59 protein-coding genes, 1 other RNA gene and 1 pseudogene (2 of these 61 cut by a window edge) are annotated in these 57,671 nt (G+C 42.6%); 48 read left to right on the top strand and 13 right to left on the bottom strand.

Annotation, left to right across the window (positions count from 1 at the left end; all coding sequences use genetic code 11):
* Together AC3WTL_RS03855 and AC3WTL_RS03860 are read left to right on the top strand one after the other, a co-directional pair.
* Positions 1–662, top strand: the 3' portion of a protein-coding gene (locus AC3WTL_RS03855; RefSeq protein WP_492369056.1) for a DMT family transporter. It extends 292 nt beyond the left edge of the window; 662 of the gene's 954 nt are visible here — the last part of the coding sequence; its start codon lies off the left edge, out of view; its stop codon occupies positions 660–662.
* A gap of 320 nt (positions 663–982) precedes the next feature.
* A complete protein-coding gene (locus AC3WTL_RS03860; protein ID WP_222501920.1) occupies positions 983–1,984 on the top strand; it encodes an LLM class flavin-dependent oxidoreductase in 1,002 nt (333 codons plus the stop codon).
* Positions 1,985–2,254: 270 nt separating this feature from the next.
* On the opposite strand, the gene AC3WTL_RS03865 is transcribed toward AC3WTL_RS03860, so the two are convergent.
* Complete coding sequence (locus AC3WTL_RS03865; protein WP_248347576.1) at positions 2,255–2,980, bottom strand: hypothetical protein; 726 nt, start codon at positions 2,978–2,980, stop codon at positions 2,255–2,257.
* A 258-nt stretch (positions 2,981–3,238) separates the two neighbouring features.
* Here AC3WTL_RS03865 and AC3WTL_RS03870 point away from each other — a divergent pair, with 258 nt between their 5' ends.
* Positions 3,239–4,120: a LysM peptidoglycan-binding domain-containing protein gene (locus tag AC3WTL_RS03870; protein ID WP_492369375.1), complete on the top strand. Its 882-nt coding sequence runs from the start codon at positions 3,239–3,241 to the stop codon at positions 4,118–4,120.
* 34 nt (positions 4,121–4,154) lie between these two features.
* Here AC3WTL_RS03870 and AC3WTL_RS03875 read toward each other — a convergent pair whose 3' ends face one another.
* A complete protein-coding gene (locus tag AC3WTL_RS03875; RefSeq protein WP_197206729.1) occupies positions 4,155–4,379 on the bottom strand; it encodes a hypothetical protein in 225 nt (74 codons plus the stop codon).
* Positions 4,380–4,561: 182 nt separating this feature from the next.
* Here AC3WTL_RS03875 and AC3WTL_RS03880 point away from each other — a divergent pair, with 182 nt between their 5' ends.
* From AC3WTL_RS03880 to AC3WTL_RS03900, 5 genes are all read left to right on the top strand, one after another.
* Positions 4,562–4,987: a VOC family protein gene (locus AC3WTL_RS03880; RefSeq protein WP_048009264.1), complete on the top strand. Its 426-nt coding sequence runs from the start codon at positions 4,562–4,564 to the stop codon at positions 4,985–4,987.
* Positions 4,988–5,032: 45 nt separating this feature from the next.
* A complete protein-coding gene (locus AC3WTL_RS03885) occupies positions 5,033–5,452 on the top strand; it encodes a hypothetical protein (protein ID WP_197206730.1) in 420 nt (139 codons plus the stop codon).
* Positions 5,453–5,563: 111 nt separating this feature from the next.
* Positions 5,564–6,109 carry a GNAT family N-acetyltransferase gene (locus AC3WTL_RS03890; RefSeq protein ID WP_197206731.1) on the top strand — a complete coding sequence of 182 codons (546 nt, stop codon included), beginning with the start codon at positions 5,564–5,566 and terminating at the stop codon, positions 6,107–6,109.
* A 202-nt stretch (positions 6,110–6,311) separates the two neighbouring features.
* Complete coding sequence (locus tag AC3WTL_RS03895) at positions 6,312–6,953, top strand: DUF6944 family repetitive protein (RefSeq protein WP_197215669.1); 642 nt, start codon at positions 6,312–6,314, stop codon at positions 6,951–6,953.
* A 12-nt stretch (positions 6,954–6,965) separates the two neighbouring features.
* Complete coding sequence (locus AC3WTL_RS03900) at positions 6,966–7,541, top strand: DUF6944 family repetitive protein (protein ID WP_492369057.1); 576 nt, start codon at positions 6,966–6,968, stop codon at positions 7,539–7,541.
* Between the two features lie 177 nt (positions 7,542–7,718).
* Here AC3WTL_RS03900 and AC3WTL_RS03905 read toward each other — a convergent pair whose 3' ends face one another.
* From AC3WTL_RS03905 to AC3WTL_RS03915, 3 genes are read right to left on the bottom strand one after another with little or no spacing between them, the layout of a single operon-like run.
* Entirely contained in the window at positions 7,719–8,813 is a 1,095-nt protein-coding gene (locus AC3WTL_RS03905; protein ID WP_492369376.1) for an acetyl-CoA C-acyltransferase, read from the bottom strand.
* Positions 8,809–10,260: an AMP-binding protein gene (locus AC3WTL_RS03910; protein WP_492369058.1), complete on the bottom strand. Its 1,452-nt coding sequence runs from the start codon at positions 10,258–10,260 to the stop codon at positions 8,809–8,811. The genes AC3WTL_RS03905 and AC3WTL_RS03910 overlap by 5 nt, the downstream gene beginning before the upstream one ends.
* 35 nt (positions 10,261–10,295) lie before the next feature.
* Positions 10,296–10,859 carry a biotin transporter BioY gene (locus tag AC3WTL_RS03915; protein ID WP_197249774.1) on the bottom strand — a complete coding sequence of 188 codons (564 nt, stop codon included), beginning with the start codon at positions 10,857–10,859 and terminating at the stop codon, positions 10,296–10,298.
* 234 nt (positions 10,860–11,093) lie between these two features.
* Here AC3WTL_RS03915 and AC3WTL_RS03920 point away from each other — a divergent pair, with 234 nt between their 5' ends.
* From AC3WTL_RS03920 to AC3WTL_RS04010, 19 genes are all read left to right on the top strand, one after another.
* On the top strand, positions 11,094–11,234 hold the full coding sequence (locus AC3WTL_RS03920) for a hypothetical protein (protein WP_197087628.1): 141 nt from the start codon (positions 11,094–11,096) through the stop codon (positions 11,232–11,234).
* A 217-nt stretch (positions 11,235–11,451) separates the two neighbouring features.
* Positions 11,452–12,270: an alpha/beta fold hydrolase gene (locus AC3WTL_RS03925; RefSeq protein WP_492369059.1), complete on the top strand. Its 819-nt coding sequence runs from the start codon at positions 11,452–11,454 to the stop codon at positions 12,268–12,270.
* A gap of 76 nt (positions 12,271–12,346) precedes the next feature.
* Positions 12,347–13,129: an IclR family transcriptional regulator gene (locus tag AC3WTL_RS03930; protein WP_197249776.1), complete on the top strand. Its 783-nt coding sequence runs from the start codon at positions 12,347–12,349 to the stop codon at positions 13,127–13,129.
* A gap of 291 nt (positions 13,130–13,420) precedes the next feature.
* On the top strand, positions 13,421–14,698 hold the full coding sequence (locus tag AC3WTL_RS03935; protein ID WP_197215660.1) for an MFS transporter: 1,278 nt from the start codon (positions 13,421–13,423) through the stop codon (positions 14,696–14,698).
* A gap of 146 nt (positions 14,699–14,844) precedes the next feature.
* Positions 14,845–15,381 carry a cupin domain-containing protein gene (locus AC3WTL_RS03940; protein WP_035329812.1) on the top strand — a complete coding sequence of 179 codons (537 nt, stop codon included), beginning with the start codon at positions 14,845–14,847 and terminating at the stop codon, positions 15,379–15,381.
* A 148-nt stretch (positions 15,382–15,529) separates the two neighbouring features.
* Entirely contained in the window at positions 15,530–16,444 is a 915-nt protein-coding gene (locus tag AC3WTL_RS03945; RefSeq protein WP_197249777.1) for a VOC family protein, read from the top strand.
* Between the two features lie 23 nt (positions 16,445–16,467).
* Positions 16,468–17,259: an SDR family oxidoreductase gene (locus AC3WTL_RS03950; protein WP_197249778.1), complete on the top strand. Its 792-nt coding sequence runs from the start codon at positions 16,468–16,470 to the stop codon at positions 17,257–17,259.
* A 26-nt stretch (positions 17,260–17,285) separates the two neighbouring features.
* Complete coding sequence (locus tag AC3WTL_RS03955) at positions 17,286–19,007, top strand: thiamine pyrophosphate-binding protein (protein WP_248347570.1); 1,722 nt, start codon at positions 17,286–17,288, stop codon at positions 19,005–19,007.
* Positions 19,008–19,021: 14 nt separating this feature from the next.
* Positions 19,022–20,467, top strand: a complete 1,446-nt coding sequence (locus AC3WTL_RS03960; RefSeq protein ID WP_250800405.1) for an aldehyde dehydrogenase family protein — start codon at positions 19,022–19,024, stop codon at positions 20,465–20,467.
* 12 nt (positions 20,468–20,479) lie between these two features.
* Positions 20,480–21,262 carry an aspartate dehydrogenase gene (gene nadX, locus AC3WTL_RS03965; RefSeq protein ID WP_248347568.1) on the top strand — a complete coding sequence of 261 codons (783 nt, stop codon included), beginning with the start codon at positions 20,480–20,482 and terminating at the stop codon, positions 21,260–21,262.
* A gap of 86 nt (positions 21,263–21,348) precedes the next feature.
* Positions 21,349–22,656, top strand: a complete 1,308-nt coding sequence (locus AC3WTL_RS03970) for an aromatic ring-hydroxylating dioxygenase subunit alpha (protein WP_197249782.1) — start codon at positions 21,349–21,351, stop codon at positions 22,654–22,656.
* A gap of 38 nt (positions 22,657–22,694) precedes the next feature.
* A complete protein-coding gene (locus AC3WTL_RS03975) occupies positions 22,695–23,204 on the top strand; it encodes an aromatic-ring-hydroxylating dioxygenase subunit beta (RefSeq protein WP_048009279.1) in 510 nt (169 codons plus the stop codon).
* Between the two features lie 15 nt (positions 23,205–23,219).
* Complete coding sequence (locus AC3WTL_RS03980) at positions 23,220–24,005, top strand: SDR family NAD(P)-dependent oxidoreductase (RefSeq protein ID WP_248347567.1); 786 nt, start codon at positions 23,220–23,222, stop codon at positions 24,003–24,005.
* A 30-nt stretch (positions 24,006–24,035) separates the two neighbouring features.
* Positions 24,036–24,998 (top strand): VOC family protein, encoded by a 963-nt coding sequence (locus tag AC3WTL_RS03985; protein WP_492369060.1) that lies wholly within the window; start codon positions 24,036–24,038, stop codon positions 24,996–24,998.
* A gap of 106 nt (positions 24,999–25,104) precedes the next feature.
* Entirely contained in the window at positions 25,105–25,431 is a 327-nt protein-coding gene (locus AC3WTL_RS03990; RefSeq protein WP_197249784.1) for a hypothetical protein, read from the top strand.
* On the top strand, positions 25,428–25,988 hold the full coding sequence (locus AC3WTL_RS03995) for a hypothetical protein (protein WP_248347562.1): 561 nt from the start codon (positions 25,428–25,430) through the stop codon (positions 25,986–25,988). The genes AC3WTL_RS03990 and AC3WTL_RS03995 overlap by 4 nt, the downstream gene beginning before the upstream one ends.
* A gap of 108 nt (positions 25,989–26,096) precedes the next feature.
* The gene (locus AC3WTL_RS04000) at positions 26,097–26,861 is read left to right on the top strand and encodes an alpha/beta hydrolase (protein ID WP_197249786.1); all 765 of its coding nucleotides are present in this window, start codon (positions 26,097–26,099) and stop codon (positions 26,859–26,861) included.
* A 113-nt stretch (positions 26,862–26,974) separates the two neighbouring features.
* Entirely contained in the window at positions 26,975–28,600 is a 1,626-nt protein-coding gene (locus AC3WTL_RS04005) for an ABC1 kinase family protein (protein ID WP_492369061.1), read from the top strand.
* Positions 28,601–28,708: 108 nt separating this feature from the next.
* Positions 28,709–29,671, top strand: a complete 963-nt coding sequence (locus AC3WTL_RS04010) for a bile acid:sodium symporter family protein (RefSeq protein ID WP_492369062.1) — start codon at positions 28,709–28,711, stop codon at positions 29,669–29,671.
* A 250-nt stretch (positions 29,672–29,921) separates the two neighbouring features.
* On the opposite strand, the gene AC3WTL_RS04015 is transcribed toward AC3WTL_RS04010, so the two are convergent.
* On the bottom strand, positions 29,922–30,263 hold the full coding sequence (locus tag AC3WTL_RS04015) for a hypothetical protein (RefSeq protein WP_163139814.1): 342 nt from the start codon (positions 30,261–30,263) through the stop codon (positions 29,922–29,924).
* Positions 30,264–30,576: 313 nt separating this feature from the next.
* Here AC3WTL_RS04015 and AC3WTL_RS04020 point away from each other — a divergent pair, with 313 nt between their 5' ends.
* Positions 30,577–31,032, top strand: coding sequence for a S1 domain-containing RNA-binding protein (locus AC3WTL_RS04020; protein WP_035329831.1), 456 nt, complete (start codon positions 30,577–30,579; stop codon positions 31,030–31,032).
* Between the two features lie 285 nt (positions 31,033–31,317).
* Here AC3WTL_RS04020 and AC3WTL_RS04025 read toward each other — a convergent pair whose 3' ends face one another.
* Positions 31,318–32,991, bottom strand: coding sequence for a ribonuclease J (locus tag AC3WTL_RS04025; RefSeq protein WP_492369063.1), 1,674 nt, complete (start codon positions 32,989–32,991; stop codon positions 31,318–31,320).
* 619 nt (positions 32,992–33,610) lie between these two features.
* On the opposite strand from AC3WTL_RS04025, the gene proB reads away from it, so the two are divergent.
* The 9 genes from proB to AC3WTL_RS04070 all read left to right on the top strand — a co-directional run bounded on the left by proB (position 33,611) and on the right by AC3WTL_RS04070 (position 44,157).
* Entirely contained in the window at positions 33,611–34,741 is a 1,131-nt protein-coding gene (gene proB / locus AC3WTL_RS04030) for a glutamate 5-kinase (protein WP_222500607.1), read from the top strand.
* Entirely contained in the window at positions 34,732–35,964 is a 1,233-nt protein-coding gene (locus AC3WTL_RS04035) for a glutamate-5-semialdehyde dehydrogenase (protein ID WP_492369064.1), read from the top strand. The genes proB and AC3WTL_RS04035 overlap by 10 nt, the downstream gene beginning before the upstream one ends.
* 90 nt (positions 35,965–36,054) lie before the next feature.
* The gene (locus AC3WTL_RS04040) at positions 36,055–37,749 is read left to right on the top strand and encodes a sigma-54-dependent Fis family transcriptional regulator (protein WP_492369065.1); all 1,695 of its coding nucleotides are present in this window, start codon (positions 36,055–36,057) and stop codon (positions 37,747–37,749) included.
* 185 nt (positions 37,750–37,934) lie between these two features.
* Positions 37,935–38,927 carry a 2-keto-3-deoxygluconate permease gene (locus AC3WTL_RS04045; protein WP_163145203.1) on the top strand — a complete coding sequence of 331 codons (993 nt, stop codon included), beginning with the start codon at positions 37,935–37,937 and terminating at the stop codon, positions 38,925–38,927.
* A gap of 13 nt (positions 38,928–38,940) precedes the next feature.
* Positions 38,941–40,248 carry a four-carbon acid sugar kinase family protein gene (locus AC3WTL_RS04050; protein WP_197249792.1) on the top strand — a complete coding sequence of 436 codons (1,308 nt, stop codon included), beginning with the start codon at positions 38,941–38,943 and terminating at the stop codon, positions 40,246–40,248.
* On the top strand, positions 40,235–41,242 hold the full coding sequence (gene pdxA, locus AC3WTL_RS04055) for a 4-hydroxythreonine-4-phosphate dehydrogenase PdxA (RefSeq protein WP_492369066.1): 1,008 nt from the start codon (positions 40,235–40,237) through the stop codon (positions 41,240–41,242). The genes AC3WTL_RS04050 and pdxA overlap by 14 nt, the downstream gene beginning before the upstream one ends.
* Before the next feature lie 155 nt (positions 41,243–41,397).
* A complete protein-coding gene (locus AC3WTL_RS04060) occupies positions 41,398–42,651 on the top strand; it encodes an ATP-binding protein (protein WP_197249794.1) in 1,254 nt (417 codons plus the stop codon).
* A gap of 106 nt (positions 42,652–42,757) precedes the next feature.
* Positions 42,758–43,828: a TDT family transporter gene (locus AC3WTL_RS04065; RefSeq protein WP_492369067.1), complete on the top strand. Its 1,071-nt coding sequence runs from the start codon at positions 42,758–42,760 to the stop codon at positions 43,826–43,828.
* Positions 43,829–44,064: 236 nt separating this feature from the next.
* The gene (locus AC3WTL_RS04070; protein WP_226618119.1) at positions 44,065–44,157 is read left to right on the top strand and encodes a putative holin-like toxin; all 93 of its coding nucleotides are present in this window, start codon (positions 44,065–44,067) and stop codon (positions 44,155–44,157) included.
* Between the two features lie 289 nt (positions 44,158–44,446).
* Here AC3WTL_RS04070 and AC3WTL_RS04075 read toward each other — a convergent pair.
* The 3 genes and pseudogenes from AC3WTL_RS04075 to AC3WTL_RS04085 all read right to left on the bottom strand — a co-directional run.
* Positions 44,447–44,767, bottom strand: a pseudogene (locus tag AC3WTL_RS04075) (redoxin domain-containing protein); the annotation flags it as partial.
* Between the two features lie 15 nt (positions 44,768–44,782).
* The gene (locus AC3WTL_RS04080) at positions 44,783–44,950 is read right to left on the bottom strand and encodes a hypothetical protein (RefSeq protein ID WP_197087752.1); all 168 of its coding nucleotides are present in this window, start codon (positions 44,948–44,950) and stop codon (positions 44,783–44,785) included.
* 148 nt (positions 44,951–45,098) lie between these two features.
* Entirely contained in the window at positions 45,099–45,272 is a 174-nt protein-coding gene (locus AC3WTL_RS04085) for an aspartyl-phosphate phosphatase Spo0E family protein (RefSeq protein WP_082139027.1), read from the bottom strand.
* A gap of 253 nt (positions 45,273–45,525) precedes the next feature.
* On the opposite strand from AC3WTL_RS04085, the gene AC3WTL_RS04090 reads away from it, so the two are divergent.
* The 6 genes from AC3WTL_RS04090 (at position 45,526) to AC3WTL_RS04115 (ending at position 52,911) form a co-directional block, all read left to right on the top strand.
* Positions 45,526–46,377: a glycerophosphodiester phosphodiesterase gene (locus AC3WTL_RS04090; RefSeq protein ID WP_248347551.1), complete on the top strand. Its 852-nt coding sequence runs from the start codon at positions 45,526–45,528 to the stop codon at positions 46,375–46,377.
* 349 nt (positions 46,378–46,726) lie between these two features.
* Positions 46,727–47,989 carry an L-lactate MFS transporter gene (locus AC3WTL_RS04095; protein ID WP_197215585.1) on the top strand — a complete coding sequence of 421 codons (1,263 nt, stop codon included), beginning with the start codon at positions 46,727–46,729 and terminating at the stop codon, positions 47,987–47,989.
* A 476-nt stretch (positions 47,990–48,465) separates the two neighbouring features.
* Positions 48,466–50,826, top strand: coding sequence for an FdhF/YdeP family oxidoreductase (locus AC3WTL_RS04100; protein ID WP_492369068.1), 2,361 nt, complete (start codon positions 48,466–48,468; stop codon positions 50,824–50,826).
* A gap of 584 nt (positions 50,827–51,410) precedes the next feature.
* On the top strand, positions 51,411–52,292 hold the full coding sequence (locus AC3WTL_RS04105) for a LysM peptidoglycan-binding domain-containing protein (RefSeq protein WP_492369069.1): 882 nt from the start codon (positions 51,411–51,413) through the stop codon (positions 52,290–52,292).
* Positions 52,293–52,401: 109 nt separating this feature from the next.
* Positions 52,402–52,578 carry a hypothetical protein gene (locus AC3WTL_RS04110; RefSeq protein WP_492369070.1) on the top strand — a complete coding sequence of 59 codons (177 nt, stop codon included), beginning with the start codon at positions 52,402–52,404 and terminating at the stop codon, positions 52,576–52,578.
* Positions 52,579–52,911, top strand: coding sequence for a hypothetical protein (locus tag AC3WTL_RS04115; protein WP_492369071.1), 333 nt, complete (start codon positions 52,579–52,581; stop codon positions 52,909–52,911).
* Between the two features lie 15 nt (positions 52,912–52,926).
* Here AC3WTL_RS04115 and AC3WTL_RS04120 read toward each other — a convergent pair whose 3' ends face one another.
* Positions 52,927–53,424 (bottom strand): CBO0543 family protein, encoded by a 498-nt coding sequence (locus tag AC3WTL_RS04120; RefSeq protein WP_250800386.1) that lies wholly within the window; start codon positions 53,422–53,424, stop codon positions 52,927–52,929.
* 310 nt (positions 53,425–53,734) lie between these two features.
* On the opposite strand from AC3WTL_RS04120, the gene AC3WTL_RS04125 reads away from it, so the two are divergent.
* From AC3WTL_RS04125 to AC3WTL_RS04135, 3 genes are all read left to right on the top strand, one after another.
* Positions 53,735–53,911 carry a hypothetical protein gene (locus AC3WTL_RS04125; RefSeq protein WP_241746690.1) on the top strand — a complete coding sequence of 59 codons (177 nt, stop codon included), beginning with the start codon at positions 53,735–53,737 and terminating at the stop codon, positions 53,909–53,911.
* Positions 53,912–54,094: 183 nt separating this feature from the next.
* Positions 54,095–54,290, top strand: a non-coding RNA gene (ssrS, locus tag AC3WTL_RS04130) — 6S RNA.
* 91 nt (positions 54,291–54,381) lie between these two features.
* Positions 54,382–55,092, top strand: coding sequence for a polysaccharide deacetylase family protein (locus AC3WTL_RS04135; RefSeq protein ID WP_492369072.1), 711 nt, complete (start codon positions 54,382–54,384; stop codon positions 55,090–55,092).
* A 16-nt stretch (positions 55,093–55,108) separates the two neighbouring features.
* Here AC3WTL_RS04135 and AC3WTL_RS04140 read toward each other — a convergent pair whose 3' ends face one another.
* The gene (locus tag AC3WTL_RS04140; protein ID WP_197249802.1) at positions 55,109–55,384 is read right to left on the bottom strand and encodes a YqhV family protein; all 276 of its coding nucleotides are present in this window, start codon (positions 55,382–55,384) and stop codon (positions 55,109–55,111) included.
* Positions 55,385–55,726: 342 nt separating this feature from the next.
* On the opposite strand from AC3WTL_RS04140, the gene AC3WTL_RS04145 reads away from it, so the two are divergent.
* Positions 55,727–56,425 carry a class I SAM-dependent methyltransferase gene (locus AC3WTL_RS04145; protein ID WP_226618126.1) on the top strand — a complete coding sequence of 233 codons (699 nt, stop codon included), beginning with the start codon at positions 55,727–55,729 and terminating at the stop codon, positions 56,423–56,425.
* Positions 56,426–56,440: 15 nt separating this feature from the next.
* Positions 56,441–56,968 (top strand): GrpB family protein, encoded by a 528-nt coding sequence (locus AC3WTL_RS04150; protein ID WP_492369073.1) that lies wholly within the window; start codon positions 56,441–56,443, stop codon positions 56,966–56,968.
* A 641-nt stretch (positions 56,969–57,609) separates the two neighbouring features.
* Here the strand turns inward: AC3WTL_RS04150 and AC3WTL_RS04155 are convergent.
* A protein-coding gene (locus AC3WTL_RS04155; protein WP_492369074.1) for a GntR family transcriptional regulator crosses the window boundary here: on the bottom strand, positions 57,610–57,671 show its final stretch. Its footprint extends 670 nt past the window's final position; only the last 62 of its 732 coding nucleotides appear in the window; the start codon falls outside the window, past its right edge; the stop codon is at positions 57,610–57,612.

A 57,671-nucleotide genomic window follows, 5' to 3' on the forward strand; every position in this document is an offset into this window, starting at 1 on the left:
TTCATCATGGCAATGCGGCTGTTGCCACGCTGCTTCAATATCTGGCACCAGCTATGATTATCATTTATCTGGTCCTGCGGAAGCAAACGGTGTTTACAAGACAGGATTTGGTGACCGTGTCCCTTGCTTTAGCGGGGTGCTTTCTTCTATTGACAAATGGTTCTGTTTCTCAGCTGTCCGTACCGTCACCTGCGATTGTATGGGGAGTTCTATCTGGTGTGGCACTGGCGTTTTATACGTTGTATGCCGTCCCGCTGCTCAAGGAATATGATTCCCTTGTTGTAGTTGGCTGGGCGATGGTGATTGGCGGATTTGCATTGAGTTTCATCCACCCCCCATGGCAAATGGATTTTAGGAGCTTAACGGCTGAAGGTTACCTTTACTTGGTCTTCGTTATTATTTTTGGAACGATGCTTGCCTTCTGGTTCTATATTGAAAGTCTCCAAACGCTGTCTCCAACGGAAACCAGTCTTTTAAGCAGCCTCGAGCCGCTTGCTGCTGTATTTACTACGGTTATCTGGCTGAACGAACCATTCGGACTATATCAATGGGCTGGTACTGCCTGTATCTTTGGCATGATTCTGCTGCTGGCTTTGAGTAAGAAAAAACCGGCAAAAACCAGTGTTTCTGCTGAAAATGAAGAACCATTAAGAGTGAGCTGAGAGCCAGTCCCTTTCGCAGGGGCTGGTTTTTTCTTGCTTAGGCTTGGGTGCAGCAGGACATGATTTCTTTGAGGAAATTTGGTATTCGCTCATAAACCGAAGGAAATCGCTCATAAAATAAGTTTTTCGCTCATAATCCAAAGAAAATCGCTCATAAAATAAAATTTTCGCTCATAAAAAACAAAAATCGCTCATAACCACTGCCATTTCAAATTTTAATAAATTCTCCGCTGTAATTTTGCCCACACTAAGCATTATATTTTCCTAAATTTATTTCGGTTGTTAAAATAAAGTCAATTCTTCATGAAGGAGATTATAAAATGACCAATTTACAAATACCTGTTTCTGTTTTAAACCTTGCCCCGATACGGGAGGGGAAGGACAGCAGGCAGGCCATCGAAGATCTTGTTGATCTGGCCCAGGCAACAGAGGAAATGGGCTACAAACGCTATTGGATAGCGGAGCACCATAATACCCCGACACTGGTTAGTTCTGCCACGGCAATTTTAATAAAACATGCATTGGAGCATACTAAAACGATTCGCATAGGCTCCGGCGGAATAATGCTGCCGAACCATGCGCCATTAGTGGTTGCCGAGCAATTCGGCACGATGGCAACCATTTATCCGGATCGGGTCGATTTAGGCCTCGGAAGGGCACCTGGCACGGATATGATGACGGCTAATGCGCTTCGCCGTTCAAAAAATGATTCTGTTTATACATTTCCTGAGGATGTGAAGCAGCTGCTGACATACTTTGGTCCTTTAGAGGAGCAGAGTTATGTAAAAGCACACCCGGGGGTTGAGACGAACATTCCTATTTATATCCTTGGTTCTTCGACAGATTCAGCGTATTTGGCTGCTGAGCTGGGGCTTCCATATGTGTTTGCTTCACACTTTGCTCCAAGGTGGATGGAGGACGCCATCCGGATCTACCGTGCCAACTTTAAGCCTTCACAATATCTGGATAAGCCATATATGATGATCTGCTTAAATGTCATTGCTGCAGAAACGGATGAGGAAGCTGAATTCCTGTCAACCACTATGAAACAGTTTTTCCTGAATGTTGTCAGAGGAACTTCCATGAAATTAAGCCCTCCGGTCGAGGATCTGGACTCTATCTGGAACCCAATGGAGAAGGAAGCGGCAGAGGGGATGTCGAGCGTCACCCTGATGGGCAGCAAAGAAACAGTCAAAGGGCAGCTGGAGCAGTTCCAGAGTATGTATAATGTGGACGAAATCATGGCGGTTTCTTATATTTATGATGAAGAAAAACAAAGACGTTCTTATGAAATATTGAAAGAAATAACAGACGGCAATTGAGCGGGGAAATATTCCCCGCTTTTCATTTGTATTTTGTTAAAGTTTTGAACTGCAATAACTGTCTAGCTCCAGCGCCTACCCCCTCGAGGTCACAAGCCAATCCTCCCAAAAAGGCAAAGAACGCCTTCCTGTGAGGCTCGGCTTGTGCTTGTCGGGGGTGGGCAAGGCGCTTCCGCTTTTCATATTTCTCGGGAAAGCGCAGGATTAGACTATTCTTGCGCGCAGCGGTCGTATCATGGCTTTTATTGCCGAAAAATGAAAATCCCTGTTTTAATCTATGGCTTGCTGCTTGTAGAGTGCGGGATTGGCTGCTGTATTCAAACTCTGTGCAGACGCCCATAAATTCGCCAGGAACCGAGGCATCATTTGCTGTGAAGGAAGAGTGCCATATCTGGAAAAGTAAACAAACAGCTTCAAATAAGTTCTTGCATTATTCGGCAGGTGAATTTCCCTTGCGTAGTATTCATTTTCTGTATAGGTTGCAAAAGAACGGGTTTCAAAGCCGGAAATAAACCGGGTGATATCTCCTTTGTATTCATTTTGAATGTAATGGATCTTTTTTATTATTGTGGGGTCATCTGAGCCATCATAATTAGCAAGCCTTGCCTGCCTGGATGCTGGGACAGATGACAGGTTATCTGTAAGAGCAAGTGCATGTCCGTACGCTTTGTCATGACCTTCATAAAGAGCCCGGATATCTGCATTTTCCATTAAATCCACTAAACGCAATTCCACATTTTTTAAATAGGGCGGCCTGAAAATCTGCCTGGAAAGCTTAAGCTCATCAAATGAATCACATACAAATGAAGTGAAAAAATACCACTGGCCATTGTCATCCAGGCTGATATCATAATCCTGCCCATCAATTTCTACCCTATAATCATTAAAACGGTCTTTACGGTCGAACGTAAAATCAAATTGTTCTCTTTCTGCTGGTTTAAACCCATATGGAGTTTGAATCGGTACACAAATTTCTGAGAAGTATTGGTTTTTCATGCTGACTCTCACCTTGCATTTCTTTTATTCTGCTATAGAAAATACCCTGCAGATTCTTTTATCATGCCAAAAAAAGAGGATAATTTTCTTTAGTTATACAAAAATAATAAAAATCGAATGGAAAGGACATTGAGTATGAAAAAATGCATTTTTCTTTACCTCAGTCTCGCAGTGTTCTGGCAATTGAATTGGAGCGCTGCACATGCCGAAAACAATCCCCGCAATATTTATGATGTAAAACAAGGGGATACCTTGACATTGATTGCAAAAAAATACGGATCAACTGCAGGGGACTTAAAACTATTTAACGGCCTGCAGTCAGACAGGCTTTTAATCGGGCAAAAGCTTCGTGTCCCGATCATGTACAAAGTGGCACCCGGAGATACACTCTGGAAGCTGGCGGAAAAATATGATTCAAGTGTGGCAATTATTAAGGCAGCAAATGGACTATCCTCCAACGCTATAAATACCGGGCAAAAACTAAAAATTATCCCAAAAAAGTTAGCCATGGATGGAAAGTTCGTCCTCATGACAAGAGAGGAATTCCGGGATTGGATTTTTAATCAGAAATTCACGAGAAAAGTGGCGAAGGTTCAGCAGCATCACACCTATCAGCCATCATACAAACAGTTCAATGGCACAAATCATTTTGCGATCATGAAGGGGATGGAGGAATATCACGTAAGCGGAATGAAGTGGAGCATGATCAGCCAGCAGCTGACCACTTTCCCCGATGGAAAAGTGGCTGTGGGAAGGCCGTTCGACGTGGCTCCTGAAGGATCATTCGGCCTGCAGAATAAAGAAGCGATGCACAAAATCGAAGCAGATGCGATAGCGATCGAAAATCTCGGCGATTTTGATTCCAATCAAATGACGGCTGAACAAAAAGATACTATTGTGACTGTTACAGCTCTCCTGATGCTGAAATATGGCCTGGCGCCATCCATTGACAGCATCACCTATCACCATTGGTGGGATATAAACTCGGGTGAGAGGGTGCTGGATAACAGCCATGGGCATGCCGTAAAAACCTGCCCCGGCACTGATTTTTTTGGCGGGAATTCGACTGCCAGCGCTAAGAAAAACTTTTATCCTCTGGTCAGAAAAAAAATGCAGGAGATCAGAGCAACCCTGCATTAATATAGAAAACCCGCAGACAAGGTGCGGGTTTTTCTCATCGCTTCTTCCTTTTCTTTTTATCATCCTCTGCTGCTAGCTTCGCTTTGTTAACACTTTCAAGCTCTACCTGTACATGAATTTTACTTTCCTCTACTGACGTGACACTGGTTACCTTGCCTTTCCGTCCTTTGATTTTGACCTCTTCTCCTTCATTTGGAACACTTTTGCGGAGCTGATTTAATAAAACATTTTTCCCATCAAGATAATACACTGTAAACATTCTCATCTCACCTTTGTCTATGGAATGTGGTACAAGTTCCTGCACCATTTCTATAAAATATAGACTTAGTGATAAAAATAGACCTTTTTTATAAAAAATAGTTGCGAACATTTGTTCCTCGTAGTAAAATCAAACTTGCAATAAATGTTAAGAAAAATGAAAATATTAGGGAGCTGATGATAATGACAGTAAGAGTGATTCCTTATTTGGTGATGGACGGAAATGCGAATGAAGCAATTGAATTTTACAAAGAAGCGCTGGAAGCGGAGGTTATGTATAAGCAAACATTTGGAGAAGGTCCCGATAACCCTGAATATCCGCTGCCTGAAGAAGCAAAGAACCGAATTATGCATGCAACTGTAAAGGTTGGGGAGAACGAACTAATGTTTAGCGATACATTCCCGGGCCAGAATCATCAAACAGGAAATCAGGTGACCATTTGCCTTTCAACGTCAGATCCTGAAAAATCAAAGAAATTTTATGATGCACTTAAGCAGGACGGGGAAGTGACCATGCCTCTTCAGGAAACATTCTTCAGTCCTGCATATGGAAGTGTCATCGACAAATTCGGAGTGCATTTTCAAATCTATACAGAGGGCGAGCATTGATTCAGGCAGAAAAATAGCAATCCTCTATAAAATAGGAGTTAATTGATGAGCATCGTTAATTATCTTGGCTGTAATTCTATATTGCCAGCTAGTGATCCTGAGAGTGATAATGAAATCATTGTAGGTGACTTCTTCTCTGATGAAGAAATGAGAGCAGAGGTACATAAACATTTATCAGCAAAATATATCTACGAAGTAACTTCCAGGCAGCACGGCAGTATTTGGTTTAATAAATACTACAAACAGTCTTATCCAAAAGGTCACGAAGAAGGACAAAAAGGTTTTAAATCACTATGTGCTTTTTTAGATCAGCACCTTGCATCAGGAGATTATTGTGAATTATATACCTGCTGGGTTGGCGACGAATCGGAGGGACCTGAATACAAAGACTGTATTAACCTTCATGACTTTGATATCGAAAAAATTGAAGTGGATGAAAAATCTTTGCTTGTCATTAACAAATAAATGTTTGGATGAGCCATTCCTCTATGGATGAGGAATTGGCTTATTTTTAATGAACCACATAGTTCAGTTCATTGTCATAGATAACTATTTGAGAAAAGAGGGCGGATTTTAATGATTATAAAACCAAAACAATACATAGTTAAAAATTTGAACTATATGATAAGATCTGCTGTCGAGGAAGATGCAAAGGAACTTTCTAAAATAAGGGTGCAGATTGATGGCGAAACGGAGAACATGGACCGGGAAGCAGGTGAAGCATATATAGATGAAACAGGCTTTATAGAGTTAGTTAATAAAGATTCGATTAGTGACCGGAATATTTTCCTGGTTGCTGAGGTGAATGGAAGAATTGCAGGCTTCTCCAGGTGTGAAGGCAGTGAACTGAAACGAAGCAGACACAAAGTGGAATTTGGTGTATGTGTGCTCAAGGAATTCTGGGGCTTTGCAATTGGAAAAAACCTTTTAGCTCAGTCTATTCAATGGGCGGACTCTAATCATATTAAGAAAATTACCTTAAATGTCCTTGAGACAAATGAGAAAGCGATTAAGCTATACGAGCAAAATGGCTTTGAAATTGAAGGGGTATTAAAAATGGATAAGCAGCTGTCTGATGGCAACTATTACAGCACCATGGTAATGGGAAGAATTAGTGAATAACTATAAGGTGAATATTTTACTCAAACAAATGAAGATTTAATCCATAAAACACTGCGTGGACGCCAAAACTTTAGATGCTGCCCTGGTACAAATCTCAGTTTCTATACTTATACACCGGAACTCCCTCTCGTCAATCCTAAACTTCGTACCCATTATTTATTTATTGAATATAATTTAACATACGTCAGCTAAGGAGTATGTTATGGACAATCAACTAAAAGAGATAATCGGGGCCGCATTAGCTGCCATTGGTACAATCATTTCAGCTGTCTCAACCATACCCGCAAAGTCAAAAAAAATGGAAAAACTATTTGATGGCCTCGATATTGTGGGGAATAGCCTCCAGGCAACAGGAAATGCTCTCGAAGCAGAAGGACAGAGTGAACCATCTCTTGAAAAGGCCGGCAATGAGATACAGGCTATTGGAAACATTACAGTCATTGCAGGATTAATTTTAGATTTAGAGGAAGAAAATGAAGATAAATTAGTGATTGCAGGGAACTGGATTCAGGCACTTGGCGGGGCAACTGCACTTGGAGACGAATTTGAAGATCCCACTGCAGCAGGACAGCTTTTTAATATATACGGCAACCTGCTTCAGGCGATTGGCAATTCCCTGCAGGCAATAGGGGGGACTATAAATCTCAGGGAAAAAGAGAGGGGAGAATCTGGAGATAGCGCAAATAATATTATTGCCGCAGGAAGCTGGATACAGGCAGTTGGTTCTGTTTTATCACTGATTGGCCAGCTTCAAGAGGAGAATCAGGAGATTTCTTCTGGAAGCAGTGATGAAAGCGATGATCCGAACTCAAAATCTTTTGTTGCTAAAGAAAAAGTTAATTAGAGAGGGGTAATCATGTATCTGGAAGGAGATGATCTATTAACTGTCGGTGCTTATTTTCTGGTTGCAGGCACATTTATTTCTGCGATTGGCGAAACCATGAAGCCGGATGTAAACAATGTGAACAAAAAATTAATACGGGACGGAAACGGTGTTCAGGCGGTTGGCGATAGCCTCCAGGGATTTGGAAGGATAAGCCTAGCTGAGGGAAATGAAACAGCTAATTTATATGGAATTATTGGGAGCTTTACGCAGGCAGGCGGGAATTCCATCAACACGGCTGCAAATAATATTGAAATTCAAAATCCATCAGTTTCTGTGTCAGGCTTTAATTCACTGGGCAGTACCATTCAATCCATGGGTGCAGCATTGGAAGCTGCGGGAGTTGAAAACGATGAAAACAATCTGCTCAGCAATCTAGAAACTCTGGGTTACTCATTGATTTCGGTATCTGCTATCCTCGACGCTATAGGAATTCTTATAGAAGATGAAAAGAGCATTCAAAATAGAGTCCTGCTGGCTGGAGGAGGATGGTTTGAATTCATTGGTGCAGTTCTTGGCGCATATGTGATCATTCAGGCAGGTGAATAAGCTGCATATTTTGCAAAAAAAGAGAAAAAGCTTGGTTATCATTGTGATATCAGGTGATATTTGTCGACTATCAATCTGCTAGCAGTTGATAAAATTGTGCTAATACGTCGGATTCTGCCAGATTTCAAGCCGAAAAATAACCTGGAATCACACTTTTCCAGGCCATCCTTCAAGCTTTCAACAAACTGCTTCAAACAAAATAGCAGCACCAACTCCGCCTCCGCTTCCAATGGCAGCTAATACATATTTGCAGGAACGTCTTCGCTGCACATCATAAAATAATTTTGTAACCAACACAGCACCTGACGCTCCATAGGGGTGGCCAACTGTTAAAGCCCCTCCATTAACGTTCAGTTTTTCATATGGAATGGAAAGCTCATTGGCACATGCTGTAATTTTTGAGGCGAATGCTTCATTAATTTCTATTAAATCAATATCGTCAATGGTTAAATAATTTCTTTCCAGGATCGACTGTATGGCTGGAACAGGCGCAAATCCCGGATAGTTGGGGTGTACACCAGCAACGGCACTATCAGCAAAACGCAGAATGGGTTTGTAGCCATTTTTAATTGCTGTTTCTTCCTCCATCACCAAAACAGCAGCTGCCCCGTCATGGATGCCGCAGCTGTTGGCTGCTGTTACAGTGCCATCCTTTTTAAATATTGGCTTAGCACGTTTTAATAGAGTATCCATTTTTCTTTTTTTTAAAAACTCTTCATCATGTGAGTGGCTTCCAAATGGATTCAGCTCGTCTGCCAGGAGTCCATTTTCAAAAGCCTTCCAGCTCCGATCATAGCTTAATTGTGCATATGCATCCTGAGCTTCTCTTGAGATGCTGCACTTTTCGGCTACATTTTCCGCGGCTGTACCCATATCAGGGTCTCCGATTTTGTCGGGGGAGAAGCGGGCTCTTTTGGTAAATGGGGAGGTGCTGGCACTTTCCGTACCACCTGCTATATAACAAGTACCTGCACCTCCCTGGATAAGATAGCTTGCCAGCCTAATGGCTTCAAGACCCGCACTGCATTGCCTGTCCAGCGTTAAACCCGGGACGGAAAGAGGGAGTCCTGCTTCCAATGCAGACAAGCGGGCAATATTGCCGCCAGGTCCCACGACATTGCCTAAAATGACATCATCAATTTTTTCTTCCAGGCCTACCGCCAGATATTTTAGCAGCGGGGCAGCAAGTTCATGCGGCTCATAGTCTTTAAGCATCCCATTTGCTTTTCCGATAGGTGTTCTTTTTGCCTGTACGATTACTGCTTTTTTAATGGCTGATCACCTTCCTTTCGATGGATTCCCTCAGCTCCGCGCGGGCAATTTTTCCGCCGGCTGTGTAAGGCATTTCTTCAGTGAAGATCCATTTGCGCGGTATTTTGTAGGATGCCAGATGATTTTTGCATAGGCGCTTTAACTCAAGAGCATCTGTTTTGCCTTTGATGACTGCCACAGCAATTTCGCCCCAGTATGGCTCCATTACACCCATTACAGCAACCTCCTCGACTGCAGGATGAAGGCTGATTACCTTTTCGATTTCTTCAGGGAAGATATTAATGGCTCCATATAAAATCATGTTCTTTTCCCGCCCGTTGATAAATAGGTATCCTTCTTCATCAACATAGCCCATATCATCAACAGTTGCCCAGCCATCTTGATCCTGTATCGTATGTATTGCGCCATTTAATAGGTAACCATCGAAAATAAGATCGCTCCTGACATATATTTTCCCGATTTCATAGGGAGCGAGCTTATCACCCTTTGTACCTCTGATTTCGATTTCAACTCCATGGCAAGGCTTCCCGACTGATTCCGCCTTTCGTACTTCTGCATGAAAGGTGACATAACTTAATTCGCTTGCCCCATAAAACTCAGTCATGGAAAGCTTAGGAAACATTTTGCTGATTTCTTGTTTTGATTCTTCGTCCCATTTTGCTCCCGAAGAAATAATTTTGACCGGCTTCTCTATGATTCTTTTTTCTTTTAAAATAGCTGACACCATTGTCGGAACTGTATAAAGTGCGGTGATTGGCTGCTCCTCAATACACAATAGGGCCTGGGCTGCATTGAATTTATCCAGCAGGTAAACTGTTCCGCCTGTACACAGGGTACTAACCGCGCCATACAAAAAATGAGAGTGGATGAGTGACCCTGGAATCAGGACATGTTCCTTTTCATCCATTTTAAAATCATGCGCATTAACCTTGAAGCTGGCAGCCCAGGATTTATGGGAGCGGATAAATGCCTTAGGAATGCCGGTCGTACCTGAAGTAAAACCCATATAAAATGGTTTGTTGCTTTCAGAATCGATGTGAAACGAATTATTTTGTCCGCCAATCTTCATAAATGCATCATCCCAGACGAGGACGAAAGGGTGTATGCTGGAAACCTGGTCATAGTATTCTTTAACTGTGATTATAATAGAAGGGCTGGAAATCCTGATCCGCTCATTAAGTTCCTCGGCCTTCCATTTAAGATCGTAAGGAACAGCTGTCCATCCAGCCATGGAGGCACCTGTGAATAATTGCAAAAATGGAATCCCATTTGGCAGAAGAAATCCCGCTGTCTTATTTTCAAATGAAAAAGACTTTAGCCAATTGGCGGTTTTGCATACGAGAGTGTTCCAGTCTTTATAGTTTAAAGACTCGTCTTTCGTAATAATTGCTGCTTTATTCGGCGAACCTTCGGCGAACTTCTTTATATTTGCTGTAATATTCGTCATGGATTTGGACATCTCCTTATGGAAAAGGAGACACTTTAAAGTGTCTCCAGAGATTTAGAAAATTGCTTATTGATAATCGGATGCTTAAGCAGTCTGTATACCAGGAATGAGGCAAGAGTGGCTTTCAACACATCTCCCGGGATATAAACCAGGCTTAATTTAATAGCTTCTGACAGAGGAATATTCATCATAAAGGCCTGTACCGGAATGCCAAACAGATAGATTAGGAATATTCCGACAGTCAGATTTATAAGAAGGATATTCATTAATTTTAAAGTTTTGAAGTGTGAAAGTAAATAGCCGATAAAAAAAGCTGTTACCGGGTAGGAAATTAAATAGCCGGCGCTGGGACCGAAGAAAACACCAATGCCGCCGCGTCCGCCCGATAATAATGGAGCTCCGGCAGCAACCAGCAGTAAAAACACTGCCATGCTGATTCCGCCAAGTCTGGCACCTAAAATACCGCCTGCCAAAAGGACACCGAGTGTCTGTAACGTAATCGGAACGGGTGTAAAAGATAGCATGATTGGTGGAACAAGCCCGAGTGCTCCCATTACTGCTGCAAATAAAGCCACGTATGTCATCTCTTTAACTTTCATAATACCTCTCCAATTCAGATTAATAGGTTAACTGTTTTTATTTTATGGTTAACAAAAATGTTTGTCAACCTGAAAAAAATGAAGTTTACAATTAGCATAACAGTTGGTTTATTGGTTGAAATACTATCAGTTAATGTGTACTTAATAGCTGCGTCTATGAATATTCATGTTTATTTTTTTCTAAAATCATTCAAACTAAGCGGGTACCAAAATTTTTACAGGGGGTTACTTAACGTGTCCAAGAAAAACAATACGCCATCTGATCAAGTTGACCAAAAGGAATTATTGGACGATAAAGTGAAAGAGGCCAGAAAAAACAACTTCGAAGAAGATCACGTACGCAGAGTTACATCAAATGGTGCACAAGGGCAATAAGTAACACTTAGAAACACAGCTGCAAAATTAGGAGCCCGTTCTTAGAATGATCGGGTTTTTATTGTTGGTACAGGATGTGATAACCATGGACTGGTGTAATTTACTAATGGTAAGATATTTTTTGACTATTCTGTTGACTATTCCAAAATATGATTTATGATAAGGGTAACCGAAACGATGTTTTACTTACAAAACAAACATGTGTGGAGGTTATAAAATGCCATTTATTGATGTGAATGACTTAACGATTCATTATGAAGTAGAAGGAAATGGTGAACCGCTCGTTATTCTTCATGGGCTGGGAAACAATTCACAATCCTGGAAAAAGCAGGTGGAAGGGCTTAGCACGGATTTTACTGTTATAGCCTGGGATGCTCCCGGCTATGGCAAGAGTTCTGATCCTGGGGAGGAATTTACACAGTTCAGCCAATTTGCTGATGTGTTAAAGGGCTTTATTGACGGTTTGCAGTATAAAACTGTTAATCTTTTAGGACATTCAATGGGTTCAGCCATTGCTCTTGATTTCTGCAGCCGTTATCCTGATATGGTGACAAGGCTAATTATTGCCGATGCCACCCGCGGTGCCGCGGGGCAGAGTCATGAGGAAAACGAAAGAAAGCTGAAAAACCGCTTACATAATATTAACACATTAGATCCAAAGGAGTTGGCTCAATTGAGGGTAAAAGAACTCCTTGCGCCAAACCCGGATCCAGAAGTAAAGAAGGAAGCAGAACGAATCATGTCCCAGGTAAGGCCGATTGGCTATCGCTCTGTGGCCTTCTCACTTTCAAATTTAAATCAAATGGATATTTTGCCTTCCATTTCTGTTCCTGTCCTTGTAATTTGCGGGGTATTGGATAGGGTGACCCCTGTAAGCGAATCAGAAATTTTCCATCAGTATATCCCTAATTCTATTCTGAAAACCATTCCGAAAACAGGACATTTATGCTATCAGGAGGATCCGGACTACTTTAATGCCCTTATTTTGAATTTCCTTCAGGGTGCATACAAAAAAGAAGAATTAGCAGAAAGGTAACCATAGTGAAATATTTCCTATTCCAATCCTGGTTTTGTTATTATTTTGGTAAAAATGTAAACAGGGGGTGAGTTGCATGGCAAAAGAGGAGAAAGAGCGGTATAATGCCAATGCTCTGGTACGGGGGCTGGAAATCTTAAAACTATTTAATGAAGAGCGTCCAACTCTGTCACTAGTTGAAATTGCAAAAGAATTGAATGTAAGCCGAACTGTCCCGTATCGATTATTGTATACTCTCCAATCGCTTGGTTATCTTGACCAGGACGAAAACTCAAAGAGATATAGTTTAACACCCCAGGTATTGGAATTGGGCTTTTCCTATTTAAGTACGTTAAAACTTCCGGAAATTGCCCAGCCTTACTTGGAGACATTAAGAGATGAAACAGGGGCTTCCTGCCATTTATCCATTCTTGATGGGAATGAAGTGGTGTACGTTGGCAGTGCTCCTGTAAGAGGAGTATCCGCTATTAATGTCAATATCGGACTGAGGCTTCCGGCTCATGCAACAGCAAATGGAAAATTGCTGCTTGCCTATCAGCCGCAGGAAAAGCTGAAACAGCTTTTTTATGGATCCGAATTGAAGCCGTATACGGATCGGACAAAAACATCCCTGGCTGATTTTCAAAATGAAATTGAAATTATCAGGGGAAATGGATACTCCATTACAAGAGGAGAACTTCACCATGGTATTCAATCAGTAGCGGCACCTATATTTGATAAAACCGGCAGCATTATGGCGGCTATTAATGTGGTAGCAACAGAGACAACATTCCATGATGAGTTTATTGAACAAGTAGCGCTGCCAAAAGTGCTTGAGATTTCAAAAAAGTTATCAGGCTATATGGGATATCATCTTTAAAAATAAAAATAATGGGTAAAAGCTTGCAGCAACTGCAAGCTTTTTTGTTTTGTATATAAAACGTAATTTTGCAAACGAAACAAATTGAAATTTTTTATTGACTCAATTTTCGAAAAACTTTACACTATTATTAAGTGGTAAACATTGTTTTGTATATAAAACATAAAACGGCTGAAAGGAGGGCAAAAAATACCACCCAAAATAATTTTTTTTATGAAGTATAATATTTGAGAATCGAATGTATTTGAAAGCGGTTGCAAAATGAATATGTTTCTTGAAAGGGGATCACAAATGCTGAAAGGGAACAAAAGATGGCTCTATATTGCAGTGCCAATATTCTTTTTCTGGTTTTTTGGACAAATTGATAAACTGGGAATCTCGGTTATTCAAACGGATCCTGGCTTCCTTAGTGATCTGGGGCTAACAGGGGCAGACAAAAATGCCAAAATTGGCTTAATTACTTTTATCTTTACAATTTCTTACGCCGTTTCAAATATTTTCTGGGGCTTTGTTATTGATAAGGCAGGTCCGCGGAAAACGGCTATATTCGGACTGGTAATTTGGACTGCGACTATGATTGCTGGCGGTTTGGCAACTTCCTATGAAATGTTTTTAATCAGCAGGGTAATACTTGGATTCGGTGAAGGGATGATGATTCCGGTTTGCGGAAAATTCATTTCGAATTGGTTTAACCAGCGGGAACTTGGCCGGGCACAGTCTACCTGGCTCGCGGGCAATTATTTCGGTCCTGCCTGTGGAGCTGTTATATTGACTTTAGTGCTTGCGACTTTCCATTGGGAAGCTGCGTTTTTCTTCCTGGCTGCTTTTAATCTATTTATTGTTATTCCAATGTTTTGGTTCCTTACCCGGGATACTCCAGAAGAACATTATGCAATTGATAAGGAAGAGCTTGCGTATATCCGCAAGACTGATGGCACTGAAAAACCAAAGAAAAGCTTTGCACAGGACTACCGCTATTGGATCGTTTGGTTTGGCATGTTAATGTCTTCGTTTTTGTTTTTCGGAATCAGCATTTGGCTGCCTACTTATCTCGTTGAGGCCAAAGGTTTCTCAAGAGAAGCAATGACAGGGATTACCTCATTATCCTGGCTGTTTGCTCTTGGATTTGTGTTATCCTGCGGTTTTTTGGCAGACAAAACAAGACGTCCAAGCTTACTGGCCACGATTCTGTTCAGTTTAACGGCAGTATTCTTAACAGCAGCTATTTTTGCACCGCATCCGGTTCTGGCGGGTATTTGTATGGGACTTGCAATGGGAACTCAAGGCGGTGTCTTCCATTTAAGCAATTTGTTTATCGTAAAATTTTCTACCCCGGAAACAGCCGGGCGTGCTGCCGGTCTTATGGGATTTACAAATATTCTAGGAGGTTTTTCAAGTTATATCATGGGATGGATGAGAGACCTTGCAGGCGGAGATTTTGGCCCATCTATCGTTATGCTTATTATTGCAGCGAGCTTAGGCTTCATCGCTTATATATTCACAATCAAAAAAGAGGCAGCGGAACTTCGGATTGAGCAAATTCCTCCAAATAGAAAGGTCATTGTATAAGGTTTTATATTTAAAACGAAGTTTTAATAATTTAATTTTTCTCAATATTTTTAATTGACATATTAAATATTGGGATTTATTATTAACCTGTAAGTAAAACATTGTTTTGTATATAAAACATTATAAGGGTTTAGGAGTGATAATTAATGTCAGCAGAAAAATTTGATGTGCAGGCTTTCGAAAAAAAATATGTAGCAAGGCTGGAAGACCGATCACTGGACTGGAATGTTCTTAAATTTCAAGAAGAAATTGATCCAAAGTATAAAAGGGCGCAAATGAGATATATTGGCCGCGGAGCTACAGCGAATAATGATTCAAATGTGATTGCCGCAGAACATTTCACACTCAGCACGATGGTCCTTCCAGCTGGTTGTGTTGGACCTCTTCATCTTCACGATGATGTGGAAGAAGTATTCTTTATTCTTAAAGGGAGTGTAAAGGCTCTTATCCAGGAAGTAGGCAAGGAAGAAGTTCATGAAATTCGTCTGAATGAGCGCGATTGCATCAGTTCTCCTCCGGGAGTGTACCGCGGCATTCATAATGATGGCGATGAAGAAGCGTTAATGCTGGTTATGCTTGGGGCAGTAAAACCAAATCTTCCTACATATCCGAAAGGGAGTGCTCTTGAAGAGCTGCGCATTCAGCGTGCGAAAGAGAGAGAAGCTATCATCAACGGAAAATAATCGTTTCTGTCAATCTGGCATTCTAATAAATATAACCGGGATGGTCCGCACAATTTAAACCGGGTCATCCCGGTTCCTTTAACAATAAATGTTTCTTCGGCAGTCAATGATCACAGAATTTTAAACATAGTATTTGGAGGTGCATGGGATGTTAGGCATTACTCACTTGAGGCATATTAGTCTCGTTACTCCAGTTCTTGAGGAGCAGGCTGAGTTTTACGAGAAGATTTGGGGTCTTGATAAGGTATCCGAAGACGGGGATTCTGTCTATTTCAGGGGTGCAGGTTCAGAGAATCATATTTTACATTTGAAACGGGGAGAAAAAGCGGGACTTCACCATATTGCATTTGGAATGGTTGATAAGAACGCTGTTGACAGGGCTGCGGAGATTCTGGCTTCAAAAGGTATCCCTGTTATTACACCGCCGGGCTATTTAGATGAAGAAGGCAAAGGATACGGACTTCGCTTTGCTGATCCGGAAAACCGCTGCATTGAACTTTCAGCATGGGTGGAAATGCACACGACAATCTGGAATAAGAAGAATGTTGATCCGGTGAAGCTGAATCATGTTGTCATGAATACGGCAGACCTGGATATGATTACAGACTTTTATACCAATATTTTAGGATTTAAGGTTACTGATTGGAGCGAACACCAGATGTCTTTCCTCCGCTGCAACAGGAAGCATCACTCACTTGCCTTCAACCAGGACCAGCATGCATCTGTCAATCATATTGCCTATGAGGTAGACACAGTGGATGAAGTCATGCGGGGGATTTCAAATGTCAGAAAAGCAGGTTATCAGGAGCTGTGGGGGCCTGGACGCCACGGACCGGGAAATAACATCTTCTGTTACTTTCAGGATCCTGCCAAGTTTGTCATGGAATACACTTGTTATCTGGAAACCATTGAAGATGAGGAAGAATGGGTGGCTCGAGTATGGAAAAGGGTTCCACACCTGATGGATCAATGGGGAATAGCCGGACCGCCAAAACCTGAAGCACGTGCTGCGATGGGAGGAAAGCCTGATCCAGGCTGGGTTAACGTGAATGCATTAACCTAAAGATATTTGAAAGGGGTATGGTGATGGACTTTGGTTTAAAAGGAAAGACAGCAATCATAATGGGCGGGACTTCAGGAGTAGGCCTCAAAACAGCAGAAATGTTCCTTCAGGAAGGTGCAAAAGTTGCGGTTTGCGGCAGAAATGCAGAGAGGAAGGATAAAGCAATTGACCATTTATTGCATTTCGGATCCCAGGATTCAATCTTTGCAGCTACTTGTGATGTAACAAATAAAGAGGATGTAAATCGTTTTGTCGATTCGGCAGCATCCCGGCTTGAAGGAATTGATATTTTAGTTAATGCAGCCGGGCAAAGTGTTATGGGCCATTTCTTCGATATTTCAGATGAGCAATGGCAGGAACAGATCCAGTTAAAATATTTTGCCATTATCCATGCGGTACGTGCTGTTCATCCATATTTAGTGAAGCGCGGAGGCGGAAGGATCATCAATATTAATGCGACGCTTGCAAAGGAACCTGAAAGACATATGGTTGCTACAGCTGCTACAAGAGCAGGTCTTCTGAACTTAAGTAAAACGCTTTCCCAAGAGCTTGCATCAGATAATATCCTGGTCAACTCAGTAAGTCTTGGATTAATCCGTACCGACCAGTGGGAACGCAGACGATTGAAAAATGCACCTGATATGGATCCAGAGGAATATTACAAAGATCTTGCAGCGAAGCGGGAAATTCCGCTGGGCAGAGTTGGAGAAGCAGAAGAAGTGGCCAGTGTTATTCTCTTTTTAGCCTCAAAGCAGGCAAGTTATGTATCAGGATCAACCATTGAAACAGCTGGAGCGCTGGGGAAAGCGCTTTAATATTAAGCAAAGGCGGAATGATTAGGATGAGCCAACAAGAACAATTGGTAGTTGCACCGGTAAAAGCAAGTAAGCAAATGGAATTTACTGCAGCTGATGCAGTTGTGAAGGAGCTTGTCCGTGCTGGTGTAGAGGTGGCATTTGGGATTGTAAGCATTCATAATATGCCGATCTATGATGCCATCCTTCGTGATGGAAGCATTCATCTGGTTTGCTCGCGCGGGGAGAGCGGTGCGGCAAATATGGCAGATGGGTATGCCCGTGCGACAGGAAAATTGGGAGTGGTCATCACGAGTACCGGAACTGGAGCAGGAAACGCAGCTGGTTCACTGATTGAGTCATGGGCAGCGGGTGTTCCCGTCCTTCATTTGACAGGTGAGGTCGCATCACCCTATCTGGGAACGGGCAGAGGCTATATTCACGAGTGTAAAGACCAGCTGTCTATAATGGAGGGTTCTTGCAAAAAAGCAATGCGGCTAAGAAGACCTGAACAGGCAGCAGCGGTTATCAGGCAAGCGATTAAGGAAGCCGCTGCTGCACCTTCTGGCCCTGTTTCGGTAGAAATCCCAATCGATTTCCAATCTGCGATCATACCGGATTATTCATTGGAAGAAGTGAATGTTTCAGTACAGGAAAACAGTTCCATATCGTATCTTCCAAAAGAGGCGATAGCCAAAGTCAGCCAGGCCCGCCGCCCGGTCATTTGGGCAGGAGGGGGCGTCATTAGCTCCGGGGCTTCAAAAGAAGTGCAGGAGCTTGCGGAAAGAATCGGGGCAGCCGTTATTACGAGCCAATCAGGCAAGGGCAGCATTCCGGAGGATCATCCTCAATGTATTGGCCACTTTGCATCATTTGAATTAACAAAGGATTTAGTGAAGAAATCGGATCTCCTTATTAGCATTGGAGTCAGATTTAGAGGGAATGAGACCTCCAACTGGAAAATCGAAGTTCCTGAAAATCATATCAGCATTGATGCCGACCTTCTGGCAATGAACCGAAATTATGCTGCCGCCATAGGGCTGGCAGGTGATGCTAAGCTAATTTTGAAAAAATTAAATGAAGAGTTGACCAAGGAATCAATGGCACCTTCTGATGAATATCTGGAAGAAGTGCTTTCAGTAAGGAAGGAACTTAGACTTCAGCTGAGAGCCACTCTTGGGCCATATGAAAAAATAGCAGATGCTATGCGTAAATTGCTCCCGCGGGATACTGTATTGGTGCGTGACGTTACGGTACAGGCAAATGTCTGGGGCAGCCGATTATTTGAGATATATGAGCCGCGGACGTCCATTCATGCTTCAGGAGGAGGGATTGGACAAGGTTTGCCGACTGCAATCGGAGCACAAATGGGATGTAAGGACAAGCAAGTTGTTTTACTAGCTGGAGATGGCGGCTTCATGGTCAATGTGGGTGAAATGGCAACTGCAGTACAGGAAAGCCTTCCGCTAATTGTCGTCCTGTTTGATGATGCGGGATATGGTGTTCTCCGAAATATTCAGGATGCCGCCTATGGAAGGCAGGTGGCGGTCGATTTAGTTAGCCCAGATTTCGTTTTGCTGGCTCAGTCCATGGGATTTGCTTCTGCGAAAATCGGTTCTCCGGAAGAATTCGCATCAGAACTGGAGAAGGCAATGGAGAGGAGAAAACCATCCATGATCGTAGTGGATATGGAAGCGGTCGGGCCAATGGCCAAACCATTTGGAGGGCCTCCAGGAGCGGCGGAAGCATTCAAACCTAAAAAGATGTAAGGGAGTGATTTGTGGTGATTTCGACGTACCCATTTGTCTCAGGAAAATATTTAATAGCTGGAGAGTGGATCCAGGGAGAAAATACAGCAAATGTTTTAAATCCAGCTGATCATCAGGAAGTCGTTGGAGAAGTAGCTTTATGTACAGAAGAACAAGTTGAATTGGCCATTTCTGCTGCTGCAAAGGCTTTTGAAACCTGGTCGGAAAGTGAGATTGGGGACCGGGCAAACCGGATGAAGCTGGCTGCGGACGAGATTAAAGCAAGTGTCGAGGAGAACGTAACCTTGCTGATCCGCGAAAATGGGAAGGTATTGGTTGAAGCGAAAAAAGACCTTCTGCGCTGTGTCGATATTATGAAGGAAGCTGCCGATGAGCTGCTGGAATGGTGGAAGCCTGAATCCATTCCCGGTTCCCAGGAGGTCCAAATCCGCAAGCGTCCACGTGGGGTAACGGCGGTGATCTCTCCATGGAACTCACCAATGATCCTTACGTTTAAGCGGGTAATCCCGGCTGTTCTTGCCGGAAACTCAGTCGTTGTAAAACCAGCGACGAGCTGTCCGCTAACGATCATGTCATTCCTCCAGACTGTAGCTTCTTATTTCCCTGAAGGAGTCATTAATGTTGTAACTGGTTCAGGGGGGATTATTGGCAGCAAACTTTGCTCAGATCCGCGAATCCGAACCATTGCATTTGTCGGCAGTACCGAGACAGGGAAAGAAATCATGCGAGCTGCTTCTGGCACAGTGAAAAATGTCTACATGGAGCTTGGCGGGAATGATGCAGCTATTATCCTCGAGGATGCAAATATGGATGAGAGCGCTATCAAACGCCTGCGTTTCGGTGTCCTTCGGGCAGCAGGCCAGGTGTGCTCAGCCATTAAAAGGATCTATGTTCATGAATCACGATATGGGGAGCTGGTCGAAAAGCTTAGAAAAGAATTTCAGCATATTAAGGTTGGAAACGGCATTCAACCTGATGCCGAGATGGGACCTTTGAACAATAAGGCTCAGTACGAATATGTGAATGGCCTGATCGAACGCGCCAAAAAATCCGGTGCCACAGTCATCACAGGAGGAATTCAGCTTGATCCAGAGTCCTGGGATAAAGGCTATTACATTCTGCCTGCAATCATCACCGATGTAGATCAGAAAAGTGAAATTGTCCGTGCTGAACAGTTTGGACCTGTCATTCCGATCCTGCCATTTAAAGAGGATGAGGAAGTCATCAGCCTTGCAAATGACAGTGAATATGGCCTAAGGGCTTCTGTTTGGACAGAAGATGAATCCAAAGCAATTGAATTTGCAGACCGGTTAGAGGCCGGAGCTGTTTTCCATAATAATCATACCGTTTTTCAGGATCTCCATCTGGACTTCCCGGGCCTAAAGGAAAGCGGACTTTCACGTGAAACGCGGCATTGCGGCCTGGAGTTTTTTGCAGATTCCTATGGTTTTGCCAATTAGGGGGATACCGATATGAAATTAGCCTTAATAGGAGGCGGGAATATAGGCAGGTTCCTGCTTCAAAGCATCAATAAAGACTGCTTAATACCTCATTCGAAAATTATCGGCCTTCATACTCGCTGCCAGGAACAGGCAAAGGAACTATCACGTGAGTTTAATGCTGAAATCTTTGCTGACGTGGAATCCCTGTTAAAATCCGATGCCGACATGGTTATTGAAGCAGCAACTGTTGAAGCTGTAGAGGAGTACGCTGCTTCCATTTTGCTTTCAGGCAAAGATCTGGTTGTCAGCAGTGTTGGCGCATTGGCAGACCGGGAATTTTATACGTGCCTTGAAGAAATTTGCATCATAAATAATACGAAAATTCACTTGCCATCAGGGGCAATCGGCGGCCTGGATGTTCTAAAAGCTGCCAAATCGATTGGTGAACTGGATTCTGTCTCCATTATCACCAGGAAGCCTCCTCAGGCACTTCCCGGTGCCCCTCTTAATGGAGAAAAGGTGCTTTTTGAGGGATCTGCCGCTGAAGCAATTAGATTATTCCCAAAGAATATCAATGTTTCCATTATCTTGTCTCTCGCGGGATTAGGTGCAGACAATACCGGAGTTAAAATCATATCCGATCCGGCAGTAAGTAAAAATAGCCATACGATTGAGGCAGCAGGTTCATTCGGCAAGCTATCGCTTCAAGTCGAAAATGACCCGATGCCTAATAATCCAAAGACAAGCTACCTCGCAGCCCTAAGCATCCTGGCTTCATTGAAGAATAGGGATGAAATAATCCGAGTTGGATGAGATATGTGCTAGGTGTATAGCAGGAGGAAGAGAATATTTTCTTCTTTTCCTCGCTCCTTATTTTAAGACGAAGGGGGAATTTACATATGATTAAAACGACAACTAAGAACTTAGAAGAAATGACCCAAAAAGAAACAATCGGCTACTTAAACGAGACAGTCCAGCCTGAGGCTGGGTCCATTCCTGCTTTTATCCTCGCGGATCCTAAGATTTACGATATTGAGCATAAAAAGGTGTTTATGAAAACCTGGCTTTTTATTGGCCATGAATCAGAAATCCCAAATAAAAATGATTATATGTTAAGAGATTTAGCAGGCTACTCGATTATCATTACAAGAGATTCAGAGAATGAAATCCGCGGCTTTTACAATATGTGCACACACCGGGGGATGAAATTATGCCGTGCTGACAAAGGAAATAAATCCTCTTTTGTATGTCCTTATCATGGATTCAATTTTAAAAACAATGGTGATCTGACTGGAGTGCCTCTGCAGAAGGATATTTATGGAACTGACCTGGATAAGTCCAAGCTGGGACTCCACAAAATAAGGATTGAATCGTATAAAGGCCTTATTTTTGGAACCTGGAATGAAGAAGCAGAGTCTCTTTCAGATTTTTTGGGCGATTTCAAATGGTATTTGGACATTTTAGCCGGACGTGCTGAAATGGAAGTCGTCGGCCCTCCGCAAAGATTCATCATTCATTCAAACTGGAAGGTAGGAGCAGATAACTTTGTCGGCGATTCCTACCACACGATGGTCACTCATGGATCCATTGCAAAATTGGGTATGGTGCCCAGTGCCACATATTCCAAAAAGGGATACCAGATTCACACAATGAACGGGCATGGTTTAAATCTGGGCACACCTAATCCTGACTTCGCATTCCCTGAAGAGCTGAAATCAGAATATCAATCCAATTTAACAGATGAACAATATGATGTGCTGGCCAATTTGAAAAATATGATCGGAAACATCTTTCCCAATCTTAGCTTCCTCATTTCGCATACAAAAGTGAAAGGGCAGCTGATATCGAATACAACCGTTCGCATGTGGAGGCCAATTGGGCCAGATAAAATGGAAGTGATCGCCTGGTTCCTCGTAGAGAAAAATGCGGAAGAGGACTGGAAGAAACGTTCAAGGGATTCATTCATTTTAACGTTCAGCCCTTCAGGCATTTTCGAACAGGATGATACAGAAGTATTTACTGACATAACCGCTGCCGCATCAGGTCCAATGCCTGTTATGAAAGAACTTGTCTACAATTATACGATGGGGATGCACCGTGAACCGGTCAGTGATTTCACCGGTCCTGGTGTTGTCTACGATGATAAGTTTTCTGAAGCGAATCAAAGAAACTTCTATCGCTATTGGCTTGATCTCATGAACGTTTAAGTAAACTGGAACGATGCCTGGAAATGGGGGAATACAGAATGAGTTTAGAGAAAATGCTCGCAACCTATGAATTTGAACAATGGCTCTACAGAGAAGCTGAGCTGCTTGATCATATTGATTTTGATGGCTGGTTCAGCCTTATGCATTCATCCCTGATTTATCAAATGCCTGTACGCGTCAATAAAGAAGGCACTGAAAGGCCGGATTATGCGGCAGATATGTTTTCTTTTAATGATGATATAGAGTTGCTGAGCCTGAGAGTCGAACGGTTAAAAACAGATTATGCCTGGGCGGAAATTCCGCCTTCCCGCACCCGCCGCTATGTAAGCAATGTCAAACTGACAGACTATGTGCCGAATGAAAAAGCATCTGTAAATAGTTATCTTCTAATCTATCGCAGCCGCAGTACAGACATCCATCATGACCTGATTTCAGGAGAACGGCGTGATGAATTTATATATGAAGATGGCGTCTGGAAATTATCCAAGAGGGTTTTCATTGTTGATCAGACAACACTCAATACCAGAAATCTTGCTATTTTTGTATAAGGAGGAGCATCCAGTATGGCACTGCTTAGCGGAAAATCAGTTTATTTGACCGGGGGCGCCTCTGGCATCGGCAGGGCTGTTACAGAAAGTTTTATACAAGAAGGAGCCTTTGTAACGGTCCTGGATAAGTCAGCAGCTGGCCTCGAGCAATTGAAAAAGGAATTCGGGGATCGTGTTTTGTGCATAGAAGGAGACGTCACTGAATACGAGGATCACATTCACGCCGTTGAAGCTGCTGTGGAAGCGGCGGGGAAACTGGATGTGTTCGTTGCCAACGCCGGCGTATTCGACGGGTTTGCCAAATTTAGTGAAGTAACACCAGAGGCCATGTCAGATGCCTATGACCTATTATTCAATATTAATGTCAAAGGGTATTTTAATGGTGCAAAAGCTTCAGCGGATGAATTGAAAAAAACAAATGGAAATATGATTTTCACGGTTTCGGGAGCCGGCATTTACCCGGACGGGGGCGGAGTCTGGTATACAGCAAGCAAGCATGCGCAAATCGGCTTAATGCGCCAGCTTGCCTTTGAATTAGCCCCGGATATCAGGATAAATGCAGTCGCCCCCGGCGGCACATTGACGGCACTCAATGTCATTCATCCGCTTAAGCCGTTTGTGAAAGCAGTCGATCAGGATACGAAAGCGAAGAGCATTAAATCCCGGAATCCTCTTCGCATAGCCATGACCAGTGAAGACCATGTTGGAGCGTATCTATTGCTTGCTTCTGATCAATCCCGTGCCATTACAGGAGAAGTGATTTCAAGTGATGGAGGACTTGCTGTACGGGGTTTATCCTGAGGAGAAGCGTTATTTAGGAGGAGTGTTTTTATGGCAGAAAGCAAAACCGCTAAAGCGCCATTAGCAGGAAATCAGGCCATTAACCAGCTGGCATTTGTTGTACGGGATATTGAAGAGGCCTGTGAGGCGTTTTCAAGTTTACTGGGTGTTCCAAAACCTGGGTGGTTTTTAACAGGTGATCAGGAAGTATCGAAGGTCATTTACCGTGGAATGCCTACTGCATCAAGAAGCAAATTAGCATTTCTAAATACGCCCACTGTTCAATTTGAACTGATTGAACCAAATGAAGAACCAGGCACGATGCGGGAGTTTTTGGATAGAGCAGGGGAAGGCATACACCATATTGCCTTTGATGTGAAATCCATAAAAGAGCGGATGCCTTTTTTTGAGGAAAGCGGATATTCATCACTGCAAAGCGGGGAGTTTACAGCAAGTGAAGGCAGATATGTTTATGCAGATACCTTGAAAGACTGCAAGATATTGGTTGAACTCCTGGAAAGCTCTGAGGCAAGAACCACTGCAACTGCCCAAGAAGCACATAGCCCTTTGCTTGGAACAAATATAGTCGAGCAGCTGGCAATCGTGGTAAAAGATCTGGAATTAGCTGCAGAAGCTTATTGTAAGCTTCTTGGTGCAGATATGCCGCCCATTATACAATCAGGCCCAAGTGAAACCACACAGGTTATGTTCAGAGGTCAGCCAACTGAAGGTAAATCAAGATATATGTTCATCAATACGCCTTTCATACAAATTGAATTAATCGAACCAGGTGATTCACCAAGCACTTGGCAGGAACATCTGGAGAAATATGGGGAAGGTGTCCATCATATTTCGTTCGTTGTCGATAACCTGGATGAAAAAATCAGATTGCTCCAAGGAATGGGATATCCTGTCATACAAACTGGCAATTTTTTTAATGGGAAAGGCAAATACGCCTATATGGATACAACCTCCACATTTAAAGTGATTATTGAATTACTTGAGAGATATTAAAGAATGGCCGAACGGCTGCACATAATAGTGCAGCCGTTTTTTAAGGTGGCATCAATATCTTTTTAATTGTAAAATAATACTAATCTAGAAATAATTAGGGGGATTTATGTACACTTACGAATCTTTTGTAACAGATGGAACGTTTACATTATTAAGGCCGGTTATTTCCAGTTTCCTTTTAATTGCTGTGATTCTATTCGTTCTTGTTTGGCTTCCTAAAGCCTTACAGGGTTTCTTGAACGGGTTTACGGTTATGGCGGTGGCCCTCATTTCAATCATTATATCTGGCCAGGTTCTATTTTTTGAAGCCATACTTGCCGATGAGTTAGGGATGGGAGGAGGAAGCGGTTTTTGGATGTTCCTTGTGATTGTCTTCCTGGGAACCGTGAGCCCCATTATTTATTTCATTAGACACAGGGAGGCGGGATCGTGACCAGTTATGAAATTAAGAAACTGAGAGTCAGGCAGCTTCTGTTCTTAAATGGCAGCATCCTTTTTTTCTTAGCAGCTTCGTACATCTTACAAATATTAATAGAAGTTACTTATTCACAAATGTTTATTTTCCTCGGCATTGTAACTCTGATTCAATCGATTCTGGGATGGGTAAAGCGTAATTCCACCAAATCTATTTTTCCTTATATCAAACAAGTGGCCATCTATGAAAAAGAAAAAATGGGCAATGAATGGAGTAAGCAGCGGACAGTGGGGAGTATTTGGACTTTGCTTGTCAGCAGCATTCTATTTTTCAATGCTTACTTCCATTCTGATTCCGGGGAAATTCTGAAAATAGAGCCGATGTTTTTATTTTTTCAGACTATCGCGATTCTGGCCTTGATCAATATTAGCATGATTATTCACAGCAGGAAGGTGGATGGTGCTCAATCACCTGCAGACTTCACAGGGTATACGCGAAACTCTAATGTAAGGGCAATTATCTTTGGTGCATGTTACGCCCTCCTTATCTGTGTGTTAATACTTTCTTTAGTCTAACCGCTCCATATATGTTTTGGACGGTCTTTTTTTGTTTAAATACAAGTTGACAGGTCGGAATAGTTGGTTATATAATGTGAATAATTAATTCTGAGGGAGGAACAGATTATGAATGAACGTTATCCTGTTTTGGACGGTGCAGAATCATTTTACTATGAAGGCAATGAGATTGGGATCCTGATCACTCATGGTTTTCTTGGAACTCCCCAGAGTGTCCGGTTTTTAGGGGAATCATTTGCCAGGCTTGGCTATACTGTCTTTGCACCAAGGCTTAAAGGCCACGGCACACATTATAAAGATATTGAAAATACCGCTCATGAGGATTGGTTTGCTGATGCAGAAAAGGGTTATCAATTTCTAAAAGACAGATGCACATTTGTCTATGCTGCAGGTCAATCGATGGGTGGTGCCTTGACACTTTGGCTTGCTAATAAATATCCGGAAATTGCAGGTATAGTGTTAATAAATGCCGCTCTCCGGGTTCCATGTTATGAAAATTTAATCGGGAAATCAAACCCCAGGTACATTGATGAAGGTGCACCGGATATTAAAAAAGAGGATGTAGAGGAAATTACGTACGGGAAAGTTCCGGTCCCCTCCATCTTCGAATTGCAGAAGGTCATGGAAAGAACACCAGACCTATTGCCTTCCATTAAAACACCTGTATTAGGTTTCAAGTCGGTAGAAGATCATGTTGTGCCTGCAGAGTGTACAGATTTTATTTTTCAAAAGATTGGCTCCGAGAAAAAGAAAGCTATATCGCTCTATAACTCCTATCATGTGGCATCCATGGACCATGATAAAGAAGAGATTGTTAACATAACTCATCAGTATATCCAGGAGAATCAGGCAAACAGCTTGTCCTTTGTGTAAGGACGGGCTGTTTTTTTACTTTAAGAAACTTTTTAAACATGCTGTCGTATAAAAGAAAAGGGTATTTAGCCTATATTACAGAATAATACAGTACATCTTACATAGGGAAGAAGATGATGGAAATGAAGGCGAGAAGTAAATGGCTCCGCATGTATAAAGTGTTTTCTTTGGCACTTCTCATTATATTACAGATTTACTGGTATAAATGGACCCGCAAATCAGAAGCTCAGTGGGAAAAATTATGGTCTGGCATCGGGAAAAGATTCCGGACAACACTTTTTGAATTAGAAGGGCTGCTGATAAAGATTGGTCAGTTCATCAGCATTCGTTCTGATTTGCTTCCAAAAGCTTTCATCCAGGAACTTCAAGACCTGACCGATAAGGTGCCTCCGTCCGAATGGGGTGAAATCCAAAGAATTTTAAACGAAGAGTGGGGAAGCAAGCTCTCTAAAAAGGTGGTGGCGATTGAAAAAGAAGCCATAGCATCTGCTTCGATTGGAGAGGTATATAAAGGCGCTCTGCAGGACGGCTCAATTGTCGCCATTAAAGTGCAGCGTCCAAATATTCAATCTATCGTACATACCGACTTCCGGACCCTGAGTATTCTTGTATGGTTCGCAAATCGGTTTGTCCCTATTCCTAAGGGATTCATTAATTTAAAAGTCCTTTTTCAGGAGCTTAAGCAGGTTATTGAGCGGGAGCTTGACTTTATAAAGGAAAAGGATACCCTGCTTTATTTTAAGGAGCGCTTTAAAGACAGTGAGATGGTGAAAATTCCTGATGTGCATCAGGAGCTTTGCACCTCGAAAGTGCTTGTGATGGAATGGGTGGAGGGAAAAAGGCTCAATGATTCAGAAGCGGTTGAAAAACTAGAGATGTCCCGTCAGGAATTGGCCCGCCAATTGATGAAGCTCTTCATGCCGCAATGGCTGGAACCTGGGATGTTTCATGCCGATCCTCATCCGGGAAATGTGCAGTTTACGAGGGAAGGGAAGATCATTCTTCTCGATTTTGGCATGGCCGGTGAAATTTCAAAAAAAGATGCAGTCTCTTTTAGAAATTTAATTGAATCCATTCTCGCTAAAAACCACAGTAAAGCAGTCGAATGTCTGTCACAGCTGGGATTTCTTCTGCCGGAAGCTAATGCGGGAACCTTGGAGAAGCTACTGTCAGAATGGATGGCATTTGACCTTTCTCAGGTAAAGGATATGGACTTAGTGGCTCTTAAGCTTGAACTAAATGATTTGATTGCAGCTCTTCCGATTCAGGTGCCAACACGCTTTGTTTTTCTGGGCAGATCCTTTATGACAATCGAAGGGATTGTTCGCCATCTGGCACCAGATGAAGATCTTCTTGAGCTAGGGAAACCAGTTTTTACAGAATGGTTAAGGTCACAGGGGAATAAATGGTCATTTATTTGGAACATTATCCAATCCCAGCCGTTCTTTAAAATTTTTCATTCAGCAGCGGAGTTTCTGGAAATACCTCGTAAATTGGAAAAAATGAAAGAGGCCGGTCAAAGAAGAGAGTTCCAATTTATGATCTATGAAAATCGGAAAAAGCTGCTTTTTCAGTTATTCATGTTAGGTTTAACCGGGTCGGGATTTGGAATTTATGCTGATGAAATGCTGATCATGCAGTTATCCGCAGGCATCGCAGCCATTGCGCTTTTAGTGTATGGGGTGAACAGCTGGAGACTGGGAAAATGGCTGAAATATATGCCGGAAAAACGGAAATAATCAAAAGAGCCGATTTTGGCTCTTTTTCATTTTTGAACTAAAACCAGCCGGATTATGATAAGATATTTAGTCAGGTATACAATTATTCGGAAAAGGAGAGTACTCAGTGTGCTGATTCAAATCAATAAACAGCTGGAGAAAATGATGCCATTGATTACTCCAATAAGCGTTGTTCTTGGTGTTATGCTCGCAGAATTTATAAAGGATTTTGCCTTTATCATTCCTTGGGTTTTTGCATTTATGACGTTTTCAGGCAGTCTGAACTCGAGCTTTAGCAGTTTAAAGGAAATTATGCATCATCCAAAGCCGCTTTTTCTCATTTTGTTTTTGCTTCATATTTTGATGCCTCTCTTTGCATGGAGCACCGGTACACTTGCGTTCGGGGATGATTCTTTAACTATTACCGGGCTGGTATTGGCTATGGCCATTCCGACTGGCATATCAAGCTTTATATGGGTTTCGATATATCGCGGAAATATCTCGCTGACCTTGTCTATTATTCTAGTAGATACCTTTCTGTCACCCTTTATTGTTCCGCTGACCTTGTCTGTATTTTTCCAGAAATCTGTACAGATCGATGCCGTGCCGATGATGACCGGGTTATTTGGCATGATTGTTCTGCCTTCTTTTCTTGGCATGCTTTTCAATCAATTTGCAGGAAAAAGCGCTGCAGCCTTAAGCAGCCGTCTATCTCCTTTTTCAAAGCTTGGCATGGCCATTGTGGTAATGCTGAATGGAGCAGTTGTTGCACCATTTCTGAAGGAGGTCAATCTAAAATTGATCCTCATCGGGATCACTGTATTTTGTGTGGCATTTATGGGCTATCTGATCTCTTTCATCATCGCAAATGTACTGAAATACGATCAGGGCACGACGGTGGCTGTTACATTTAATGGAGGCATGAGGAATATAAGCGTTGGCTCTGTCCTGGCAGTCACTTATTTCCCCGCTCCAGTTGCCGTTCCTGTAGTCATTGGCATGCTCTTTCAGCAGGTTTTGGCATCCCTGTATGGACTCATTATGAAGCGTCATTTCAGCAGGAAGGTTCTGCAGGGTGGTCATAGTGTGTAAGACTCCTGATTCAGGAGTTTTTTTAGTTTGTAAATTAGTAATATGATCAAGCTATATCAGCCTTCCGCACATAAAAAAGCACAATGAGCATATAAAAAAATTTTATCACGCACACAAAAAAGGGGTATCCGCACATAAAAATTTTTTTAAATATGGCTCTGTTAAACTTTAATGTTGATTTTTAGTTAAAGTTAAAGGAAACCCGCGTTTTCAAGGTTTTCCCGTTCATATAGAAGTTGAAAAGATTTTATTAGCTATTGGTGAAACCTTTTCCAACAACCGTTTTCTTATCTAAATCAACGAAAACAGTAAGTTTCCCCGAAGAATCTGTCTCTGTATTATTAAAGGTGACTGAATAAACTTCGCCTTTGTCATAGTCCTTATCAATCAAAGATTTGTTCTCGCTATTAACAGTTACTTTCTCAACAACTGAATCTTTTGGACTTACTGGAATTAAATCTTTTTCTTCGTTCGTAAGACTATTAAACGCTGCCATTTCGATTGGTAATTCATTTTTAGAATCAAATAAATTACATCCAGTCAAAGTTATTGTTAATAAAAGCAGTATTGATATAGAAACCAACCTATTCAAATTATCCCTCCTCATTATTTAGTAGACGTTTTTATTGGATAGAAGTTTCGGTGTTAAAGTGTTTAATTTGATGGAAAACAAAATTAAACATTAAACTTCGACAAACGTAAGCTGACATTTCAAATACAAATGAAGTCAATTAAAAAATGAACTTAACGGCCCAAAATGGGTTCAAATACATAAATTTCGCCCGAAAACAGGTTTTAACCCCCTTAATTCCGGGTAGAATATCGGGGGATATCACCGGCATTGAAATTATCTTTAAAAAAAGTTATAATAAGACGTTGTTAACACTACCGAGGGGGAAGTTTTTTTGTCAATCGAAATTGGAAGCAAGGTACAAGGAAAAGTAACAGGGATTACAAATTTCGGAGCTTTTGTCGAGCTGCCAGGCGGCACGACTGGTCTAGTTCACATCAGTGAGGTAGCTGACAGCTATGTTAAAGATGTCAATGATCATTTAAAAGTTGGCGATGAAGTAACTGTTAAAGTGCTTAGTGAGAAGGAAGGCAAAATTGCCTTGTCCATCAAAAAAGCAGTGGACAGACCAGAAGGCCAATCTTCTTATTCACAGCGCCCACCGCGCCAGGGAAGAGATGATCGCCGCGGCGGTGGTTCAAGAGATTTCCGTTCAAAAGGAAACTTTAAGCCGAAGGAAAGCTTTGAAGACAAAATGGCAAAATTCTTAAAATCGAGTGAAGAAAATATTTCTTCATTGAAGCGCAATACTGAAGGAAAGCGGGGCGGCCGAGGCGGACGCCGCGGATAAGCAGCCCTTTAGATAATGGGAAACTCCAATCAGGAGGAAAGTTTCCTGACTGATTGTGCGTTATCCTGTGATAAAGGCAAGCCTTTTAAGGCTTGCCTCTTTTCGTTTTTTTAGGAATTTATAAAAAGAACGTCTTTCTGGGAGGCTCGTCTTGTGCTTGAGGCCCCAGGACAAGGAAGGCTTCGACAGCATAAACATCGCACGACCGAAAGCGACAGCTTTTGGGAGGACGTGCCGTTCTTAGTCTGCGTTCATTCGTGAGCAAGGCGCTTGCGCTTTTGTTCTTTAAATTTCAATAATGATCGGCAGGATCATTGGTTTACGCTTTGTTTTTTCAAATAAAAACTGTCCAAGTGATTTTTTGATGCTCTGCTTGATGACATTCCACTGGCTTTTATCCTGGTCAGGAAGCTCGTTGACGGTCTTTTCGGCAATCCGGTTTATGTCTCTCAGCAGGTCTTCGGATTCCCGTGCATAAATAAAGCCCCGGGAGATGGTATCCGGCCTTGATATCATTTTACGTTCACTCTTGCTCATGGTCAGCACGATCACAAGCATGCCATCTTCGGAAAGCTGCTTCCTGTCGCGGAGCACAATGCTGCCAATATCACCGACACCCACTCCATCCACATACGTATCACCTGCAGGGACCCGCCTTGTCTGGCGTGCTTCCCCGTTTTCAATATCAACGACATCCCCATTTTTAATGATAAAAGTGTTCCCCTTTTCAACACCGATCGATTCAGCCAGCAATTTATGATGATGAAGCATTCTGTATTCACCGTGAATAGGGATAAAATATTTCGGCTTCATCAATGTGAGCATGAGCTTTAAATCCTCCTGGTAGCCGTGCCCGGACACATGCATTCCTGTGGAGCTGCCTGAACCGTAAATCACTCTTGCTCCCAGTTTAAACAGGTTGTCAATGATTTTAGAAACATCCCGTTCGTTCCCTGGGATTGGGGAGGCAGCCAGAATCACCGTATCTTCAGGATGAATTTCAGCGTCACGATAATTTCCGGAAGAAAGGCGTGAGAGGGCAGCCATCGGCTCACCCTGGCTGCCGGTACAAAGTATGCAAACCTTTTCAGGAGCGAGATTCATGGCCTCTTTTGGGTTAATGATCATTCCCTCTGGTACGGTCAGATACCCTCGTTCAATGGCTACATCCACCACATTCACCATGCTTCGGCCAAGCAGGACAAGCTTCCGGTTTGCTTTAATGGCCGCAGCGACCACCTGCTGGACACGGCTCACATTGGAGGCGAATGTGGAGATGATGATTTTGCGGGGTGCTTTCATAAATGCTTCCTCAATGTTCTCCCCGACAATGTGCTCGGTAGGCGAAAAGCCGGACCGCTCTGCGTTTGTGCTTTCTGAGAGAAGTGCGAGGACTCCTTCCCGCCCGATCTCAGCCATCCTGTGGATATCAGCATGCTCCTGATTTACAGGTGTCAAATCAAATTTAAAATCACCGGTATGGACGACATTTCCTTCTGGTGTTTTAAACACAATTCCCAGACAGTCCGGTATGCTGTGATTCACTTTGAAGAAGCTGACGGCTATCTCACCAAAATCAAGTTTAGTATCAGAATCAATGGTGATCAGCTCGGAGTCACCAAGCAGGCGATGCTCCGTTAGCTTTAATTCAATGAGGCCCAGTGTAAATCTTGTTGCATACACAGGCATATTAATTTTTTTCAGAAGATAGGCAACTCCGCCGATATGATCCTCGTGTCCATGAGTGACAATCAGGCCTCGTATTTTTTCCCTGTTTTCCTCAAGATAAGTGATATCCGGGATGATCAGATCAATCCCCAGTAATGTCTCATCAGGAAATTTCCCTCCGGCGTCTATCACGATAATATCGTCATCATATTGAATCACATACATGTTTTTGCCAATTTCATTGATGCCGCCAAGAGAAAAGAGGGATAACTGCTTTCCGATTGACTCCATATGTACATCCTCCCGTTAGTCTTTTTTCTTAGCATTCCCGAATGGGCGTGCATTATCATGGGATTGCACCTTAACGGCAAAATAAGAATTTTACCCCTTTAAATCAGCAAATTAATCATTGACATAAAATACTGAAGCATGCATAATAATTCTAATCTTATGAAAATACCAACAGCATTGACAGGGAATCAGTAAATAGAACTCAGGCAAGAAGAGAGCGGGATTCACCGGCTGAAAGGTCCTGCAGCCTGCAAAGCTATTGAACCTAGCCCTTGAGCTGCCAGGCAAACCTGGCCGAATTTCCGGCGTTATAGGATTTTTAAAGCGGGCACTTGCAGTGTGGAGTGCCAATGAAGGTGGTACCGCGAAAGACAAAGCTCTTCCGTCCTTTTTTTAGGGATGGGAGGGCTTTTTTTATCGCAGTCTAACGGGCAGTAAGACCCCCACTTCAAGACTCAGAGGAATCAAAGGAGGATAAGTAGGGGTCAAACTGCCCGTAAAGGCCCGATTGGTTCAACTAACAATCAGTGGGGGATAGGAAAACCCCCACTGATTGAAGTTTCACTTTATTCCGCTTCATGAAGCGGGCGAACGTTTTTTACTTAAGGGTGGTGTCTTAGTGAAGAAGGAACGGATTGTTGTGAAAATAGGAAGCAGTTCGCTGACTAATAACAATGGCGGATTGTGCATGGAAAAGCTGGAGGGGCATGCAGCTGCCCTTTCACGGCTGAAGGAGAAGGGGCATGAAGTTATTTTAATTTCATCCGGAGCCGTTGCTGCAGGGTTTGCGGATCTTGGCTATCCTTCACGCCCGGTGACCATAGCCGGAAAACAGGCAGCCGCCGCAGTGGGCCAGGGGTTATTAATGCAGGGATATACGGAAGCATTCAAAAAGCATGGCATCGTTGCAGCGCAGTTGCTGCTGACTAGGCAAAACTTCCTTCATAAGGAGCAATATCAAAATGCACATGCCACATTGTCTGAACTATTGAAGCGGAATGTACTTCCGATCATTAACGAAAATGATTCTGTATCAATTGAGGAGCTGGCCTTTGGTGATAACGATATGCTGTCAGCACTTGTCTGCGGGCTGGTACAGGCACACCGCCTGATCATCCTGACAGATGTGAATGGAATTTATGATTCCAATCCCCGCACAAATTCAGAAGCAAAAAAGTTCAATTTTATTTCAGAAATAACCGAGGAATTGATGAATGCTGCTGCAGGGTCAGGCTCAAAGGTGGGAACCGGCGGAATGGTGACAAAGCTTGCGGCGGCAAGGACAGCTCTGGCACTGGGTGTGCAGGTTTTCATAGGTGTCGGGCATGGTGAGGAAAAGCTGATTGAGATCCTTGAAGGCAAAGGGGATGGGACTTATATTGGCACGGGGTCACAGCCGAGTGTCAAAACCTCCAAGCAGTGGCTTGCGCTGCATTCTGTTCCGAATGGGAAAATTGAAGTGGATCACGGTGCTGCACAGGCCATAGTAACTCAGGGAAAAAGCCTTCTGCCTGCAGGTGTGACCAGCATAACAGGCCATTTTCATATTCAGGATGTAGTGGAAGTGATTGGCCCAAAAGGAGATTTGATCGGCAAGGGGCAGGTTAACTTCTCATCCGATGAGCTTCGGGCTATTAAAGGGCTATCCAGTGCGGAAGCCATGCAGCTGGCCGGGAGTGACAGCCGGGTTGTCATTCACCGGGATCACTGGGTAACCCAGAAAAGAAAGGAGAAAAGTTCATGGAGTTAATTCATAAAGGCCAAAAAGCGAAAAAGGCAGCGGCAGAGCTGGCGAAAAAGACGACACAGCAAAAAAATCGTGCGCTCAAACTGATCTCAGGACAGCTGATGCAGGAAAAGAATTTTATTTTAACAGAAAATGATAAGGACCTGGACGAAGGAAGGAAAAATGGAATGAGCGATGCTTTATTGGACCGTCTGAGGTTAAATGAAGCCCGCATTGAGGATATGGCAGACGCACTTCTCCAGCTTGTCCGGCTGGAAGATCCAGTTGGGGAGATTATTTCCGATTGGGAACGCCCGAACGGGCTTGAGATAACACAGGTCCGGGTCCCGCTTGGAGTTGTCGGCATGATCTATGAAGCGCGTCCCAATGTAACGGTCGATGCATCCAGCTTATGCTTGAAGACAGGCAATGCTGTTATGCTGCGAGGAAGTTCAACTGCCATTCATTCCAATAAAGCGATTGTGCAAGTGATTCATCATGCTTTGGATAAGAGTGACCTGCCGCGTGAAGCGGTTCAGCTTATTGAAGATACAAGCCGGGAAACTGCATCAGCTATGTTCAGGCTGAACGATTACCTGGATGTCCTGATTCCGCGGGGAGGAGCAAAGCTGATTCAGACAGTTGTTGAACAGTCCACAGTCCCGGTGCTTGAAACTGGTGCCGGCAATTGCCATATCTATATTGATGAAAGTGCTGCTAAGGAAATGGCGATTAGCATAGCGGTTAATGCCAAAACACAGCGTCCGTCCGTTTGCAATGCCTGCGAAACGATCCTTGTTCACAGAGATTGGCAGGGGCTGAACGATCTTGTTAATGCGCTAAAGGAAAAAGGGGTTGTGATTCATGGCGGTGAAGGTGTCAGCGGGGAAGGAATCATCCCGGCCGTGGAAGAGAATTGGGCCGCTGAATACCTAGGCTTGGAAGTCGCAATGAAAGTGACGGAAAGCGTGGACGAGGCCATTACTCATATCAACCGCTTTGGGACAAAACATTCTGAAGCGATTATTTCATCACACCCGGAAAATGTGCAAAAATTCCTGAATGAAGTCGATGCAGCGGCAGTTTACCATAATGCATCCACCCGTTTCACAGATGGCTTCGAGTTTGGGTTCGGAGCTGAAATCGGCATCAGCACCCAAAAGCTCCATGCCCGTGGTCCGATGGGGCTGCCGGCACTGACATCGACGAAATATATTGTGAAAGGGAATGGGCAGGTGAAGAAATAAGCTGCCATAACTTTTTAAAACTCTTGACCTATTTTCCTATTTATTGGTGCCTCTTAGAAATGAATGGTAAGATACATTTAGGTGAATGCGATGAAAATAAAGACATTATTTATTGCTCCTTATCCTGCTATGCTTCCATTAATTGAGGAATGCAGGAAAGAGGAAAAAGAACTGGACATTAAAATAGCAACTGGAAATCTGGGGCAGGCACTCCCCCATGTGTATAATGCCGAATCTGAAGGTATTGATATGATCATCAGCAGAGGTGGAACCGCAAAGCTGATCCAACAGGAAACAAATATCCCTGTTATCGATATTCAGGTATCCGGGTATGATATGCTTCGGGTGTTAACCCTTGCCAATGATTTTCCAGGTAAGAAAGCGATTGTGGGCTTTTCCAACATAACGCTTGGTGCCAAAACGATTACTGACATATTGGATATTGGTATAGAGGTTTTTACGATTCAAAAGGAAGAGGAAGTAGAAACCCTTGTTCTGGAACTGAAATTCAAGGGTTTTGAATTGATCATGGGTGACGTTGTAACGATGGAAGCTGCTGCTAAAGCAGGTCTCGAGGGAATCCTGATACAATCCGGCCGTGAAGCAATCTTTGATTCGTTCCAAAAAGTGAAATCGGTGTATCATTCTTTTCGCAGAAAACAGCAGGAAAACGACCTGCTTCGGGCAATCATAAAGAAGAATACTGATAATATTATCATTTTGGACAGTAATGCTGAATGTGTCTTTGAACAATGGAATACTTTTTCCTCTCCTCCCATTCTCGTAAGTGATATACAGAGTCTTGTACACCGGAAGGGAAATGCAGAGTCTGTTGAAATGATAGAAGGTATTATGGGAGACATGCTTAAAGTTCAGGTTTCAAACCTTGAAATTGCGAATGAAATCTATACTCAATTCATTATTAAAGAGCTTAATCATATGAAGAGTTCTTCAGAAGATCTTAACGTTGAATCAGTGTCGCAGCTGCCGATGATCATCAATGAGAGTGACGCAATGAAAGATTGTCTGGCTGCTATTTCTGCAGGAATAAACCGAAATTTATGGCTTTTAATTGGTGCTGCCGGCACTGGAAAAGGATTATTAGCGCGCTATATCCATTACTTAAAGCATCAGGGGGCCGGGTTGCTGCTTTCTATACATGCAAAGGAAACAAGAAGAGGTATGGATCCCTTTGATGACGACGTCCGATCTATATATGTTTACGGCGCTGAGGACATATCAGCAGAAGAGAAGCCCCATTTGTTAAAGCAGTGTCAAAGCTGGGCAGAATCAGGGAAAGAAGTAATTCTGTCCCTGCCCAGTGAAATGCAGGAGTTCTATTCCCTTCTTTATAATGAAGAAGCCGTTCGCATCTATATCCCCTCTTTATTAGAACGCAAGGATGATATAAGAGCTTTAACAGCTTACTTTATTGCCCATTTTCATCAGCAGTATGGAACCTCCGCTGTAAAAATCAGGGAGGATGCGATGGAGCTGCTGGAGCAATATAAATGGCCTGGCAATACGGCTGAGCTGAAAGCATTCCTTTTTGATGTCTTAGCAGCTGAGAAAGGTTATACCATCAGTAAAGAGACTGTTTCAAGACAGCTGAATCTGAAGCACAGGCCAGTTCAAATTGAAGACAGTCTGTTAAATGGAACGTTGGATCAGATTGAAAAACGAATTATCGAAGCAGTTATGGAAGAAGAAAACCAAAATCAAACAAAGGTGTCAAAACGGTTGGGCATTAATCGGTCGACATTGTGGAGGAAGCTGAAGCAGTAGTATTCAGCTTCTTTTTTTTGTTTAATAAGTGTTTAAAATTGCAACAAATAATATAAATCTAGAAAATACCAAACTATATTTCTGTGAAAAGTGTTGAATTTTGCATTGAAAGCGTTTAATATAAAGCTGTAATCGTTTTCAATAATGTTTAAAATTGAAACATATATAAAGGGGATGTTAAAATTATGAAGATCAAAGCAACTCTTGAACGAATTCCAGGCGGAATGATGGTAGTTCCGTTGCTAATTGCAGCAATACTTAATACTTTTGCACCTGACTTGCTCCGTATCGGAAATTTTACTCAAGCATTGTTTGTTGACGGTGCATCAGCTTTAATCGCTTTATTCCTGCTATGTACAGGTGCTCAAATTAACGTAAAATCATTTGGTGTTTCAATAGGAAAAGGGGCAACCCTTTTAGCTACGAAGTGGGTAGTAGGTGCGGCATTCGGGTTAATCGCTTACATGTTTGCAGGTGAAAATGGCCTTTGGCTGGGTTTGGCTCCAATTGCGATTATTGCAGCTATGACGAACAGTAATGGCGGCCTATTCGTCGCACTTGTCGGCCAGTATGGGAGCAAGGAAGACCGTGCAGCTTATTCATTGCTGGCACTAAATGACGGTCCGTTTCTAACAATGGTGGCCCTATCCATATTTGGTGCTATGGGCTTTGTTGATGGCATGTTCTCACTGCAATCCTTCATTGCCGTACTGCTTCCAATCCTGGTTGGTATGGTATTGGGTAACCTGGATGAAGAAATGCGCGGATTCCTTGATAATGGAAGCTCCATGCTCATTCCATTTTTCGCTTTCGCCCTTGGAATGGGGATTGACTTCGGTGCCATTGTAGAAGGTGGTCTATCAGGTATTATCCTTGGCCTGTTAACAGTATTCGTAACGGGTACAGCTGGGTATCTAGTGTTTAAAGCCTTTAAGTGGAATCCAATTGTAGGTGCTGCTGAAGGTTCAACGGCCGGAAATGCTGTAGCAACACCAGCTGCCATTGCAGCCGCAAGCGCCGGGTTTGCGCAGTATGCTGAATTGGCGACAGTTCAGGTTGCTGCATCTACTGTGACAACCGCAATTCTGCTTCCGCTCTATATAGCGTTTTTGGTTAAGCGTCTAGAGAGAAAAGGTTATGAGTTTAATGAAGGAAAACTGAAGAAAGTTAATGGTTAAGGATGTGTTTCTTGTGTCTGAAAAATTTGGCATTATCGCGGATGATTTGACTGGCGCTAATGATTCAGGAGTGCAGCTGGCAAAAAAAGGGCTGACTGCCACTGTTATGATGGATCTTACCGGGAAAAACATTCAATCTGACCCTGATGTCTTAATTGTGGATACGGACAGCCGTGCAAAAACACAAGAAGAAGCATATGAAGCAGTAGAAAAAGCTGCTTCTCTTCTTTTTGAAAAAGGCTATGCTCATGTCTATAAAAAAGTGGATTCAACTTTGAGAGGAAATATATCAGCTGAACTGGCAGCGCTTGAAAAGGTATATCAGCCGGAAATCGTTGTTATTGCCCCAGCATTTCCCAAAATGAATCGTACAACGGTATCTGGACATCATTATGTAAATGGTGAACTGATTACAGAAACAGAGTTTGGAAGGGATCCAAAGACACCTGTAACGGAAAGCTTTCTTCCTCACATGTTAAAAAAGGATGCAGGAATGGATATTGCATTGATTGATCTGGCTTTGATCCGCGGGGACAAAGCAAAACTCCTTAAATTCATTGAAGAAGTTTTAGCGGCGGGTAAGAACTGGATTGTATGCGACAGTGAAAGAGAAGAGGATCTGCAGGTAATTGCCGAGATTTTCACAAGCCTTCAGAAAAAAACGGTTTGGACTGGTTCTGGTGCTCTAGTTGAATATTTACCCGAAGCATTAAAGCTTAAATCTCATAATGAAAATGCTCATGAGGAAAATAACATCAGGAAAACACTCACAGTTTCAGGGAGTCTGTCACAGGTTACAAGAAAACAGCTTTCCCGGATTAGAGAACTTGATCAATCTTATTTCGCAGAAATCAATCCTATCCAATTGGTTGATCAGTCAATAGATTTTGAAGAAGTCATTGAGAAAATTGGACAAAATCAGGATAATACCCATTTTGTTGTTTATGTAGATTCTTCCGATCAGAATCGGGATGCAGCCCGTATAGCGGGAGAGGCATTAGGATTATCAGGGAATGAGATTGGCGAACGGATTGCCATGGGACTGGGGCAAATTGCAAACAGACTTGTAAATAAGTTCCCGGAACTCGACGGCTTGATTTTAACAGGCGGGGACATTGCAAAAGCTGCTTGTTCAGAATTGGGTATACAGGAAATGGAGCTCTATGCAGAAATAGAGCCGGGTCTCCCTTTTGGCCGGCTGCGCAGCAGGAAAAAAGGCTATTGGGCTGTAACAAAAGCAGGGGGATTCGGCAATGAGCAATCCCTGGTGAATGCAATACATTATATGACAAGAAAGGTTGAGTGCAATGAGTCAAACTAAACCAGTAGTAGGCATTACAATGGGGGATGCAGCGGGGGTAGGACCGGAAATAATTTTAAAAAGCCTTGCCGATGCTGAAATGTATGAAATAAGCAACCCGCTTGTCATTGGTGATAAAAAAATTTTAGAGCGGGCCAAATCATTTGTTAACAGCGGGCTTGTTATTGAAGCGGTAAGTGCAGAGCAATTACGCGAGATCCCGTATAAGCATGGGGTAGTACATTGCCTTGATTTGGACCTTCTGCCGGAAGACCTCCCAATTGGGCAGGTGTCTCCGGAGGCTGGGAACGCAGCATTTCAATACTTAGCCAAAGCGATCGAAATGGCAAAAGAAAATCGGATTGATGCGATCTGTACTGCACCTTTAAACAAGGAAGCATTACAAAAGGGCGGCCATATGTATCCAGGCCATACAGAGATTTTAGCGGATTTGACCAATACGAAAGATTATTCCATGATGTTATCCGCACCAAACTTAAGAGTTATCCACGTGACAACACATGTCGGAATTATTGATGCAGTAAAAATGATCAACCCGGAAAGAGTGTATCACGTACTGAAGCTGGCTCATGACACATTGAAAAAAGCCGGCATTGAATCACCTAAAATCGCTGTTTGCGGAATCAATCCTCATGCAGGCGAAAATGGATTATTCGGATATGGCGAAGAGGAAGAAAAAGTCGTTCCTGGAGTAGAGAAAGCACAGGCAGAGGGGATTAATGCTATAGGGCCGCTGCCGGCTGACACATTATTTTTCAGAGCTGTGCGAGGCGACTTTGATATTGTCGTAGCCATGTATCATGATCAGGGGCATGGGCCAGTTAAGGTATTAGGGCTGGATGCCGGGGTTAATATCACAGTCGGCCTTCCCATCATCCGTACAAGCGTTGATCATGGTACAGCCTTTGATATTGCCGGAAAAGGCATAGCTGACGAGAAAAGCTTAATGGAGGCAATGAGTCAGGCAGTAGAGCTTGCTCCAAAGAATAAATAGGCTTAATTTAACCTGCCCGGGGATTATCAGGCTTCCCTAGGCAGGTTTTTTTAATCGAATAATGCTGATTCTATTATGAATAAATTATAAAAATTGATATCGTTACCCTCCCGCTTAATGCTAAAATAATAGAAAAACACAAAAATGAGGACTATATGAGTAAACGGACAGGTCAAATTTCACTTGTGATTATTTCGGTTCTATTTACCTCTTATCAAACCATTTTCTCGCATGAAACGTTTTTTACTTTTGATTTTTTTCTATTTACAGGTATTGCCTGGTTTGTAGGCTGGCAGTTTGACAAAAGCAGGTACTATGCAGAAAAAGCGCGGGCCAGCGAGGAAAGCTATAAAATGCTTCTGGAATCACTTCCCGTTTCCGTGCTCATACATAAGGACTTTGAGATCTTGTATGCAAACTCCTCTGCAGTCACCGAATTGTCGGCAACAAATAAAGCTGCATTAATTGGCAGGTCGCTACTTGATTTTATTGAGATGGACTATAAAGGCCGTTTGCAGGAACGTTATCAGTACATAAAGGCAGAGAAGCAGCTTTTAAACAATATAGAATATAAAATAAAACGTTTTGATGGAACCACTAGATTTTTCGAGATTTCATCGCTTTGTGTCGGATTTGAAGGAAAAGAGGCCGTACTTTCGATAGGAACAGATATTTCGGATAAAAAAGAAGAACAGGAAAAGCTCCTACGAAAATCAGAAAAATTGGCACTTCTGGGGCAAATGGCAGCCGGAATAGCACATGAAATCCGTAATCCTCTTACCTCGATCAAAGGGTTTGTTCAGCTTTTTAAATCCAGCAGCCAAAAAGAAGAGTATTTTGATATTGTGCTTTCGGAACTGGATCGCATTAATGGAATTGTCGGTGAATTTTTAGTGCTGGCCAAGCCGACTGCAGACATTTTTGAAAAGCAGGACCTGACAAAATTAATCAGTGAAGTGATTCTCCTGAGCAATACCCAGTCTATATTAAATAACGTCGAGATAATAGTAGAAAATAATTTTCATGCCCCAATGATTTATTGTGAAAAAAACCAATTGAAGCAGGTATTCCTGAATATTATTAAGAATGCGATTGAAGCAATGCCAGACGGCGGCCAATTAAGGATTAAAGTCATGAAAAAGACCGGCAATACCATTTCCGTTCAATTCATAGATCAAGGGGTAGGCATTTCGGAAGACCGGATTCCAAGCCTCGGGGAACCCTTCTATACAACAAAGGAAAAAGGAACCGGGCTGGGTCTGATGATTTGCTATAAAATTATCGAAAACCATAATGGCCGTTTAACTATCGAAAGCAAAGTTGGGGAAGGCACGAAGATGGAAATTGAACTTCCATTTGAGGGGGTTAATGTAGAAGGCAATGAAAATAGAAAAAACGTTCTGATTTAGAGAGCTGCAGTGCATGTAAAATGCACTGCCTTTTTTATCCGCAGCAAAAGTGCCACTTGCATAGAATGTTATAATTATAGTAAATAAATTAATTACGGTGATTATAGTGTTATATTTTCTTTTGCTCGGCTTTCTTTTTATAGGGGCTGTTGTATTTATCATACTGAAACAAATTAATATCAATACGGCTGCAATGGCGGCTGTGATGGCATTTGGCATTGTGACACAGGGCGTTTTGCTCAATTATTTTGGGATGCCTTTCTTTTTGGGAAGCTTGGGCAAGATTCTCAGTATAGCAGATTTAGCGTTATGGCTGGCATTCCTCGTCTCTATTGGTATAACCATTTCCAAAGGAGAGTTCAAGGAGCTGCATTACGTTAATCCCATTAATCGCTTTGGCATCGGAACCTGGGTGGCCGGCACTTCGATTTGCGGCATTATGTTCTTCAGGCAGTTTGGAGCAGGTGCGGAAGCCCAGGCGCTGGCGATTCTGAATGCGGGCTTATGGATAATTTATATTTGGATCAGCATAAGAGGTTTCAAGGAACTGGGAGCTGCACCTTTTGGCCGGCAGGCACATGGTGTTCTGCTGCTGACCACTGTCAGCACACAGTCACTTGTGCTCCTTTTTAATACAGTTTTTAAAGAGGTGCCTGTCTTTTTGAATGCCGCTCTTATTTTTACTGGATTGCTCTTTTATTTTATCAGTGCCTGGTTTATTCTGAAGCGTTATGCTGTTCGCGGATGGAATTTAGCGAAGGACTGGAATAATACCAATTGCATTTTTCACGGTGCTTTATCGATCAGCGGACTTGCCATGTTCAAATCGGGCATCGCTGCAGGTTCGATTGCCATGTGGTTTTGGCTGGTTGTTTTCCTGGTCTTTATGGTTGTTGAGGCTATTGAAATTATAAGACTTGCATGGCGCATTCAAATGTATGGCTTAAAAGAAGGCATCTTCACCTACGATGTGACACAGTGGAGCCGGATTTTTACTTTAGCAATGTTCTTTACGTTTACCTTTTTCATCGAGAGCCCTTTGCAGGCTATCATCCTGAATACAGGCATCTGGGTCATTTTATTGTTATTGGTTATTGAAATCTATTTAAGTGCTGATTCATTAAGAAGGAAACATGTGCGGATTCAGAAAGGAAAGTTCGATTTAAACGCAAGTTAAATTTGGCTATACGCAAATAAATAGAGTTATACGAAAGTAATTTTAGGCTATGCGATAATAAATATATTCCGAGTGAAGGAAAGTTTATAATTTCTTAAAAAAAGCCAGTCACATGCATTTTTGCAATGCGGATGGCTCTTTTTAGGTCTTTTGAACGGATTTTTAATTAGGCACTTATCCTGAGTATAGGACAAGTTTGCTTCCGGGAAGGCTGAAGGTAAGGAGGCGATGTATAAATGGGTACCTTTGAAGTGTTGTCTTTGATGATCAGTTTCGGTATGTTTGTTATCGCCATGCTCCAGTTCACAGATAGAGACAGGAATTCATGAACACGCTCGCGAGCGTGTTTTTTTTAGAGTTAAGAAAGGAAAATTTAACTTCAAGAACTGTCAAGCTCCAGCACCTGCCCCCTCGAGGTTAAATTATGTCTTGTTTCGACTCCTAGGGACTCGGGGTCATAAGCCGTTTCCTTTCTGAAGGAAACGGCTTATGCCTGAGGTCCGCAGGACAAGGAAGGCTTCGTCAGTATAAACATCGCACGACCAAAAGCGACAGCTTTTGGGAGGACGTGGCGTTCTTAGTCTGCGTTCCTTCGTGGGCAAGGCGCTTCCGCTTTTCTTAATTTGAAAGCTCCTTCTTTATGTCTTCTGCAGTTGTATCGATTTCTTCTCCCCAATGGTCATTGACCTTATTGAGCACAATTTTGCCTTTTGCATCCATAATTGCATAGCCTCTGTAGGCAGTGTCGCCATTTTTCATGCCAGCCTGTTCAATGAGCTTCATATCCGGATCAGAAATAAAAGGGAGGCTTTGACCCATCTTTTCCTCCAGAGCCTGATAAAGCTCAAGCTGCTGCTCAGGCTGATCATTGCTGACGATGTACATATTGGCATCCAGATCTTCTAATTTATCCATATTCTGATGCAGCTCGACCAGCTGCTGCTGACAGAGTCCTCAGGTGTATGTTGTGATAAAGAAGAAGACACTTGGCTTGTCCTGCGGGAAGGCAACTTCATTGCCGCTTTGGTCCTTTAAAGTAATCGGTTCCTGAGCCTGATCTTTACCGCAGGCCGTCAGAACAAGAAGTACGATTGCTAATAGGAACATGAACTTTTTCTTCATATGATCTCCATTTCTTGTAGTTATTATCTTTTCATTATGGCGGACTTTTTCGTTTTTCTCAATAAAAATGCACGATTGAGCGTTTAATCATAAAACAAACACACTCCTTTACAAGAGTGTGCGTTTTTTTGAAATATTGAGGGTTGTTCTAATGGATGAGCTTGCTTCGCTGCACTTTATAGATGAGCTTATCGAGCTCTTCTGAGTACATGAGCGTTTCAGGGTGTGACAATCCCTTGTTTTTTCCAACAGAAATCATCTTTTTGCGCAGGACATCGATGTCGTTGTGAAGTTTTTTTATAGCAGTCGAAGGTGTGTTCATTGATTCGGCTCCTAATCCGGGGATGAAATATTATATTCTATTATCGACAAATTAACCGGCAAATAAACAGATTCGACAAAACTTATAAAAAGATTACAAGTTTCTACAATGGTGAATGTGACCCATTCAGAAAGGCTTGTATTAATATTCCTGTAATCTATTATTCTCCCAGGTTTTACATAATATTAGAACAGGGTTAATATTTCGTCACTATTCTTAATGTGTAAACCATTATAGATAGGGGACGGAGACATTGAAGAAGAAAATGATTTCGGTTATTGGTGCGGCAGTTATTGGGCTAAATGCGTTTGGAGGAGGTGCGGCGCTGGCTAAAGACATGCATAGGGACATTGTAAATGTGTCACATCGCGGGGCTTCTGCTTATGCACCTGAGCATACAATCGCTGCATATGACATGGGCGAGAAAATGCATGGGGATTATATTGAATTGGATTTGCAGATGACAAAGGATGGGCATCTCATTGCGATGCACGACGTGACGCTAGACCGGACGACAGATGGAACAGGATCCGTAAAGGATTATACTTTAAATGAAATAAAGCAGCTTGATGCAGGCAGCTGGTTTAACGAGAAGTACCCGTATGCTTCAAAAGCGGAATACGAAGGCTTAAAGGTGCCGACACTTGAAGAGGTTTTCAAGAAGTTTGGAAAAAACAACAGCTATTACATTGAAACAAAATCACCGGATGTTTATCCCGGCATGGAAAAAGAACTGCTCCGTCTGGTTGAAAAGTATAAGATTAATAAAGATAAACTGCTCGTCCAGTCATTCAGCCCTCAAAGTCTTAAAGTGATGAATGAATTGGACCCTGCTATTAAACTTGTACAATTAATTTCATATAAAGCAAACGCAGAAATAACTGATGAAGAGATTATGGAAATAAAGCAGTACGCGATGGGCATTGGTCCTAACCATACGTATTTAAATGAGGAATATGTTCAAAAGGTTGTGAACAGCGGTCTTGAACTGCATCCGTATACTGTCAACGACAAGGAAAGAATGAAGCAGCTGATCAATTGGGGAGTAACCGGTATGTTCACAAACCATCCGGATTTGCTTCATGATGTGAAAAAAGGGAGATAAATAGAAGAACACCGGGACCTGCTATTAGTATTTAAACCAACACCAGCATAGTGAAAAATTGCTAAAAGGGCTTGAACATGTTATTTCAAAGTGATATGATTTTTATTAGTTCAAAAATCTGTCACATTTTGATTTGAGATAGCGAACCTGTCGTCGGTTAAAATGCCATCAGATTCTATTAGATTAACAGTTGGTCCTTTAAGCAGCGCATCCTGCTTGATACTAACCGTCAATCCTTCTTCAGCATACCCCAATACGGGAATGCGGGAGAGATTGGCGGTTTTTTTGTTTCAGGAAACCATCTTGAAACCGCTTTACAAAGGTACAAGTATTACGAGGGGGAAAAAGAGTGAAAAAGACAAAAAATCGGTGGCTGATTGCCGCCTCGGCCGTAGGGATTCATATCTCCATCGGTTCGGTTTACGCCTGGAGCAACTTTACCAATCCATTGATTGAGCAGTTTGGCTGGTCATCAAAGGAAGTACAGCTGACCTTCAGTTTGGCGATTCTATTTCTGGGATTGTCAGCAGCATTTCTTGGCCACTTTGTTGAAAAGCATGGACCAAAAAAGGCTGGTCTTCTGGCAGCAGGATTTTTCGGGGCCGGCATGCTTGGAGCCGGATTGGCCGTAAATATGGGTTCATTGCCATTTTTGTACATAACCTATGGCGTTCTTGGGGGAATTGGTTTAGGGGTAGGCTATATTGCACCTGTATCCACACTGGTAAAATGGTTCCCTGACCGCCGCGGATTTGCAACTGGCCTGGCCATCATGGGATTTGGCTTTGCTGCAGCGGTAGCGAGCCCTGTCATGGATGGTCTGATTAAATCTGTTGGTACTGCTAACACGTTCTTTATTTTAGGTGCAGCATACTTGATTATTATGACATTATCATCTTTATACCTAGAAAAGCCGCCTGAAGGCTGGGCACCTGAAGGCATGAAGGAAAAAGCTGCAGCCGGAAAAATCAAAATCAAACAGGATTTAGCACAGTTAACGGCGAATGAAGCAGTAAAGACAACCCGATTCTATTATTTATGGTTCATGCTGTTCATTAATGTAACGTGCGGAATTGCGATTTTATCTGCTGCAAAGCCGCTGGCACAGGAAAGCATAGGCCTGACAACGGCAGAAGCAGCCACCCTTGTAGGAGTGCTTGGCATCTTTAATGGACTGGGCCGTCTTGCATGGGCATCCATTTCTGACTATATTGGCCGCCCGAACACGTATACGATTTTCTTCGTATCACAGATCGCCCTATTCCTTTTGCTGCCGATCACAAAAGAAGCGATTCTTTTCCAGATTATGCTTGCTGTTGTGTACACCATGTATGGCGGAGGATTCTCATCCATCCCGGCATTTATCGGCGACGTTTTTGGAACGAAGCAGCTTGGCGCCATTCACGGCTACATCCTTACAGCCTGGGCAGCAGCTGGTCTTGCAGGCCCGATGTTTGCAGCATGGATGAAGGATTCAACAGGAAGCTATGCTTCAAGTCTGACAAGCTTTGCCGGACTTTTTGTGTTGGCACTCATTGTGTCAATCCTAATCCGTTTTGATATGAAAAAATTGCGCAGGCAAAATGAAGCAAATGATCGTTTGGCAAGTTAAATTTTAATAATAACAGCATTCAAGATAGATAGTGTCTAGCTCCAGCGCCTAGCCCCTCGGGTCATAAGCCAAATCACTCCAGAAATCAGGACAAGGAACGCTTCGTCAGCGATACATCGCCCGACCCAAGCTTGCTTAGGGAGGTTTCCTGCGTGATTCGTCTTATACCTGTCGGACTTGCACAGGATGTGCTGGCTTCAACGTTCGCCACAGGACGTGGCGGTTTTTAGTTGAAGTTCATCTGAGCAAGGCGCTTCCGCTTTTCTATTGGTATGGCACTTGGCAGCGACCCTGCTAAAGACTAACCGCCGCAGAAATCAGCATCTAGTATTTAGAGGCTTTTTGCGGCGGTTTTTTATGAAAAAAGGGAAAATTTAATCCATTTACCCATATACAATAATTAATGCAACTTAACCATTGAGAATTAAGAGATTCAGGATCTCTATTAAATAGAAAAAGATAAAGGAGTGTTTCAGATGGGAAAAACAAAACATCCAGGACCTCAGAATAAAAAGGCCATGCCGGATCCAAAGCATTGGGTGAGTCCGATTCCGTTCGGGCTTGGCAAAATAAAGCCAAAGCATATGAGGGATACAGCAAAAATCCTATGGGAAAACAAAGATAATATTGGCTATGCCACAAATATACTGACAAAAGGTGTCTGCGACGGCTGTGCGCTTGGCGTTTCCGGTCTTTATGACCAGACGCTTAAAGGACCGCATGTTTGTACAACACGTTTAAATGTTCTTCGTTTAAACACAGCCGGTGCGATTAAACCGGACATTTTGCATGCTGATATTGATGAGCTGCGCAAATATGACAGCACGGAGCTTCGCAAGCTCGGCCGCATCCCTTATCCGATGATCCGCAGAAAAGGGGAGCGCAAATTCTCCCGGATCACTTGGGATGATGCGATGAACATGATTGCTGAAAAAATGAAGGTGCTCGATCCAAAGCAGTATGCGTTCTACCTGACGAGCCGCGGAATTACGAATGAATCCTATTATGTGGCCGCAAAAGCTGCCCGCTTCCTGGGAACGAATCATATCGATAATGCAAGCCGCATTTGCCATTCTCCTTCTAAAACCGCGTTGAAGCGTTCCATTGGAGTAGGTGCTTCCACAGCCAACTACCTTGACTGGATCGGAACGGATGTCCTTTTATTCTGGGGAAGCGTGGCTTCCAACAGCTCGCCTGTATCATCCAAATATATGCTTGAAGCGAAAAAGAACGGCACAAAAATTATTGTCGTTAATCCATATAAAGAGCCGGCGATGGACAAATACTGGATTCCATCAAACCCTGAATCAGCTTTATTCGGCACAAAAATCGCTGATGACTTTTATCAGGTCAACATCGGCGGAGACATTGCCTTTATGCACGGCATCATGAAGCATTGGTTTGACATGGAGAAAGCGGAGCGCGGTTCTGCCATCAACCATAATTTTGTAAACGAGCATGTGAATGGCTACGAGGATTTGAAAAAGAAAGTGAAAGAGCAGTCATGGGAAGATATTATTAAATCTTCCGGTGTAACGAAAGATCGTATCATTGAGCTTGCGGAACTGCTTGCGAACAGCAAAAATGCTGTCTATGCATGGGCTCTTGGCCTGACCATGCATTCCTTTGCGACAGATAATATCTCACAGGTTGCGAATCTTGCGCTGCTTCGCGGCCATCTGGGCCGAAAGCATAATGGTTTGATGCCATTCCGCGGCCATTCATCTGTACAGGGAAGCGGTGAAATGGGTGCCGATCCATTCGTATTGCCTGGCGGTGACTTTTATGGAGACAATTTTACCCGCATTCAAAATCTTTGGGGCTTTGAGCTTGAGAAATGGCAGGGTGATATTGTCGGGATGACACTGGAGAATATTCTGCTGCCTGAAGACCATGAACGGAAAATCAAGCTTTACTATCTATCAGGCGGTAACTTCCTTGAGACAATGCCAGATCCTGATTTTATCGAAAAAGCTCTTTCTGAACTGGATATCCGCGTTCACCAGGATATTATTTTAAATACGTCTACCCTTGTTGATGCAAAAGAAGCGGTAATCGTGCTGCCTGCTAAAACAAGGTACGAGCAGGAGGGCGGCGGTACCTCCACTTCAACGGAGAGAATGGTGTACTTCAGTCCTGAAATTGAAGGAAATAAAAACAAGATTGAAGAGGCACGCGAAGAGTGGAAAATTTATATCGATCTGGCGAAACGCGTTAAGCCTGAAACTGCCCATCTTGTTGATTTTAAAGATGCACAGGAAATCCGGGATGAAATTGCAGTGGCGAATCCTAATTATGATGGCATCCAGCATCTGAAAAAAGCAGGGGATGTCTTCCAATGGGGCGGAGCATGGCTTTGCGAGGACGGCATTTGCCCGACTCCGGATGGAAAAGGCACACTGATTACGGTCGATATTCCTGACCTTGGCAAAAAAGAAGGCCAGTTCATCGTCACATCCCGCCGCGGCAAGCAGTTCAATTCCATGGTCTACAAAGAAGTGGACCCGCTGAATGGTGCCGGTAGATATGATGTATTAATGAATGCTGAAGATGGAAAAGACTTAAGTATTGCAGAAGGTGAAGGCATCGTCCTTTACAACGGATTCGGTGTCTTCCAGGGCAGAGCTAAATTCGTCGATATCGCCCGCGGCAACGTCGAAGTCCATTTTCCTGAAGGAAACTTCCTATTACCAAGAGGCCGCTACGAAAAATTCGCTGGTATCCCTGACTATAACATCACAGTTACCCTCGAAAAAGCGGACCGCTACAATGCCCGCAAAGACGTGGAATATAACGAAAAACACATCGCTGAAGATGAAATTGATGCACCAGCATAAAAGGAGGGAGATGGCTTTTGGGCCATCTCTTTTCTATGATTGAAAGAGTGATTTTGAGAGGATATGGGGATTAACGGCCAAATTGAATATCATTCAACGAAATTAGGATTGAATCCGGATGAATAACGCCGAAAAGAGACCTGTCTCAGGAAGAATGGTAGTTAATCAGAAGGAATAATATCGAAAAGAGCGTGGTCTCTGAGAAAATGGTAGTTAATTAGAGGGAATAACGCCGAAAATGAGCGAGCCACCAGGAAAATGGGAGTTAATCTGAAGGAATAAAGCCGAAAATGAGCGAGCCACCAGGAAAATGGGAGTTAATCCAAAGGAATAAAGCCGAAAATGAGCGAGCCACCAGGAAAATGGGAGTTAATCCGAAGGAATAAAGCCGAAAATGAGCGAGCCACCAGGAAAATGGTAGTTAATCCGAAGGAATAAAGCCGAAAATGAGCGAGCCACTAGGAAAATGGGAGTTAATCCGAAAAGTGAACAGCCCCAAGAAACGTCTGCCCAATTTCTAAAATAGGCTCGTCCCTCTGCGACATCCATTATTTCCCTTCGTCATATATAATGAGGTGAAAATAATGAAGAAAATTAAACACGCAATTGCAGCAGGCGTCATATCTCTGGCAGTTATTTTTTCAGGGGGATCAGTTTTAGCGGACCACAGCGGAGATAAAGAAATAGCTGTGGTGAAAAAAGGGGATACAATCTATTCCCTGTCTAAGAAGCATCATCTGAATGTGACGCAGATTAAGGAGCTGAATGATTTAACAGGTACGACCATCTATCCCGGTCAGCGTCTCATTTTATCCGGGGAGGAAGCTGGATACCATAAGATTATTGCCGGTTCTTTCAGTAAAAAAGAGAATGCGGAAAAGCGGGCAGCATTGCTGAAGAAAAAAGAAATCCCTGCCGCAATTAGCACGGCTGTCATTGATGGCAAAACCTATTACCGTGTGCAGGCAGGTGCTTTTAAGGACAGGAGGAATGCTGTGAATGGGCTGGAGACAGTCAAAAAAGAAGGAATTAAAGATGCCTTCATTCTTTCCAGCGGTGAGCTTCAAATTTTTGGCTTAAAGCCTGGAGATGCCTATGATGACATCATATCGAGAATGGGAAAGCCAAAAAAGACTGAGACTCAGCTCAATATTAAAACGCTTTACTACCAGGCTGATGGTGCCGGTGTAAGGGCAACCTTAAATATGAAGGATGGTACAATTGGCAGTCTTGCTGTATATCCGGAATATTTAAGCCCGCGTATGTTACCTGCTCTTCCCTTTACGAAGGCCGAAGTTGTTAAAATGTATGGAGATGCTAACAAGACAAAAACGGTCACTTGTTACGAATCAGCCAAGTGTGAAGAGTTAACCTACCAGCTTGATCATTTCGAACTCAAAGTACGGATTGACAGGGATCAAACCACTGTTCAGGTTCTTGAAATAACCGATCTATCTTATCGATAATACTATTTGGAGGCCTCCTGAGCCTCCGTTCTTTTTTTGAAGGAATATTCTTCCTTTTGAAGAATACCTATATAGCTGGGTATTATTTACCAAATCAGGAGGGAAGGTTATGGAACAAAGAAAATGGACACCGATAAAGGAAATGGACGGATCAAATACGCTTGTTTGGGGTGATAAGCCGGAAGTGCTGCCTGAACAGGCATTTATCTCACTGACAAGAGGGGAAGGATTAAATCCCATTCAATTGTTTATTAATCAGGTGCTTACATTATTGGTAATGAATTAGATGAAAAAAGCACCGGGTCTAATCTATGCTGAACTAAATGGCGAACTAATGAAATGGAAGGGAAACGGGCAGACCATGTCCGTATGGGACGGAAAGATGATGCCGAAATTCCGTAATCACAATACACATGGTTTTGCGATGAGATTTTTTACTTGGATCATCCATCGGAAAAACACAAAAAACTACTATCTTACATATTCTGCAAATGAGACAATCCCCACCGTTCCTGAGGTGAGAGATATCTTAAGAAAATACGGCAAGTTTTATGAAGGAGGTGTTCTTGCCAGGAAGGCTGGACCGCCAAAATTTGAGAAAGATAAGAAGTCTTCATAAAGAAACCAGCTCCAATTATTGTTTTGGAGCCGGAATTTTTTGCTTTTCTGAAGAATTACTAATCAATCCCATTATTCCGCGCGTCATCAGGAAAGTCGCCAATATAGATACGAAGCTATAATAGGAATTCCATGATTTCTTATATTTGATTAACTGTGTGTGTTTTTCAAGAAAATGCTCTGCGATTGCCGATGGAACACTAAAAATCAGGGACTTCAGCAGGATGCCCTTTAGTCCGCTATTTTGGGTCTGCTGATTAAAATAAACACACGTGACAGGAAAAATGATATAGCTGAATAGTACACTGACATCAAACGTTTTAAACAGATTAACCGGGTACTTGAGATAGCCTTTTCGCACTAAGAGATTATCTAAGAAGGTGGCAATATAGCTTTTCAAAAAGAACACGATAAGCCAGTCTTTTATAGGAGGCTTTCTGACCAGATGAAAAAAAGCCCCAATTCCGAAAATAAACAGGCTGCGCAGCAGATTTCGTTCAAACTTTCGTCCCAATTGCAATTTCTCCTTTGTAACCTGGTGTATCTAAAAAATCAGGTTAAGGCTTTAGTATAACTTTAATGCATTCCTCTGTTTTCGGATCAAATGCTTCATAACCATGCTTTCAGAACTTCATGTGTTTGCATTGTTTCATGGTAGCCAAGGCCTAACTCGTCCATAATTACCCCTCCTTTTAACTGTTAATGTTTCTTCTTTCAGCTGCTTTATGCGTAATTCACAGTGCCTGGCAGAAGAAATAAATACCACAGGTTTCGAAAGTGGGATATGAGCAAAATGAGTATATAAATGTATGGGAGGATTATTTATGATGAGTGAAATGGGTTTGCATGAAACATTGGAGCTTCATGAGCTTCTGGTTTTTAAAAACCTGTGTCTCATTAAATCGGTAGCTATGGGCGGAATGTCTGATCAGGTAATTGCAACGGATTTTTTTCTCCGCGAAAGCGGGCATCCGGAATATTGCATTTGCCCTTACAGGTAGAAACTCATGAAAAAATAACTAATGACATGATCAGCAGGGGAACCTATTATCCGCATAAAAAAACAGCTGGAAACGGATATGAAAATTACTGAAACCGCATTGAAGCTAAGTGAAAAGAGTTAATTGGTCTAGACAGGAAAAAACTTCTATTGAATCCTCGTGTAAATTATATTATTATAATAAAACAAGCTGCATTGTACGTAATCATACTAAAGTTTTAACCTTTAAGCTGAAATAGGGAGTTTAACATCGGAACAGGAATGACAAGCCTCTGTCTATAAGACAAGGAGGACAGGCAGGAATGTTTCTGCGAACACCCACTTTGAGGAGTGGTGGTTTAAAACTTTCTTATCACAGTTACGGCAAAAGCGGCTACATACTTATGTTATCAAACCAGTTTCCAATCGGGGGCTGGTTTTTTTACATATTTAAATTATAATTACTCTGTAACTAAAGCATCAGGAGGAAAAATGAAAAAACTGCTTAAAATTATATTATGGATCATCTTGCTATTAGGAATTGCCTTTTTGCTCTTTGAAGTATCGAAGTCCAGGAACTTTCAGTTTTTCGGCGGCCTTGTTAATAAAGCAGATACAGAGGACAAAGTCGCAGCCATGACTTTTGATGATGGACCTGGCGTTAATACCGATGAAATCTTAACGATTTTACGGGAAGAGGATGTTAAAGCCACTTTCTATTTAACAGGAAAAGAGATTGAACATCATATGAAAGATGCGAAAAAAATTGTGGGAGAAGGGCATGAAATCGGCAATCATTCCTACTCTCATTCCCGTATGGTATTAAAATCTCCCACTTTTATCAAAGAAGAAATTGAGAAAACAGATGATTTAATCAGGCAGACAGGCTATGAAGGAGAAATTCATTTTCGCCCTCCATACGGGAAAAAGTTATTTCTCCTGCCTTACTACTTGTCTAAACAGGAGCGAAAGACGGTATTGTGGAATATCGAGCCTGAAAGTTTTCCGGACATAGAAGGGGATGCAGATAAAATCACGGAGTATGTGGCGGAAAATATAGAACCAGGCTCCATCATTCTTCTTCATGTCATGTATGAAAGCCGGGAAGAGTCTCTGAAATCTGTTAAGAAAATAATTGCTTCATTAAAAGAGCAAGGATACCAAATGACCACCGTTTCGGACTTGCTGAAACATCAAAAATAGAGCTGTCTATACAGCTCTATCTCCCTTTTACCCCATACAGAATGCAGCCAACCCCGCAAAGCACCCATAAGATCTTGCTTAATGAAACTTTATCCGCCATTCCGGTCAATCCAATGACTGTCGTCAAGAGAAGCACAGGCGGTCCAATAAGGGCCAGTGAACTATTCATAACCAATGCTTTTTCGATATCATTCATTTTTAAGATTAATAGTGCAACAAAAATTTCAATGCTCCCGGAAATAAGGCGCAGAATGGCCATACCTAGAATCGCTTTATCAAGAAAAAGAAACATCACGTACCTCCTAAACCTTCTTGTCGTCATTATATGAGAGCTGACCGAAATGAAGGACAAGTTTTCAAAAGAAAATATTTCATAAGTATTACAAATATTACGAATTGCGATGATTGGATGTTTTTCCAGAATCCTCAGAATGCTCCTGGAAGTATTTCTCTTTGCTTTAAGACTTAGGTATTTCTTAGACTATAAAACTTAAAAATACCCCCTTGCAGGATTTCCAGATGGAAGAATAATGCAAAATCAGCTGATCGTTTTTACTTAAATAATCTATTCTTAACGCAGCTGTAATCCTTTTCCATAAGGGATTCAGTAAAATAAAAGTAAGGGGGAATGGCTATGGAAAAAGCTATTTTAAATCATATTGACTTATTGGAAATGCTGGATGGATTGTTAAGAGAACCAAAATTATTCTGGGAAAATTTCTACGAAGACCGGGATAAAGAGATTCCATTTTTCAAAGTGAAAGGGCCGGATGAAAATCTGTCTGAGTATATTCAAAATGGCATGCAGGCGGGGAAGGCACTCGAAATTGGATGCGGCCCAGGAAGGAATGCCATTTTTCTGGCGAAGAATGGGGTACAGGTGGATGCTATCGATTTTTCCGAAAGGGCGGTCAAATGGGCAGGTGAAAGAGCAAATGAAGCACAGGTAAAAATTAATTTTGAATGTGTATCTCTATTCGACTTTCATTTTGAACCTCAAAGCTATGATTTTATTTATGACAGCGGCATGTTTCATCACCTTCCGCCCCACAGAAGGCTTACATACCTGGAAATAATCAAAGCGGCACTCAATCCTGGTGGAAAATTTGGATTGGTATGTTTTAATCCGGATGGAGCACTTCCCACGCAGGACTGGGAGGTGTATCGTATCGGCAGCCTAAAGGGAGGCATCGGATACACGGAGGAACGATTGAAAGAGATCTTTCAAGATGACTTTCATTTTCTGGAGCTTAGAACGATGAAAAAAATACAGCAGCCCAGTGATCTATTTGGGGAAGATTTTTTATGGACGTGTTTGATGAGCTTAAAATAAATTCAGGAGGAGAACATGACAAGGAAAGTGACTGTTACCTGCTATAATCCTGATTGGAAATTTAAATTTCAAAGTGAGTCAGAGTTAATCAAGACCATTTTTCAAGAAGAAATTCTGGCCATTCACCATATTGGGAGCACATCGGTTCCTGGTCTGGCAGCTAAGCCCGTCATTGATATATTGCCTGTCGTAATAGATATTGAGAGGGTTGACCGCTTTAATACGGAAATGATTTCACTGGGTTTTGAGCCCCGTGGAGAAAACGGACTGCCTGGCCGGCGGTATTTTCAGAAAGGGGGAAATCTGCGGACACACCATGTCCATATCTATGAAAAAGGGAGTCCTGAAATCACGCGCCATCTTGCTTTTCGTGATTACCTAAGAGCAAACGGAGAAGACGCAAAACAATATGGAACCTTAAAATTGGAGTTAGCGAAACAGTTTCCCTTTGACATAGATTCCTATATAAAAGGGAAGGAAGCACTTGTGCAGGAAATTGAGATGAAGGCAATAGATTGGTACAAAAAGAAGCATTCATTCTAGGTTGAATAGTTAATTTTATACTTTCTTTGGACTGAAAGAGGTAATTTGTTTTTAATAGATTGCAGACCCGGGGCAACTTCGGACTCAGAAAAAGGAAATCGTCCCCTTAGAGTCCGAACCCAGGTCAACTTCGGACATAGAAAAGGGAAAACACACACGTAGAGTCCGAACCCGGGTCAGCTTCGGACACAAAAAAGGAAAAATGTGCCCGCAGAGTCCGAACCCGGGGCAACTTCGGACACAGAAAAGGGAAAACGCACACGCAGAGTCCGAACCCGGGCAATTTCGGACACAGAAAAGGGAAAAGGGCCACGCAGAGTCCGAACCCGGTGCAACTTCGGACATAGAAAAGGGAAAACACGCCCTTAGAGTCCGAACCCAGGTCAACTTCGGACACAAAAAAGAGAAAACGCCCCCTTAGAGTCCGAACCCGGGCCAACTTCGGACACAAAAAAAGAAAAACACGCCCTTAGAGTCCGAACCCGGGTCAACTTCGGACACAGAAAAGGGAAAACGCACACGCAGAGTCCGAACCCGCCGCTGCAAAAACAAGAAGAAGCAAAAATCTACCGCCTAGCCCTAATCCCAGGTAACAGCACCATAGTGCAGCCCCAATCTAAGCAGCTAGCATTAACAATCCCTTACTCATAATTCCGTTCAATAATGAAATGAGCATAATCCCCGCGGAACATCGTTTTGGAAT

The sequence above is a fragment of the Cytobacillus sp. EB106-05-05-XG126 genome (assembly GCF_058791715.1).

What these genes read in the sequence shown, in the direction of transcription:
- AC3WTL_RS04085 (WP_082139027.1), bottom strand. Translation starts at nt 45,272, where the DNA reads ATGAACACACCTTCGACTGCTATAAAAAAACTTCACAACGACATCGAT.
- AC3WTL_RS04005 (WP_492369061.1), top strand. Translation starts at nt 26,975, where the DNA reads ATGATGGAAATGAAGGCGAGAAGTAAATGGCTCCGCATGTATAAAGTG.
- AC3WTL_RS03990 (WP_197249784.1), top strand. Translation starts at nt 25,105, where the DNA reads ATGTACACTTACGAATCTTTTGTAACAGATGGAACGTTTACATTATTA.
- AC3WTL_RS03950 (WP_197249778.1), top strand. Translation starts at nt 16,468, where the DNA reads ATGGACTTTGGTTTAAAAGGAAAGACAGCAATCATAATGGGCGGGACT.
- AC3WTL_RS03895 (WP_197215669.1), top strand. Translation starts at nt 6,312, where the DNA reads ATGGACAATCAACTAAAAGAGATAATCGGGGCCGCATTAGCTGCCATT.
- AC3WTL_RS03915 (WP_197249774.1), bottom strand. Translation starts at nt 10,859, where the DNA reads ATGAAAGTTAAAGAGATGACATACGTGGCTTTATTTGCAGCAGTAATG.
- pdxA (WP_492369066.1), top strand. Translation starts at nt 40,235, where the DNA reads ATGAGTCAAACTAAACCAGTAGTAGGCATTACAATGGGGGATGCAGCG.
- AC3WTL_RS03865 (WP_248347576.1), bottom strand. Translation starts at nt 2,980, where the DNA reads ATGAAAAACCAATACTTCTCAGAAATTTGTGTACCGATTCAAACTCCA.
- AC3WTL_RS03930 (WP_197249776.1), top strand. Translation starts at nt 12,347, where the DNA reads ATGGCAAAAGAGGAGAAAGAGCGGTATAATGCCAATGCTCTGGTACGG.
- AC3WTL_RS04040 (WP_492369065.1), top strand. Translation starts at nt 36,055, where the DNA reads ATGAAAATAAAGACATTATTTATTGCTCCTTATCCTGCTATGCTTCCA.
- AC3WTL_RS04000 (WP_197249786.1), top strand. Translation starts at nt 26,097, where the DNA reads ATGAATGAACGTTATCCTGTTTTGGACGGTGCAGAATCATTTTACTAT.
- AC3WTL_RS04100 (WP_492369068.1), top strand. Translation starts at nt 48,466, where the DNA reads ATGGGAAAAACAAAACATCCAGGACCTCAGAATAAAAAGGCCATGCCG.
- nadX (WP_248347568.1), top strand. Translation starts at nt 20,480, where the DNA reads ATGAAATTAGCCTTAATAGGAGGCGGGAATATAGGCAGGTTCCTGCTT.
- AC3WTL_RS03925 (WP_492369059.1), top strand. Translation starts at nt 11,452, where the DNA reads ATGCCATTTATTGATGTGAATGACTTAACGATTCATTATGAAGTAGAA.
- AC3WTL_RS04080 (WP_197087752.1), bottom strand. Translation starts at nt 44,950, where the DNA reads ATGAAGAAAAAGTTCATGTTCCTATTAGCAATCGTACTTCTTGTTCTG.
- AC3WTL_RS03900 (WP_492369057.1), top strand. Translation starts at nt 6,966, where the DNA reads ATGTATCTGGAAGGAGATGATCTATTAACTGTCGGTGCTTATTTTCTG.
- AC3WTL_RS04150 (WP_492369073.1), top strand. Translation starts at nt 56,441, where the DNA reads ATGACAAGGAAAGTGACTGTTACCTGCTATAATCCTGATTGGAAATTT.
- AC3WTL_RS03945 (WP_197249777.1), top strand. Translation starts at nt 15,530, where the DNA reads ATGTTAGGCATTACTCACTTGAGGCATATTAGTCTCGTTACTCCAGTT.
- AC3WTL_RS04115 (WP_492369071.1), top strand. Translation starts at nt 52,579, where the DNA reads ATGAAAAAAGCACCGGGTCTAATCTATGCTGAACTAAATGGCGAACTA.
- AC3WTL_RS04140 (WP_197249802.1), bottom strand. Translation starts at nt 55,384, where the DNA reads ATGTTTCTTTTTCTTGATAAAGCGATTCTAGGTATGGCCATTCTGCGC.
- AC3WTL_RS03970 (WP_197249782.1), top strand. Translation starts at nt 21,349, where the DNA reads ATGATTAAAACGACAACTAAGAACTTAGAAGAAATGACCCAAAAAGAA.
- AC3WTL_RS03980 (WP_248347567.1), top strand. Translation starts at nt 23,220, where the DNA reads ATGGCACTGCTTAGCGGAAAATCAGTTTATTTGACCGGGGGCGCCTCT.
- AC3WTL_RS03955 (WP_248347570.1), top strand. Translation starts at nt 17,286, where the DNA reads ATGAGCCAACAAGAACAATTGGTAGTTGCACCGGTAAAAGCAAGTAAG.
- AC3WTL_RS03880 (WP_048009264.1), top strand. Translation starts at nt 4,562, where the DNA reads ATGACAGTAAGAGTGATTCCTTATTTGGTGATGGACGGAAATGCGAAT.
- AC3WTL_RS04025 (WP_492369063.1), bottom strand. Translation starts at nt 32,991, where the DNA reads ATGGAGTCAATCGGAAAGCAGTTATCCCTCTTTTCTCTTGGCGGCATC.
- AC3WTL_RS03975 (WP_048009279.1), top strand. Translation starts at nt 22,695, where the DNA reads ATGAGTTTAGAGAAAATGCTCGCAACCTATGAATTTGAACAATGGCTC.
- AC3WTL_RS04135 (WP_492369072.1), top strand. Translation starts at nt 54,382, where the DNA reads ATGAAAAAACTGCTTAAAATTATATTATGGATCATCTTGCTATTAGGA.
- AC3WTL_RS04060 (WP_197249794.1), top strand. Translation starts at nt 41,398, where the DNA reads ATGAGTAAACGGACAGGTCAAATTTCACTTGTGATTATTTCGGTTCTA.
- AC3WTL_RS03910 (WP_492369058.1), bottom strand. Translation starts at nt 10,260, where the DNA reads ATGACGAATATTACAGCAAATATAAAGAAGTTCGCCGAAGGTTCGCCG.
- AC3WTL_RS03860 (WP_222501920.1), top strand. Translation starts at nt 983, where the DNA reads ATGACCAATTTACAAATACCTGTTTCTGTTTTAAACCTTGCCCCGATA.
- AC3WTL_RS03875 (WP_197206729.1), bottom strand. Translation starts at nt 4,379, where the DNA reads ATGTTTACAGTGTATTATCTTGATGGGAAAAATGTTTTATTAAATCAG.
- AC3WTL_RS03935 (WP_197215660.1), top strand. Translation starts at nt 13,421, where the DNA reads ATGCTGAAAGGGAACAAAAGATGGCTCTATATTGCAGTGCCAATATTC.
- AC3WTL_RS03940 (WP_035329812.1), top strand. Translation starts at nt 14,845, where the DNA reads ATGTCAGCAGAAAAATTTGATGTGCAGGCTTTCGAAAAAAAATATGTA.
- AC3WTL_RS04145 (WP_226618126.1), top strand. Translation starts at nt 55,727, where the DNA reads ATGGAAAAAGCTATTTTAAATCATATTGACTTATTGGAAATGCTGGAT.
- AC3WTL_RS03985 (WP_492369060.1), top strand. Translation starts at nt 24,036, where the DNA reads ATGGCAGAAAGCAAAACCGCTAAAGCGCCATTAGCAGGAAATCAGGCC.
- AC3WTL_RS04110 (WP_492369070.1), top strand. Translation starts at nt 52,402, where the DNA reads ATGGAACAAAGAAAATGGACACCGATAAAGGAAATGGACGGATCAAAT.
- AC3WTL_RS03890 (WP_197206731.1), top strand. Translation starts at nt 5,564, where the DNA reads ATGATTATAAAACCAAAACAATACATAGTTAAAAATTTGAACTATATG.
- AC3WTL_RS04105 (WP_492369069.1), top strand. Translation starts at nt 51,411, where the DNA reads ATGAAGAAAATTAAACACGCAATTGCAGCAGGCGTCATATCTCTGGCA.
- AC3WTL_RS04125 (WP_241746690.1), top strand. Translation starts at nt 53,735, where the DNA reads ATGATGAGTGAAATGGGTTTGCATGAAACATTGGAGCTTCATGAGCTT.
- AC3WTL_RS04035 (WP_492369064.1), top strand. Translation starts at nt 34,732, where the DNA reads ATGGAGTTAATTCATAAAGGCCAAAAAGCGAAAAAGGCAGCGGCAGAG.
- AC3WTL_RS03885 (WP_197206730.1), top strand. Translation starts at nt 5,033, where the DNA reads ATGAGCATCGTTAATTATCTTGGCTGTAATTCTATATTGCCAGCTAGT.
- AC3WTL_RS04045 (WP_163145203.1), top strand. Translation starts at nt 37,935, where the DNA reads ATGAAGATCAAAGCAACTCTTGAACGAATTCCAGGCGGAATGATGGTA.
- AC3WTL_RS04070 (WP_226618119.1), top strand. Translation starts at nt 44,065, where the DNA reads ATGGGTACCTTTGAAGTGTTGTCTTTGATGATCAGTTTCGGTATGTTT.